Consider the following 56989-nt stretch of genomic DNA (forward strand, 5'->3'; position numbering starts at 1 on the left):
CGGACGGCCGCCCGGCGCCAAGAACAAACACCGGGCACCCCGCTACGACATCGGCAAAACCGTCAAACGCCCCGACACCCTCAAAGCCATCGGCAAGCCCGGAAGATCTTGGTAGATAAAGGACAAGCTAACGGGAGGTCCGTGGGCATCGCTGACGGGCGGGCCGAGAGCCGGAAGTACGGCGACGGTCCCGGCGGTGCGGTGCGGACCGGACGGGGCGGTCCCGTGTCGTCACCAGGTGACGGGCAACTCGTAGATCCCGTAAGCCTGCGAGTCCTCCTTGAACTTCAACTCCGATACGTCACATGCCAGTTGGAGCGTCGGCATCCGGCGGAGCAGGGTGCTGAAGACGACATGCAGCTCGATGCGGGCCAACTGCTGGCCGATGCACTGGTGCGGGCCCCAACTGAACGCGAGATGGTGCGCCGCGGCTCGGGCGAGGTCGAGCTTGGCGGGCTCGGGGAACGCCGCCGGGTCCCAGTTGGCGGCGGGGAGCGAGGCGATGACGCCTTCGCCCGCGCGGATGGTCTCGCCGTCGATCTCGATGTCCTCCACGACCGCGCGTCGGGCGAGCAGGTGGGGAATGGTGAGGTAGCGCAGCAGTTCTTCGACGGCGTTCGCCACATACGCGGGGTCGTCGCAGTTCGCCCGCAGAGCGGCGAGCTGGTCCGGGTTCTCCAGGAGCAGGGCGGTGCCCAGGGTGATCATGTTGGCGCTGGTGTCGTGGCCCGCGACGAGCAGGATGTGCCCCAAGGGGGCGGCCTCTTCGAGGGTGAGGGCGCCCTCCTTGACGCGGGCGCCGAGGTCGGAGAGCACGTCCTCGGCGGGATCGTCCATTTTGGCCTCGATGAGCCGGGCGATGTACTGGCGCAGCGCCTGCGTGGTCGCCGCCGACTCCCGCGCCGACGTGAAGCGGGCGTTGGTGACGCCCGCGTGCTCCTGGAAGAACTCGTGGTCCCCGTAGGGCACTCCGAGGAGTTCGCAGATCATCAGCGACGGAAGGGGCAGCGACAGGGCCGCGTTGAGATCGGTCGGCCTGGGGCCTGCCAGTACTCCGTCGATGAGGTCGTCGGTGATCCGCTGGATCGCGGGACGCAGTTTCTCCATCCGGTGCCGGGTGAAGGAACTCGTCAGCATGCGGCGCCAGCGGGTGTGTTCGGCGCCGTCGGTGTTGTTGATCGACGGCTGCATCTGGTCGGCGTGGGCCTTCATGGCCTCGGTCGTGTGCGGGTATCCCGGCGCTCCGATGTCGGCGCTCAGTCGCGGGTCGGCGAGGAGCTTGCGCAGGGCGTCGTGCGTCACCGCGACCCAGGGAGTGCTGCCGTCCCAGGTCCTGGCGCGGACGACGTCCTTGCCGGTGTCGTGCAGTGCCAGCAGACCCGGCGGCGGTGCGAACGGGCACGCGCCCGATCGCGGCGACGGGAACTCCGCCATGTCCTCGGCCGCGTCCGTACCGGCCAGGCTCTCGGTCATGGTTGCCCTACCTCTCCTCGGCTTCCGGGTAGCCCCCGCCGCGCACGGCGGGGGCGGGTCCATCGCGTCCGTACCGCGCGCGGAACCGTCCGCGCGGCGGCGTCGCCGTACCGCCGTATCGCGCTCCGAATAATACGCCGACCGGTCGGTACAATCAATGACGAGAGAGGGCGTGGCCGGTCAACCGAGTTTCACCACTGGCCCGTCGGGAAATCTGACGACGCCTGACGGACGCTCCCTGGCGGGAGCGTCCGTCACCGCGCGGTCCACCCGCCGTCCACGGTGAGCGTGGACCCCGTGACGAAGCGCGACGCGTCGGACGCGAGGAAGACCGCCGCGCCGCCGATCTCCGCGGTGTCGCCCACCCGGCCCAGGGGAGTGGCGGCGACGATCTGCTCTCCCCACCGGCTGGACAGCAGCCCTGAGCTGAGGTCCGTGTGGAAATAGCCGGGCGCCAGCGAGTTGACGCGCACGCCGCGGTCGGCCCATTCGACGGCGAGTGACTTGGTCAGCGCCTCGACACCGCCCTTGCTCGCCGCGTAGGCGGCGATGCGCTCGAAGCCGGTCTTGGCGTGCACCGAGGAGACGTTGACGATCGAGCCCGAGCCCTGGTCCAGCATCGCCTTTCCGGCTTCCCGGCAGCAGTAGAAGGTCCCCTGGAGATTGACGTCGAGGACCTGCCGCACGTCCTCGTCGGTGACCCACTCGGTTCGGGTGAAGTGGGGGCTGGTGCCGGCGCAGTTGACGGCCACGTCCAGCCGGCCCGCCCACGTGGTGATCCGGCCGACCATGGTCCGGACGGTGGCGGAGTCGGCGACGGATCCTGGCAGTACCAGCACTTTGCCGCCGTGGCCTGCCAGTTCGGCCTCCAGCCGCTCCAGGTCCGAGGCCGTCCGGGCGGTCACCGCCACCGTCGCCCCGGCCTGTGACAGGGCGACCGCGATGGCGCGGCCGAGGCCCTTCCCCGCGCCCGTCACCCAGGCGGTCTTGTCGTCCAGGCGGAGTTCGCTGTTCACGTCGGTCATGGCTCAGCACTCCACGGTGAAGTCGCGCAGGGTCCGCTTCAGGACCTTTCCCGACGGTGTGCGGGGGAGTTCGGCGAGGAAGTCGAAGCGCGCGGGGACCTTGAACCTGGCCAGCCGGGTACGGCAGAACTCCCGCAGTTCGTCCGGCGTCGCCGCGGCGCCCGGCCGCAGCACGATGAAGGCACGGGGGACCTCGCCCCACCGGGGGTGGGTGAGGGCGACGACGGCGGCTTCGAGCACGGCGGGATGCTCGTACAGCACGCGTTCGACCTCGGGGGTGGCGATGTTCTCGCCGCCCGAGACGATCATGTCCTTCTTGCGGTCGTCGATGAACAGGTAGCCGTCCGCGTCCAGGTGGCCGATGTCGCCGGTGTGGAACCAGCCGCCGCGCAGCGCAGCCGCGGTGGCCTTCTCGTCGCGCCAGTAGCCCGGGAAGACCTTCGGGCCGCGCAGCGTGATCTCGCCGAGTTCGCCCGCCGGGACCTCGCCGCCGTTGTCGTCCACGATCCGCACCCGCGTGTGGGGGACGGGGCGGCCCACGGAGCCGAGTTTGGCCAGAGCGTGGTCGCGGTCGAGGAAGGTGTCGCCGGAGACGGTCTCGGTCAGCCCGTAGGCGTCGGCGTACCAGGCGTTGGGGAACGCGGTCATGATGCGCCGCAGCACCGGCTCCGGCGTCTTCTCGCCGCCGCCGAGCACGAAGCGTACGGAAGCGGTGTCGTACTTCTCGCGGTCCGGGACCTGGAGCACGGCGTTGACCATGGCCGGTGCCAGCCACAGGTTGGTGACGTGGTCCCGCTGGATCGCTTCGAGGACGGCGGTGGCGTCGAATCTGCGCTGGACGACGATACGGCCGCCCGCGTACAGGGTGCCGAGGGCGGGCATGTCGAGGCCGCCGACGTGGTACAGCGGGCCGCAGACCAGGGTCGTGTCGGCCGAGGTCAGGCCGAAGTGCACGATGTGGGCCAGGTTCTTGGCCTGCACGTTTCCATAGGTGATGCACACGCCCTTGGGGCGCGAGGTGGTCCCTGAGGTGTACATCAGGCGCTGGAGGTCGTCGGGACCGACGTCCACCGGATCGACCCGTGCGCCTTTGTGCCGGGCCAGCAGATCCTCGTAACCGGTCCACGGGTCCGCCGGGGTCCGCGTGCCGACCTGGAGCCGGTGCTCAAGACCGGTCAGGCGGCCGGAGATCCGGTCCAGGGACGGGGCGAACTCCGGCTCGGTGACGATCGCTGTGGCCTCGGCGTGTCCGAGGATGTACTGCCACTCCTCCTCGGACAGCCGGTAGTTCAGCGGCATGAAGAGCGCGCCGAGCCGGTTGACGGCGTACACCAGCTCCAGGAACTCCGGCCGGTTGGAGAGCAGCAGCCCGACGACGTCGCCGCGCCCGATCCCCAGTCCGGCCAGGCCCGCAGCCGCCTGATTCACCCGTTCATGCAGCTCACGCACGGTCAGACGGTGTTCGTCCTGGACGATCGCCACCGCCTCGGGCCGCTGGGCCGCGTGGTAGTCGAGGATGCTCGCGAAATTGTGCACAGGGACTCTCCAGGTCAGTGGTGCTCGACGGCGGACACGGCTGCCGCACCGCACGCGGCCGAGGTGTGCGGTCGCTTTCGGTACCAGTGGCCCGCGGCCGGTCTCGCGCGGTGGGCGGAGCGGATCCCGACCAGTCGGTTGCTCACCCTCAAGATTTCGTGTACCCATTGGTCTATAAAACGCGTGTGCCGCACTTTACGACGGCGCGTGACCATCGACAACCATCCGCGCACGCGCAATGCCGCTTCCGCGGACGAGGAGAGCCCCAGTGCCACGCATCCGCCTCGACGCCGACGGGCCCGTCGTCACCGTCCGCCTCGACAACCCGCCGATGAACGCCTTCGACTCCGTACAGCGGGAGGAACTGGCCTCCTGCGTCAGGGAGTTGGCGGACGCCCGGGACGTACGGGCCGTGGTGCTCTACGGCGGTGAGCGGCTCTTCGCCGCGGGGGCGGACATCAAGGCGCTGGCGGCGATGGGCCCCGAGGACGTACGCGGCTGGAACCGCGCGCTCCAGCGGACGTTCGACGAGGTGGCGCGGCTGCCGATGCCGGTCGTCGCAGCGCTGACGGGGTACGCGCTCGGCGGCGGAATGGAACTGGCGCTGTGCGCCGACTACCGGGTCGCCGCCGCCGACGCCCTGCTCGGCCAGCCGGAGGTGACGCTCGGCATCATGCCGGGCTCGGGCGGCACGCAACGGCTGACCCGGCTGATCGGCCCGGCACGGGCCAAGAACCTGCTGATGACCGGCAGGACCGTCGGCGCGGAAGAGGCCCTGCGGCTGGGGCTCGTGGACGAGGTCGTCCCCGCCGGGACGGTCCACGACGCCGCGCTGCGCTACGCACGGCGGCTCGCCGAGGGCCCCGCGGCGGCCCTGGAGGCGATCAAGGAAGCCGTCGACCACGGCGCCGACCTGTCGGTCTCCGCCGGACTCGCCCTGGAACGCGCGCTGTTCAGCGGAGTCTTCGGCACCGCCGACGCCGGTACGGGCATCCGCTCGTTCCTCCGGAACGGCCCCGGCCGGGCGCGCTTCGACGGCCCCTCGACGGACCGCTGAGCGCGGCGCGAGCGACCCGGGGTCCGTTTCAGACGACATGAATGGGGGTGCGGAGCATGAAAGCACTGCGCTGGCACGGCGCACACGATCTGCGCTGGGACGAGGTGCCGACCCCGTCGGCGCCGAGGCCGCACGAGGCGGTCGTCGAGGTGACCTGGTGCGGCGTCTGCGGCACCGACCTGCATGAATTCCTCGAAGGCCCGCACATGATCAGAACCGGCCCGCACCCGCTGACCGGCGCCCGCCCGCCACTGGCCCTCGGCCACGAACTGAGCGGCACCGTCGCCGCGTTGGGCGCGCCGGTCGCGGGAATCGCGGTCGGCGACCGGGTGACCGCCGACCCCTGCTGGCGCTGCGGCGTCTGCTATTGGTGCACCCGCGGCGAGTACCACCTGTGCCCCAAGGGCGGCTCGGTCGGCCTCGCCTCGCCCGGCGCCTTCGCCGAGTACGTCACCGTGCCGCTCGCCGGTCTGACGCCCGTGCCCGACAACGTCAGCGACGAGATGGCCGCGGTCGCCGAACCGCTGGCCGTCGGCCTGCACGCGGTCTCCCGCGCCGGTATACGGCCGGGCGACAACGTTCTCGTGGTCGGCGGCGGACCGATCGGCGTCGCCGTCATCCTCGCCGCGCGCATCGCGGGAGCCGCCGGGCTCTACGTGAGCGAACCGCTGGCCGGACGCCGCGACATGCTGCGCGCGCTCGGCGTCACCGAAGCCTTCGACCCGCACGAGGTCGACGTGCGCCGCGAGGTGTTCCTGCGGACCGGCCGGATCGGGCCCGACGCGGTCATCGACGCGACCGGTGTCCCGGCGCTCGCCGCACAGGCGGTCAGCACGGTCCGCCGCGGCGGACGCGTCGTCCTCGCGGGCGTCGGCCACGGCGCCGTCGCGTTCGACATGGGACAACTCGTCTTCTACGAGCGGGCCGTACTCGGCACGCTCGGCTACACCTTCGACATCCCCCGGGTGATCGACCTGATGAGCGCCGGTCGGCTGGACGCCTCGGCCCTGGTCACCGGGCGCTTTCCGCTCGCGGGAGGGGCCGGGGTCTTCGCGGACCTGGCCGCCGACCGGGCCCGTCATCTCAAAGTGCTGCTGACCCCGAAGGACATGTGACATGGATTTCGACCTGCCTGAGGAGACCCGGGCCCTGCAGGACATGGTCCGCGACTTCGCGGCGAAGGAGATCACCCCGCACGCCGCGCGGTGGTCGCAGGACGAGCACTTCCCCACACCGGTCTTCACCAAGCTGGGCGAACTCGGCCTGATGGGCATGCTGGTGCCCGAGGAGTACGGCGGCGCGGGATCCGACACCGTCTCGTACGTCGCGGTCATGGAGGAACTGGGCGCCGCCGACCAGTCGGTCGCCTCCTCCTGGAACGCGCACTCCACCATCGCCTCCCTGCCGTTGCTCGCCTACGGCAGCGAGGAACAGAAGAAGCGCTGGCTGGCACCGCTGGCCAGGGGCTCGGCCATCGGCGCCTTCGGCCTCACCGAACCCGAGGCCGGGTCCGACGCCGCAGGCATCGCCACCGTCGCCCGCCGCGCGGATGGCGGCTGGATGCTCAACGGCACCAAGATGTTCATCACCAACGCCGGGACCGAGATGAGTCAGGGCGTCACGCTGCTGGCCGTGACCGGCCGCGACGACGGCGACAACAAGCGGTACGCGACCTTCTACGTACCGACCGGCACGCCCGGATACACCTGCGGACCACAGCTCAAGAAGCTCGGCTGGCACGCCATGGACACCCGCGAACTGGTCTTCGCCGACTGCTGGATCCCCGACGACCATCTGATCGGTGAGGAAGGCAGCGGTCTGCGCCAGTTCCTGTCCGTCCTGGACAAGGGCCGGATCAGCGTCGCCGCGCTGGGCCTGTCGCTGGCGAAGGCGGCACTGGCGCTGTCCGTCAAACACGCCACGGAACGGCACCAGTTCGGCCGCCCCCTGTCGGCCTTCCAGGCGGTCGCGCACAAGATCGCCGACATCGGCACCGAATTCGAGGCCGCCCGCTGGATGGTCTACCGCGCCGCGTGGCTCGCCGACCAGGGCCGCCCGTACGGCACCGCCGCCGCCATGGCCAAGCTGTACGCCTCGGAAGTCGCCAACCGGGCTGCCTCGCAGGCGCTCCAGATCCACGGCGGATACGGCTACATGCGGGAGTCGGACATCTCCCGCTTCTACGCCGACGCCAAGATCCTGGAGATCGGCGAGGGCACCAACGAGATCCAGCGCGATGTCATCGCCAGGGCCCTGGTGAAGCAGGCATGAAAGCGGCCGGGACGTCGGTGACGAAGACGGTGGCGCGGACATGAGGCGGTCCGCGGTGCGCCGCCGCGCACCGCGGCACCGGTCAGCCGGCCACGGACGTGGGCTCCCACCACACTTCCGGGTCGAGCGCCAGCTCCGGCCGGTCCCGCTTGAACGCGGCGGCCTGCTCCTCGACATCGGGCAGGTCGCCGATGGACGCGGCGAATCCGCGAAAGAGCGTGGAGCAGTACTCGCGGGACAGGAACGCCGCGTCCCACCGGCCGCCCGGCTGCACCCACTGATACGTGTGATTGTGCAGGTTGAGGAACTGCAAGGTGGCCAGGCGCGGTTCGAGGGCGCGGAAGGTGCCCTGCTCGACGGCCTCCGTGAGCAGACCGGTGATCAGTTGCTCGAACTCCGAGCGCTGGCCGAGCAGCGTCCGCAGTTCGTTCCCGCTGAGGCTCCGGTAGTCGTGCTCGTAGACCCAGATGTGGTCGAGCCTGCGGTAGATGATCGTCAGCAGCGACTCCGAGAGCAGGCGGAGCCGCAGCAGCGGACCGCCCTCCAGCTCCGCGATCTGCCGCGCGCGGGAGAGCAGCGGCCGCATCACCCGCGACTGGATCTCGATGAGCAGGTTCTCCTTGGAGCCGATGTAGTAGTACAGGGCCCCCTTCGCGAGGCCGACAGCGCGCCCGAGGTCGTTGACGGATGTCGCCGCGTACCCCTGGCGGGCGAACAGCTCCGCCGCCATGTCGATGATCTTCTGGCGCCTGACCTCGAAGTCAGGCCCGTGGCCCGGTGGTCGTGGCATGGGTCCTCTCCCCGCTTTGTGTGACGACGCCGCCGGTCGGGACCGACGCCCGGGTCCGCTCCGGACAGCCTTGTGCGGGTCCGGGGGGAAGCGGACTCCGGGATGTCGCTTCAGTTTGCTAGACCAAACGGTACAATAAAAGACGCACTCAGGCGGCGCGCGGGCGCGGCGACTGGGCGAGCATAGCGAGGACGCGTATGACGCACGCACCGCACGACACGGACACCGGACCCGCGGGGGCCGAGGACCTGGTGGAGATGTACCGCCGGATGCGCCGTATCCGCGGCTTCGAAGAACGGGCGTCCGCGCTGTACAAAGCGACCGAGATTCCCGGATTCCTGCATCTGTCGATCGGTCAGGAGGCAAGCGCGGTCGGCGCCTGCTGGCCGCTCGGCGAGCGCGACGGCATCACCTCCACCCACCGCGGGCACGGCCACGTCCTGGCCAAGGGGCTCGACTCCGCCTCGATGATGGCGGAGTTGATGGGCAAGGAGGGCGGGACCTGCCACGGCCGCGGCGGCTCGATGCACATCGCCGACCCGGGACTCGGCATCTACGGCGCCAACGGGATCGTGGGCGCCGGACTGCCGATCGCCGCCGGCGTGGCGACCGCGGCCAAGCTGCGCGGCGCGGGCGACGTCGTCGTGGCCTTCTTCGGCGACGGCGCGGTCGCCCAGGGCATGTTCCACGAGGCCGTCAACCTGGCCGCGGTCTGGGACCTCCCGGTGGTCTTCCTCTGCGAGAACAACCACTACTCCGAGTTCTCGCCCGCCGCCGAACAGCACCGCGCCCCGCTCTCGGCCCGCGCCGCCGGATACGGCATCGGCTACGCACACGTCGACGGCAACGACGTCGTGGCGGTGGCGCGGACCATGACCGAGGTGGTGGGCAGGCTCCGCGCGGGCGGCGGACCTGTTCTGGTGGAGGCCGAGACCTACCGCTGGCACGGCCACTACGAGGGCGACCCCGAGCGCTACCGCGCGCCGCAGGAGGTCGCCGCTGCCAAGGAGCGCGACCCGCTGCTGGTGGCGCGGCGGCATATGGCGGCGGCCGGGGTGAGCCAGGCGCGGGCCGACGCCGTGGACGAGGAGATCGCGAAGGAGATCGAGGCGTCCGTCGAGTGGGCCAGAAGTCAGCCGGAGCCCGCCCCCGAGACCCTGCTCGACCATGTCTCGGCTCCGCGCCCGGTGATCCCCGAGCCCGCCCCGGCCCTGGCCGACGCCGAGGTGTTCCGGTCGATGGACGCCGTACGGCTCGCGCTGGAGCACGAACTCACCGCCGACCCCGATGTCTTCATCGCCGGAGTCGACGTCGGCGAGGGCGGCAACGTCTTCGGCCTCACCCGCGGCCTCGCGCGAGCCTTCCCCGGCCGGGTGCGCGACACGCCGATCAGCGAGAGCGCCGTCCTGGGCACCGCGGTCGGCGCGGCCATGGCAGGGATGAAGCCCGTCGTGGAGATCATGTACATGGACTTCATCGGGGTCTGCCTCGACATGCTCCTCAACCAGGCCGCCAAACTGCGCTTCATGACCGGCGGCCGGGCCTCCATGCCGCTGGTGGTGCGCACCCAGTTCGGCGCCGGACGCTCCTCCGGCAGCCAGCACTCGCAGAGCCTGGAGGCGCTGCTCGCCCATGTGCCCGGCCTGACCGTGGTGATGCCCTCCAACCCGGCCGACACGTACGGACTGCTGCGCGCCGCCATCCAGGACCCCAACCCCGTGGTCTTCGTGGAGAACCGGCTCCAGTACGGCTTCAAGGGACCGCGCCCGCCCGCCGACCATCTGGTCCCGCTGGGCAGGGCCCATGTCGTACGGGAGGGGACCGACGTCACCCTCGTCTCCTGGTCGCGCATGGTCCAGGACGGTCTCGCCGCCGCGCAGACGCTCGCCGCCGAGGGCGTCAGCGTCGAAGTGATCGACCTGCGGACGATCTCCCCGCTCGACCGGGAGACGGTTCTGGCCTCACTGGCCAAGACCAACCGGCTGGTCATCGCCCACGAGGCCGTACGGGACTTCGGTGTGGGGGCCGAGCTCGCCGCCATGGCGGTGGACGAGGGCTTCTGGCACCTCGACGCGCCGGTCACACGCGTCGCGCCGCCCCCGATGCCCGCGCCGTACGCCCCCTCGCTGGAACGGGTGTGGCTGCCCTCGCGGGACACCATCGCCGACACGCTGCGGCGGATCGCGGCCTTCTGAACTCCGGCACCGCGACGCGGCACGGCGAAGGCCCCGGAATCCGCCCTCTTGGATTCCGGGGCCTTCGCCGTGCCGCGCCCGGCCGATCAGACGGTCGCGACCGGGGTGAGCGGACTGCCCTGCGTACCGGGGAGGTTCAGCGGGGGAGCCGTGAGGAGGAATCTGCTGCGGTTGTGCTCCCGCAGCCAGCCCGCCAACTCGTGCAGATACCACAGCTCACCGAGCGGGACGCCGAGCTTGAACAGGCACAGGTGGTGGATGGGGAGCAGGGTGTGCCGCTCCTGGGTCATCTCCTTGACGCCCACGCCTTCGACGGCGTAGTTGTCCGCGACCAGGGCGGAGATCTGCGACTCGGCGATCCACTCCAGCAGCGCCGGGTCGTGCGCGTCGAGGTAGGAGGCGGTGGAATTGATGGCCACCGGATCCGGGTTCTTCTCCCAGGCCAGGACCTGGGTGGCGAAGCCGGTGTGCAGCAGGAGCATGTCACCGGGCTCGACCACGACGTTGTCCGCGGCCATGATCTCCCGGAGCGTCTTGAGATCGACCGGCTGCCAGCTCGTACCGAGGTGGTGGGCCAGGTCGATCAGGACGCCCCGGCCCTGCACTCCGTGCTCCGCCATGTGCTCGAGACCGAGGTGGCGGGCGAAGCTGATGCTCCCGCTGCCGTCGCCCTTGGCGTCCTCCTGCGGTCCGACGATGTCGGTGCCCGGCCGGAATCCGTTGTAGTAGACCGGCTCGTCGACGCCGTCGCCGTCCGCGTCGAACTCGGCGCCCTGGTGGGCGAGGGCGTCCCATTGCGTCGAGTACTGGAGCCAGAGCGTCACCATGTCGTCCGACCACACGTCGATCAGCGCGGGCGCGATCTTCTCGCGCGCGACGACGTTGTAGAAGACGTCCTGCTTGTACTCCAGGTCCTCGGTCGGCCGCAGGACCGGCGGGTACCGCCGCTGGTTCAGGGCCGAGCCGCCGGGATAGTCGAGCGGCAGGCTCAGACCGAAACTGATTCCGTGCTCGACCTCGCGCACCCCTTGGAGGACCTTCTCGGGAGTGAGCAGATTGATACGGCCCAGCTCGTCGTCCTCACCCCAGTCGCCCCAGGTCGAGCCCGGTGGACGCTGCTTCCAACGATTCGTCACGATGACGCCTCCTTCGCTGCCGGTCCCCGTCGACCGCCCTCCGCATGCTATTGAGATTGGACCGATCGGTCAATGAATCCGTCGCGGTCGGTTCATGTGGTCTCATGCGACCTCCCTTTGCGTCTCTCCGAGTAATAGACTCAGTGGTCGAAACATGTGGTAGAGCTGCACCCTGACCACATCCTCAATCCTCAATCCTCATCTGGCCTTGGAGAGAAAAATGAGCGAATCCACACTGGCGTGGGTCGCGGCGGGCGTACGCGACCTGATCGGCGCGCACACCCAGGCGCAGGACGCCGGCCGGACCGACGCCGTCGTCGCGCTGTACGCCCCCGACGCCGTACTCGAACTGCCGGGCGCCGATCCCGTCTTCGGCCGGGACGCGCTCCGTGCGGCGTTCACGCGGTGGGCGCCGACGAAGCCGCAGCAGCACCTCGTGGCCAACACCGTGATCACCGCCGCCGCCGAGGACGAGGCGACGGCCGTGAGCGACGTGGTCTTCCTCCAGCGCGGCGAGTCCGGCTGGGCCGTGCAGGTCGTCGGACGCTACGAGGACACGCTGCGCCGCTACGGCGACGGGTGGCGTTTCCAACGGCGGGTGACGACCTACCAGGCGTGAGCCCACCATCGGTCCGCCCGCGGGCGGACGCCGACCCCAACCCTGGAGAGAGATGAGCAAGTCCATCGACAGCGCACCCGCCGAGGTCACCGCCGACGTGCTCGCGGAGTCCGGCGTACGGGCCGCCATCGCCGCTTACGCACACGCGCTGGACGCGGGGAGGACCGACGACCTCGCCGAGCTGTTCCTTCCCGACGGCGTCGCCGAGATCGCCGATGTCGCGATCTTCGAGGGCCGCGAGGCGATACGCGAGGGCTTCGCCGCCTTCGCGCCCGCCCAGCCCCAACTGCACATGGTGGCCAACACCGTCATCACCTCGGCCGCGGGGGAGGAGGCGACGGCGACCAGCGCGCTGGCGTTCTTCCAGCGCGACGAGTCCGGCTGGGCGGTCCGGCTGGTCGGGCGGTACGACGACACCCTGCGCAGGCAGGGCGGCACGTGGCGGTTCCAGCGCCGGGTCACGACCTTTCTGCCATAGCCGCCACGAGGCCCGCGCCGCGGTTCGATCCCGGCGCGGCGCGGGCCTCACGGCGTCCCTGCGGTCAGTCCGCCGTCTCCGTCCGCTCCTGCGCCGCCTTGGCGAAGACGAGCGCCGGATAGCCGGTCTCGACCGCTTCGGCGATCAACTCCTGGAGCTTCCACCGGCCCGTCGGGTTCAGAAGCTGACGGATCGGCTTGCCGGGGATGTTGGCCCCGTAGAAGTAGCTGCTCTGGAGGAACGAGGACCGCGAGGCGTTGTCGTTGACCAGGTCCGTCCACTCCTGCTCCGCGGCGGCGGTCACCTCGACGACGTCGTGGCCGTGCGCCCGCGCGTGGACGAGCACGTCCATGACGAAGTCGACCTGGTCGCCCGCGTAGCGCGGATTGTTGCCGAGCGCGCCGTGCGGCCCGCCGGGGAAGAAGAAGTTCGGGAAACCGGCGACCGCGACACCCAGGTAGCTGGACGGACCCTGCGCCCAGTACTCCTTGAGCGCCAGCCCGTCCCGGCCGCGTACCCCGAGCCGGTTGAGCGCGCCGGTCCCGAAGTCGTAGCCGGTCGCCCAGATGACGATGTCGAACTCCCGCGGGCCGTCGCTCGTCTCGACCCCGGTCGCGGTGAGCCGCTCGATCGGCGTCTCGTTGAGGTCGACCAGTGTGACATTCGGCTTGTTGTACGTCTCGTAGTAGTGCGTTCCGAACGGGGGCCGCCGTCCTCCGTAGCCGTGGTCCTTGGGGATCAGCTTCTCGGCCGTCGCGGGGTCCCGCACGATCGCACGGATCTTGTCGGCCATGAACGCGCACCACTCGGCGTTCACCGTCGGGTTCGTCATCATGTCCATGTAGTGCTCGGACAGTTTGGTGAAGCCGGGGCCGTTCCAGCGCTGCTCGTAGAACTCCTGCCGCTGCTCCGGCGTGTCGTCCAGGCCGGAACGCATGACGATCTGGTGCAGGAATCCGCTCGGCGAGGTGTTCAGCGTGTCGCGGATGCTCTCGAAGTTCGCCTTGAGGTCCGCCTGCTCCCGCGGCGTGATCGGCGCGTTGTTCAGCGGCGTGAGCCAGTCGGCCACCTTCTGGTAGACCGTCAGCGAGGCCACCTCGTCCGCGACGGCCGGGACGATCTGCACACCGCTGGACCCGGTGCCGATGAGGGCGACCCGCTTGCCCGCGAAGTCGACGGGTGTCTTCGGCCACAGTCCCGTGTGGTGCTGCTCGCCGCCGAAGTCCTCCCGGCCCGCGATGGCCGGGATGAACGGCACCGAGAGGATGCCGGTCGCCGCGACGAGGAAGCGGGCCCGGTACGCGGCGCCGTCCTGTGCCCGCACGTCCCAGGTCCCGGACGGTTCGTGCCAGACGGCCGAGGTCACCACGGTGTCGAAGCGAATGTCACGCCGCAGGTCGAAGCGGTCGACCACATAGTTGAAGTAGCGCTCGATCTCCGGCTGGCCCGCGAATGTCTCCGACCACTCCCACTCCTCCCACAGCTCCTTCGAGAAGAGGTAGCCGTAGGTGTAGCTCTCGGAGTCGAAGCGTGCCTCGGGGTAGCGGTTCCAGTACCAGGTGCCGCCCACCCCGCTGCCCGCTTCCAGCAGTCTCACGGAGAAGCCCGCCTCGCGGGCCTGACGCAGTTGGTAGATGCCGGTGACGCCCGCTCCCACGACCAGGACGTCCACCTGTTCGGCCGAGGTCGCGTCCGCCGGCCGCGTCCGGGCGGTCCGCAGGTCCGTCTCTCCCGGCGTCTTCGTTGATTCGCTCATCTGTCCTCCGACGTGACAGGTGCCGGGGCTCCCGCATGAGCCTCGTTTTATATGCCGACCAGTCGGTCGAATATTCAGCCCGAGCGTAGATCAGGCGATGAGCCCGATCAATGGCGGTGACACAAAGCGCCGCCGGTCTCGGTGTGCGGCGGCCACGACGGCCCCGCGGCGCCCCGGCGTGGAGCGCCACGGGGCCGGTTTTGTCGTCACCCATTGATTGTACCGACCGATTGGTCTAACTTTCGCTGAGAGCCGAGGGCAGACGACGGGAGCCACGTATGAGCTCGAAGGACGACAACGGGACCGGCGTCGGCGCGGCGCCCGACCCGGGTCCCGCCGGGCCGGACACCGGCACCGGTCTGCGGGCCGCCGGGCTCCGGGCGATGCGCGACGCACTGCCCGGGGTGTTCCCGCCGGGCGACCTCGACCTGCGCGACGGCCGCTTCGGCGAGGACCTGGTCGAGATCGGACTGACCAGTGTCTGGGGCGCGTTGTGGGCCCGCGAAGGGCTCAGCCGCCGTGACCGCAGCCTGGTCACCATCAGTCTCCTGATCGCGCTGAAGGCGGAGGCAGAGCTGAAGACCCACGTCCGTGTCGGGCTGACCAACGGACTGACACGGGACGAGATCGCCGAGGTGATCTACCACTCGGCCGGTTACGCGGGCTTCCCGGCAGCGGTGGCGGCCAGAAGCGCCGCCCGTGAGGCCCTGGAGGACCAGGGCTGACCTGCCGGACACGCGGCAGGGGAGCCACCGCCGTGGGGCGAGCCGCGGCCCCTCAGCCTCGCGAGGGCGTCGGTGTCCGGCCGGGCGCCGCGCACGACGCGACGACGCGACAACGCAGACAAGGAGTACGCATGTCACTGCAAGGAAAGGTCGCGGTCGTCACGGGCGGCGCCCGCGGGATCGGACGGGCGACGGCGACCGTACTCGCGGCCAGGGGCGCCTCGGTGTCGGTCTGGGACCTCGACCTCGAAGGCGCGGAGAAGACCGTGGCCACGATCGTCGAGGCGGGCGGCACGGCCGTCGCGATCGGCGGCGACGCGGCCGACGCCGCCGCGGTGGCCGCCGCGGCGGCCAGGACCCGCGACGAGTTGGGACCGGTCACGGTCCTCGTCAACAACGCCGGGGTCACCGGCTACGAGCCCTTCACGACCCTCACCGAGGCATCGTGGGACCGCATGATCGGGATCAATCTCAAGGGACCGTTCCTGGTCACCAGGGAGTTGGTGCCGGACATGCTGGAGGCCCGATGGGGGCGGATCGTCAACATCTCCTCGTCCTCCGCGCAGACCGGAGCGCCCGCGATGGCCCACTACGCGGCGTCCAAGGGCGGAGTCATCGGCTTCACCCGGGCGCTGGCGATCGAGTACGCGGCCACCGGGATCACCGTCAACCACGTCCCGCCCGGCTTCATCGACACGCCCCTGGTGCGCGAGGGCCCCGTCGACGTGGAGGCCGCCGCGGCCACGATGCCCATGAAACGCGCGGGGCGACCGGACGACGTCGCGTACGCGGTGGCGTACCTCGCCTCCGAGGAGGCCGGATACGTGACCGGCCAGACGCTCAGCACCAACGGCGGGCGCTACCTGGTGTGAGCCGCGGTCGGAACCGACGTTCCAGCCCGACGGACACGACCCCAGAACCGCAACGGAGCCGCAGATGAGAATCGATTACCACGCCAGGCGCGACGCCGCCCGGGGCGGGTCCGCGTGACCGCCCCGCACCGCGTGCTGGTGGTGGGCGCGTCCGCGTCGGGGCTGACCACGGTGGAGGCGCTCCGGCGCAAGGGATACACCGGCTCCGTCACCGTCCTCGGCGACGAACCGCACCCGCCGTACGACCGGCCGCCGCTGTCCAAACAGGTGCTCTCCGGCGCCTGGGAACCGGGCCGCGCCGCCCTGCGTACCGAAGACGTCCTGGCCGCGCTGGACGCCGAATTCGTCCTGGGCGACCCGGCGACCTCGCTCGACCCGGCCGCGCGGACGGTGCGGACCTCGGCCGGACGCGAACTGTCGGCGGACGCGGTCGTCATCGCCACCGGAGCGCGGCCCCGTACGCTGCCCGGCCAGGAACACCTGACGGGGGCGCACGTCCTGCGCACCCTGGACGACGCGACCGCCCTGCGAACGGACCTGCTCGCGCGCGGGCGGCTGGTCGTCGTCGGCGAAGGCGTACTCGGCGCCGAGATCGCGGCCACCGCCACGACCATGGGCGCGGACGTCACGATGACCGGCCCGCAGCCGACTCCGCTCGCGCTCCAGGTCGGCCCCTTCGTCTCGGGCCTGCTCGCTGATCTGCACACCGAGCGCGGGGTACGGCTGCGCCTGGGCAACGGCGTCACGGGACTGACCGGCCGCGACGGACGGGTCAGCGGCGTCCGGCTGGCCTCGGGTGAGGAGCTGCCCGCCGACGTGGTCGTCGTCGCGATCGGCGCGTCCCCCGCCACGCGCTGGCTGGCCGACAGCGGCCTGCGCCTCGACAACGGCGTGGTGTGCGACTCCCGGTGCCGCGCGGCCGACGGGATCTACGCGGTCGGAGACGTGGCCCGCTGGCACCACGAACACCTCGGCCGCCTGATCCGTCTGGAGAACCGTACGAACGCCACAGAGCAGGCCATGGCCGTCGCCGCCGCGATCGTGGGGGAGGACCGCCCGTACGTACCGGTCCCGTACTTCTGGACCGATCAGTTCGACACGAAGATCCAGGCCCACGGCGTGCTGTCCGCAGACGCGGAGGTGGACATCGTCGAGGGCGACGTGGCGGCCCGGCGCTTCGTGGCCCGCTACCGCAGCGACGGCGTGACCACCGGTGTCCTCGGCTGGAACATGCCCAAGCAGGCCCGCCTGCGCCGTCAGGACATCCTCGACGCCCTCCCGGCGCCCGCCCCCATCCGCTGAACGAGACCACCACCCCCAGCGAACGAGATCAGGAGTGACCCCATGAGGATTGTCGTCGACGCGGACAAATGCGTCGCGGCCGGCCAGTGCGTGGCCGCGGCCATGGACGTCTTCGACCAGAACGACCAGGACGGCACGGTCGTCCTGCTCGACCAGAACCCTCCGCCGGAGCTCGCTGAGGACGTCCGCAACGCGGCGGCGGTCTGCCCCGCGCTCGCGATCAGCATCGAGGAATGACGGAACGACGGAACGACGGACCCCCGCGGACCCCCGCGGGCCCCTGGGGGACGGCGCGGCACGGGACGCAGGACGAACAGGAGTCAGGTATGGACGAGTTCAGTTTCGAAGGACGCGTCGCGGTCGTCACCGGCGCGGGCCGCGGCATCGGCAGGGCGCACGCGCGCCTGCTCGCCGAGCGCGGGGCACGGGTCGTCGTCAACGACCTCGGCGGGTCGATGGAGGGCGAGGGCGCGGACACCGGGCCCGCGCAGAAGGTCGTGGACGAGATCGTCGCGGCGGGCGGGAAAGCCGTCGCCGACACCAACGACGTGTCCACGCAAGCCGGCGGTGAGGCGATCGTCGCCTCCGCGATCGAGCACTTCGGCCGGATCGACGTGCTCGTCAACAACGCCGGGATCATCCGCTGGGCGGGCCTGCCCGAGGTCGACCAGGACAATCTGGAGCGGCATCTGGCCGTCCACCTCGTCGGATCGTTCAACACGATGCGCGCCGCCTGGCCGCACTTCGTGGCGCAGCGGTACGGCAGGGTCGTCCTCACCACGTCCAGCGGGATGTTCGGCCTGGACAACAACCTGTCGTACGCGGCGGCCAAGGCGGGCACCGTCGGTCTCGCCCGCAGCGCGAAGCTCGCGGGCGCGCCGTACGACATCAAGGTCAACCTGATCGCGCCCGCCGCGATGACCCGCATGGGCGGCGGCCCGCAGGATGAGCCTGATGAGCCCGCACAGGCCGCGCCCGGCCGGCCTTACATGCCCTCGGACGCGGTGGCGCCGATGGTGGCCTACCTCGCTCACGAGACCTGCCCGGTCAGCGGTGAGATCTACACGGCAGGCGCGGGCCGCTTCGCCCGCGTCTTCATCGCCTCGACCGAGGGGTACGCGCACGAGGAGGGCCCCGCGACGATCGAGGACGTCGCCGAGAACTGGGACGCGATCAACGACGAGACGGGCTACTACGTGCCCGCCGACCTGATGGCCTGGTCGGCCTCCTTCCTCAAGCACCAGTTCGCGTAGGACCGTTGGCCGCCGTCCGTGACTGACGGATCGTCAACGCACCGCGCCCGGCGGCAGTGTGCCGTCGGGCGCGGTGCGTGATCCGGTCGTGGTCGCCCAGGGTCAGGCCCGGTGGGTGAGGGCGGGTGCGGTGTGGGGTGTGGGCTGGACGCGGCTGCGTATGAAGATGGTGGCGAGGCGTGTCACGACTTCGGTGAGGGCCATGAGGACGAAGGCCGCGACCCATGCCTGATCGCTGGTGATGTGGTGGGCGATGCTGAAGCGGGCGACCTGGTGGGCGCCGCCGGCGTGTTCGGTCCACAACTGGAAGCCCATCCGTGCGCCCATGCCGGCCACCCACAAGATCGCGGAGACGGCGCCGGCCTTGATGAGGATGTGCTCGCCGGCGGTCCGGATGCGGGTGTAGACGCCGCCGGCGATGCCGAGTGCGGCGCCGACGCCCATCAGTGTTCCGATGAGCACCAGGTCGTTGCCCGCGGTGGGAATGGTGTCCAGATACGAGTGGGCGACGAACGCCACGATGCCCAGCGGGATCAGGAAGGTCTTGAGGTCGAGCCGGCCTTCCCGCAGTTGCCGGAAGACGACGAGGAGGAGAGCGATGTCGGTGATCCACTCGGTCGATGTCATGCCCCAAGACTGCTGCGACCAGCCACGAAACACCTGGACCCACGGGTGGAACCAAGGGTGGAGACGACTCCCGCCCCGCCCTCCACCCGGTGGGTCAGCGGTGGACCCAGCCGTAGTCGCACCAGAAGGTCTTGAGTTTGCTGACGGGCACGCCCCACGTCTCGATGTAGGTGACGCCCTCGGGTCCGGCCGTCATCGTGTAAGGCGTGCCCGCCCGGCTGGTGAAAAAGCTGCCGGCGCCGACGCGCACGCTCTCCGGCTTCTCCGGGTCTCCGAATTCTATGAGGTACTCGCCTTTGAGTATGAGCACGGTCTCGTCGATGTTGTGGCTGTGTCGCGGAACCATGAATCCCGGCACGACCCGCAGAGGATTCCGGTTGAATACGGGAAGACCGATCGGTTGAGTGGTGACCCACATCGAATCGCCGAATGTCGCCGCGAAATCCACCGGTGCGTCGGAAAGCGGCCGGCCGTCCTCCCAGAGGTAGGACGGGTTGTTCTGCTGGTCCAACGGCATCGGGATCCACCCGTCGGCGTCTACCAGGTTATCCAGGGAAATCGACATGCACGGAGGATATGGTGAGCCCTCCGGGATCTGTCGCGGCGCCGTCCCGGTGAATGGAACGCTTTCGTGAGATCCGGCGCCGTTCCGCCCAGCGGGATCGTGTGTTGCCCTTGGTGGAACGGACGGCGAATCCTGTTCTCGTGCCTATATTCTTCACCAATCTCGCCGATGACGACGGGTGGGAAACACTCCACTTCGACCAGGCTGATCCGAGCTTCTACTGGAACGACGGCGGCACGTTCGAGGCCGCGCCGGTCGACATCGCCAGGACCTTCGACGGGGCGATGTGGGCTTCGACGCGGATCGAACCCGCCTTCAAATGGCGGGGACGGCGTATTCGCCCCGGGTTCACCCTGCCCAAACGACACCACAATCTGCCGCAGCTCATCATCGTCGTCGACGGAGACCTCACGGTCGGAACCGAGGACGGACAACGGACCGATCACGTGGGCGCCGGCGGATTCTTCACCGCCGAGGCAGACACGCCGTACGTCCTCACCGCGGGTCACCGGGGCGCGACGTACACGGAGTGCTGGGACGAGCCCATGGCGCTGGTCGAAACCACGTGGCACGACGACTCGCACTGGGTGCGCCGGTGAGACCACGGCCGGATCGCGTTGACCAGTTCTGTTGATCAGTTCTTTGGCACTGAAAGGAGTACCTGAATGCCGATTCATTCGCTCGGATATTTGAGGCTGGAATCGACCGACCTCGAAGCCTGGAAGACCTTCGCGGGTGACTTCCTCGGGCTGATGCCGGTGGCCGGTGAGGAAAACGATTCGCTGCGGTACCGGATGGACGACTATCCGCCCAGGCTCGTCGTCTCCCCGGGCTCCGAGAGCAGGATGACCGCACTGGGGCTTGAGGTCCTGAACGAGCGCGACATGCGCCGGATCGCGAGCGAGGTGGCGAGCACCGGCATCAAGGTGGTCGAGGGGACGGACGCGGAGAGCGACCAGCGCCGCGTCACCGGTTTCGTCCGCTTCGACGATCCGGGCGGCAACCCGATCGAACTCTTCTACGGTCCGGTCCTGGACCACGTGCCGGTCCGGCTGCCCGCCGTGAGCGCGTTCGTGACCGGCGACATGGGCATGGGCCACGTCATCGTCACGGGCGAGTCCGGCCGGGCGCTGAAGGAGTTCTACACCGATGTGCTCGGCTTCTACGAGCGCAACACCATGGGCGGCCGTGACCGCACGGTGTGGTTCCTCAGCTCCAACGACCGACACCACACCATTGGTGTGACGTCGGCGCCCGGACCGGGCAGGCTGATCCACCTCATGCTCGAGGCGGCGAGCCTGGACGACGTCGGGCGAGCACTGGACCGGGCCGACACGCTCGGGGTCCCGCTGATGAACACCCTCGGCAAGCACACGAACGACCGCATGGTCTCGTTCTATGTGTACTCGCCGGAGCGGTACGCGATCGAGTTCGGCTTCGACGGCCTTCGTGTCGAGGGCGAGCAGCCGACCTACGAGATCACCGAAGGTGCTTTCTGGGGGCACAAGTTCACCCCTCCGCCGGCCTGATCCGTGCGCCAGACCTGATCCGGACGCGAGAAGGGAAGGGTTTTCCTCACCGGTCGGCCGTGAGCGGAGACCCTTCCCTTGCATGTCCGTCCTCGTGTGTCCGTCCTTGTGCGCCCGTCCTCGTGCGTCCTCGTGCGTCCGGGCAGCCTAGGAGCGCAGCCCCGCCCACTCCGCGACTTGCCGGGCGTACTCGCGGTACCCGGACATCGCGTCGGACACGATGGCCTCGATCGCCTCCGGCTCGCTGTCCAGGTGGAGTTGCACCAGGACGTTGTGCGGGCCCTCTTCCGGCGCAAGCGCGGTCGCGAGCCGTTCGTCGACCAGGCCCGCTTCCCTGGCCGCGCCGAACGAAGCGGCGGAGGTCGACGGCGCCTGCCCCAGGACCACCCACGCGACGTGCCGGTTGATCGCGAACGCCAGGTTGTCGAGGATCGCCAGCATCCGCTCGACCGCCGCCCCGGTCGCCGGGTCCCGGTCCAGACAAGCGACGCTGAGCCGCCCGGCCGATTCCAGTCGCTCGATCGACTTGCGCATGGTGATGAGCCGGTGCTCTATCGCGTTTTTGTCCAAGGCGACACCGTTCGATGTGGTCACCTCGGCATCCTGGCACAGCTTTCCCGCAATTCATCCCCATATTCCGCCTGATGGAACGCCCGGTGGAATCCGCTGACGCCCGACGGCAGAGTTTTCCCGATCCGGCGTGGTGACGAACAGCAATGACGCGCGGCGCCGCCGCCGGGAAAGGAACAGCAGATGCGAGCGTTCAGTGACCTCTTCCGGGATTTCATCCAACTCGGTTACGTGACCGACGACATCGACGCCGCTGCGTCGTACCTGGAGTCGAGCCTGGGGACGGTGGAGTGCGTCAGGCACTACAAGTCGTCGCTGGGCGGCGGGCGCCCCCCGTCCGCCGACGAACCGGGGACCTCCGACTTCGTGGTCGTGGACGGCGTTCCGGCCGACGAATGGGTTATCGACGTGGCCCTGGTCAACGCGGGGCCGACCAACATCGAGATCATCCGCCCCGTCGGGGGAGCGGTCGCCCTCTACCGTCGTGCCGTCCGGCCCGGTGTGCCGGCGACGCTGCACCATGTGGCCTTCCGTGTAGCGGACTTCGACGAGGCGTCGGCGCTCGTCACGAGGTCCGGCAAGTCCTGGGCGCAGTACGGGCGCAGCGGTCCCATCCGCTTCGGCTACCTCGATCTCACCGCGGAACTGGGCCACTTCGTCGAAATCATGGAGTACGCGGGGGAGGGCACGTCGCCGTTCGCGCATCTCGAGGCGGCGTCGAACGCGAGCCGGAGCTGAACCGCCCGCGCCCCGGCGGGAGAACCACCTCGCTGCGGAGACCACGGCCGGAGACGGCTGATTCCGTTTAGTGGAATAGCCGGTGGACGGTCCGCGCCGCCCGAGGAAAAGTCGTTACTGACACTGACCGCCGTGCAATGTCGAATGGCGAGAGGCAAGGCCGATGAGCGACGAGGAAGAGGTACGGGTGTGGATCGATCAGAAGCTCTGCACCGGTGACGGCCTGTGTGTGCAGGTCGCACCCGACGTCTTCGAATTCGGCGGCGACGGGTTGGCCTACGTGAAGGACGAGAACGACGGGGACCTGCTGATGGCGGAGGGGGCCCAGGCCGATGTCTCCCACCGGCTGCGCCTCGACGTGATCGACGCCGCCGACGAATGCCCCGGCAACTGTATCCACGTGGTCCGGCGCCTGGACGGAGCCGAGATAGCCGGCCCGGAAGCGGGCTGAAGCACGTTCGCAGAAGAACGAAATGGTGGAGGAGTGATTTTCGGTGTCTGTGGTGCTTGAACCCAGGCTGCGTGGCAAGACGCCCTGGTTCCAGGGGGATGTCCCCGCTGATCTGGTGCCCGAGAAGTATCGGCTCGATCGCGCGTTCGTACCGAAGGCGCGCTATCTCGACCCCGAGTTCTTGCAACTCGAACTCGACAAGATGTTCAGGCGGACCTGGCTGATGGCGTGCCGCCTGGAGGAGCTGCCGGGCGTGGGCAACTTCGTCGAGTACGAGATCGGCTCGCACTCGATCCTGATCGTGCGGGAGTCCAGGACGGCGGTCCGTGCCTACCACAACGCCTGCCGGCACCGTGGCACCCGCCTGGCCCGCGGCCGGGGCCGGGTGGGCTCGCTCATCTGCCCGTTCCACGGCTGGCGGTGGAACCTCGACGGTTCGATCCGGCTGGTGCTCGACCGCGAGGAGTTCGTGCCGAGGTCGGACGAGGACCTGGGCCTGGTCGGTGTGCGGGCGGAGACATGGGGCGGATTCGTCTTCGTCACCATGGATCCCGAAGCCGCGCCGCTGCTTGAGTACCTCGACCCGATACCGCGGATCTTCGAGCCGTTCCAGATGGAGAACATGCGGTACCGGTGGCTGAAGGGCGTGATCCTGCCATGCAACTGGAAGACCGCGCTCGACGGCTTCCTGGAGGCGTACCACGTCCTCGGGACACACCCGCAACTCCACCGGTTCGACAAGTCGAACACGAACATCGCCTCGATGCAGGAGCTGGAGAGCCGGGTGTGGGCGCCGACGACGGCCTACGAGCGGCACGCGTACTACGCGTCCGTGGGACGCAAGAAGCAGACCATCACCGACGGCGCGGGCAAGGACCCGGCGCAGCGGGGCACCGACAACGTCACCGACGAGCGCCTCGCGGTGGCCTTGAGCGTGCAGTACATCGCCGACGACATGCGCGGCCTGGAGAACGAACGGAGTTGGCGCGCGGCCGAGGCGCTCAAGACCGCGGACGTTCCCGAGGGCGTGAGCGCCGGTCAGCACTTCCTCGAGCTGTACAAGAACCTGTCGCTCGCCGAGGGCTACGACTGGCGGGAGATCACCGCCCAGCAGTGGGCCGAGGCCGGTACCGCCTGGAACGTCTTCCCCAACACGATCCTGCTGCCGAATCAGGGCTCGATGTTCATGTACCGGGCCCGTCCCAACGGCTCCGACCCGGACAGTTGCCTCTTTGAGATCGGCAGCCTCGACCTGATCCCGACGGCCGACTACGACAAGAAGCGGGAGTTCCAGCCGGAGTACTTCGAGAACTGGCGCGACGCCGACCTCGGTGAGGTCTTCAACCAGGATCTGTCCAACGCCAAAGAGGTCACGGTCGGCATGCACTCTCCGAGCTTCGACGGCCACCGGCTCAGCGAGGACCAGGAGATGACGATCTACAACCATCACCGGGTCGCCGACCGGTTCATCTGGAACGACTGATCCGGCTCTCCTTTCGACCCGCGCTTCCCGGGATCTCCGGACGATGTGCGCGACCACGGTCATGCCGTGCCTCGTCCGGGGACCTCCCCGCCATGACCCGCCTATCACCGACTGTGCCGACCGCATTGGGGAGTTCGCTGTGCCTGGAAGTCAAGATCAGCAATGGGACGAGATCTTCGACGTCGTCGTGGTGGGGAGCGGAGGCGGAGCGCTCACTTCTGCGTTGCTCGCCCGGGACGGCGGCGCGAGCGTCGTGGTCGTGGAGAAAGACCAGTACATCGGCGGTACCACCGCGGTCTCGGGCGGGGACATGTGGATCCCGAACAACCGCCACATCGCGGACAAGGACTCGCGCGAGGACGCCATCGCGTACGTCCGTCGCCTCTCCGACGGACGGGAGGCCGACCCGTCGCTGGTCGAGGTCTACGTCGACACCGCCCCGGTGGCGCTGGACTACCTGGAGACGCACACCGGGTACGCCTGCGAGCCGCACCTGACGCTGGACGACTACTACTCCGTGATCGGGGACCGGATCCCCGGCGTGCGGCACTTTCCGCGGTCGGTGTCGGTCAAGCCCTATCCGGCCGCCGCCGAGCTGGGCGAGCTGGCGGAGCTGATCAACCGCGGTCCCTGGGTGCCGCCCGCCGAGGTCAGCTTCCCGGAGATGCGCCGCGGCGAGGTCGGACCGGAGGAACTGGACCGGCGGCGGCGCGAGGGATGGCGGGCCAAGGGCGGCGGTCTGATCGCCCCGTTGCTGAAGGCACTGGTGGACCGGGGTGTGGAGGTGCGGACACGCACCCCGGCGCTCCAACTGGTCACCAATGACGACTCGGCGGTGGTGGGCGTCGTCGTCGCGGACGGCGACGGCGGCAGGCGCCGGATCGGCGCGCGCAGGGGGGTCGTCCTGGCATGCGGCGGCTTCGAGTGGAATCCCGAAATGGTCAGAACCTTCATCGGGTACGAGGTCAAGCCCATGACCCCGTGGTCGAACACCGGTGACGGCCACCTGATGGCGATGGAGGTCGGAGCCAGACTCGGCTCGATGACCACCTTCTTCTCCTACGGCGTCGTGTACGACCCGTGGGAGAAGGGCCGGGACGGGCATCCGCTGCCGCAGATGATCATGGGGCTGGGCGCCGGCTCGATCATCGTCAACCAGTCCGGCCGCCGCTTCATGCACGGCGGCTATACGTACAACGACTTCTCGCACCCCTTCGGCTTCTACGACCAGCGGCTGCCCGGATTCGCGAACAAGCCCCCGGCCTGGGTCGTCTTCGGCGCCCAGCACCTCGCCGAGGGAGTCATGGGTGCCAAACCCGGAATCGAGATGAGCCTGACCGGTCCCGAAGGCCAGCCGGCGCCGGACTGGTTGGCGGTGGCCGACTCCATCGGCGAGCTGGCCGGGAAGCTCGGCATCGAACCGTCCGCGCTGCGGGAGACGGTGGACCGCTACAACGAGTACGCGGAGAAGGGCGAGGACCCGGACTGGGCCGACCCGCTCCAGACCCACGTCCTCACCGGGCCCGACACCGTCAACGTCAAGCCCGTCATCGGGCCGCCGTACGGGGCGATCCAGCAGTGGCCGGGAACGCTCGGCACGAACGGCGGCTGCCGGATCGACGCCGACGCGCGCGTGCTGGGCAACCGTGTCCCGGTGATCGACGGACTCTACGCGGTGGGCAACACGTCCGCGGCGGTCCTGGGCGCGACGTATCCCGGCGGAGGCGCGTGCATCGGCTCCAGTGTGACGATGGGATACCGCGCGGGCCGCCACCTCGCAGGTCGCGAGCCTCACGACCTCGGCTGACCGTGGTTCACCGGCCCGGCCCCGTCGCTGCGGGTCCGGGCCGGTGTCACGTTCAGCGGGACCCGCTCAGTGCCACCGAGTGGTGAAAGTCCTCAGGTGGCGACGCATGCGGTGCTGCGCGAGACCCTCGTCTCCGGCCAGGACGGCCTCGAGGATCGCCCTGTGGGCATCGCCGCCGTCGGCCGCTCCCGGCGACTCCTCGCCGAAGCCCTGACTGACCCAGAGCCTGGTGACGATTCTCAGGAACAGGGTCAGTACGGTGTTGCCCGCGATCTCCGCGAGCCGCGCGTGGAATTCCTCGTCGGCGTCCTCGCGCGCGAGCAGGTCGCGGAGCCGGCCGGCGGCGACGGGCCCGCGTGCCGCCGCGGTGGCCGCCTGGACGCATCCCCGTTCGAGGGCTTCACGGACCACGAGCAGGTGCTCGGGGCGCACGCCCTGGTAGTTCAGGTAGAGGCCGATCGTGTGGATGCTCGCCGTGGGGTCGGGCGCCAGGACGACCAGCCCGCCGCCGTGACCCCGGCGCATCTGCGCGACGCTGTGGTGCTCCAGGATCCGCACGGCCTCCCGGAGCATGGCGCGGCCGACCTGGTAGCGGGCCAGGAGGACGGACTCCGATCCGAAGACTTCGCCGACCCGGTGACCCTCGCCGACGATGTCGTCGTGGATTCGGCCCGCGAGCACCTCCGCTCCCTTGCGCGCCGGGTCGCGGCCGGGCTGCGGATCGACCGGGCGCGTCAGCATGCGCTCCGTCGACCAGCTACGGCTCTGCGTGAGCAGCCAGTCCTCGATCTCGGTGAGATGCGCGATCATGCGGAGCTGCGCGGAGGCGTCGTCGCCGGCGAGTATCGCGTCGACCACGCCGAGGTGTCTGGCCGGGGCGTGCACCCACGGTGCCGCGGCCCCGGTCGACGGCACGTCCTTGTACGTCAGCACGTACTGGCCGCTCAGCCGGGCGCCGACCTCGGTGAACAGTCGCAGCACCGTGTTGCCGGACAATTGCCCTACCAGCACATGGAAATCGGCGTCGACGGGCTCCGCCGGATCGGCGGTCGCGCGCAGCCGGGCGATCTCCTCCTCGGTCACCGACTCCGTGGCCAGCCGGGCCGCGAGCGGTTCGAGCAGGAGGCGGGCGTGGTGGAGGTCTCCGACGCTCGTTCCGACGTACTCCAGGTAGATGACCAGCGCACGGATCGCCGGAGACGAGTCCGGCGCGCACACCACGAGCCCGCCGCCTGGACCGTGCCGCATCCGTGCGACCAGTTGGTGTTCCAGCAGCCGGACCGCCTCGCGCAGCACGGAGCGCGAGACACCGAACCGCTCCCGCAGTTCGGTCTCCGAACCGAGGAGCTGTCCGACCGGCCAGCCCCGCCGCATGATCTCGTTCTCGAGCTTCCTCGCGACCTGTGGCGCGAGGGTCTCCGGCGCCGCCGACACCTGGCCCACGTCCTCGGCGATGATCATCAGATCGGTCGATCCCTTCTCCCAGGACGGGCCTTGAGGAGAAATCATTCTACTGTGACTTCTGGGGCGTCCGGGAGGCCGATCGGGGAGGAATCAAAGACGGACTGCGGGCTTGCTGTCGCGCAGGAGATAGGAGAGGGCGACGTTCTCGAACTCGTCCTTGCGCTCGATCATCGCCCAGTGCCCGCAGTCGTGGAAGACATGGAGCTCACACCGCTTGATATAGCGCATCGCGACGAGCGAACTGTCCAGCGGCGTCACGCGGTCGTCGCGCCCGAAGGTGACCAGAGTCGGCGCCTGGATCCGGGTCAGCATTCCGATGGCCTCGGCGGCTCTGGCGGCCGGCTTTCCCATGGCCGCCAGCGACTGGAGGTTGAACAGTTTCCGAACGTCGGCGAGCGCTTCCGGTTTGGTCGCCGTCCGCCATCGCATGTCGACGAATTCGTCCGTGAGAATACCTGTGTCGTAGACCATGGATTCCATCCAGGCGACGAGCCGCTCATGGGTGGGGTCCTCGACGAACTGCACGAGCAGTTTGATTCCCTCCGGCGGTGAGGGGCTGAAGAGCGGCAGCCCGATGCCGCCGATCGTGATGAGCCTGCTCACCCGGTCGGGATGAGTGGCCGCCAGCCTGGCCGCGATGGCCCCGCCCATCGAATTCCCCAGCACCGGTAGCCGGTCGATCCCCAGGCCGTCGAGGAAGTCGACTACCGCGGGCAGCGCGGCGGACATCGGGTCGCTGTCACACGAATAGCTGGTGCCGAAGCCCGGAAAGTCGAGGACCAGCGTCCTGAAGTGCTCGGCGAACACGGGCAGATTGTTTCCGAAGTTCGCCCAGCCGCTCACCCCCGGACCCGAACCGTGGAGCAGGAGCAGCGGCGGTCCGTCGCCTGCCTCGTGGAAATGCAGCGTTCCCCGCGGTGTCTCCAGCGTCCTGCCGGTGCCGTCATACGTCAGTTCTGTCATCAGCGACCCGTTTCCTGTCCTCACCGAGCGTGCCGTTCCTACGGAGTCGACACTCCCGGATCGCGGCGGCCGTGTCGTGGTGAGATTCCGCTCGGTGGAATGCGTCTAGGAACGGGTGGCGCCCAAGGCCCCGAATTTGAGGGCGAGATTGGCATTCCAGATCGCCGTCGCGGTGTTGCGCACGGCTTCGCTTGCCATGCCCCACCGCATCTGGCCGGCCGGACCGGTGACCGAGACGGCTCCGATCGTGCGTCCCGACCGGCGGATCGGAGTGGCGACGCAGACGAACTCCTTGTACGCCTCACCCCGGTCGAACGCGATGCCGTCCCGGCGGATCCTGCTGAGCTCTCTGCGCAGAACGGTGGGATCGGTGATGGTGTTCGGCGTCTTCTTCGGCATTCCCGCGGCGAGCACGGACCTGACCGCCTCTTCGTCGAACGCGATCATCGCCTTGCCCAGGGCCGTGCAGTACGCGGGCTTACGGCCGCCGCGCCGGGTCGGCAGCCGGATCGTGCCCCCGCCGATGCGCTCGAGGTACACGATCTCGGCCTGGTCGAGGATGGCGAGCTGCGCGGCCATCCCGGTCTTCGCCGCGAGCGCTTGCAGGTGCGCGAACGCCGCCTCCTGTAGCGCCTTCCCCTCCACCGCGAGGTTGCCCAGCTCGAACAGCCGCATCCCTACGCGGTAGCCGTCCAGATGCCGCTCGATCCAGCCGACCTGGCACAGCTGCTCCGCCAGCCGGTGCAGGGTCGACTTCGGCAGGCCGGTGCGTTGGTGCAGCTCGCTGAGCTTCAGTACCTCGTGGCTCTCGTCGAACGCTTCCAGGACGGCCGCGATCCGGCCGAGAACGGTGCGCTCAGGGCCGCCGCGGTCATCCCCCGCGGCCTTGACCGACGCAACGTTTACCGAGTCAATCAACACGGCTGCCGCCCTCCAGTTCAGGACACTCTTACAATCCCTCGTTCGCTGTTTTGCCAGGAAACCGGCTCCCATTGGCGTGCTGGGGGCTGAAATCTCCTGGAAATCAGTACGTTGTAAGCAGGCTCACATCCGCTCTGTGGGGTGTCAAGAGTCGTGCTTGACACAACTGCCCACGGGCCTTCCCGCTGGGCCCTGGGGGAGGGCCAGGGCGTTCAGGACGACTCGCTCGAGTGGCCGGGGAACAGGGAGAGCGTGGGGTCCAGAGCGACCGCCGCGTTGTTGACGGCGGTGGCGACCTCGCCGAAGCCGACCGACATCAGGCGGACCTTGCCCGGGTACGCGGTGACGTCACCCGCGGCGTACACCCGGTCGACCGTGGTGCGCATCCGGGTGTCGACGACGATCGTCCGCCGCTCCAGCCGCATCCCCCACTCGGCGAGCGGCCCGAGATTGCTGAGGAAGCCGAGCGCGGCCACGACCGCGTCGACCTTCAGCACCCGAACCTCCTCCTCGCCGTCGATCCGCAGATGCGCCTCGCGTACCCGGTCGTCGCCGTACAGCGCTTCCACCTGAGCGCCCGTCACGATCTCGGCGCCACACGCGCGTACCTCCCGAACGCTCGCCGCGTGCGCCCGGAACGTGCCGCGGCGGTGCACGAGCGTGACCGAGCGGGCGATCGGGCACAGGGCGAGCGACCAGTCCACCGCGCTGTCCCCGCCACCGACGACGAGGACGTCCCGGTCCGCGTACACCGCCGGGTCGGGGACGAAGTAGCTCAGTCCGCGGCCGAGGAACTCCTCTCCGGCCGGCAGCGTCCGCGGGGTGAACGTGCCCATCCCGGCGGTCAGCACCACCGCGCCCGCGTCCACGACGACGCCGTCGGAGAGGGTCACCTGCGGGCGCCCGTCGGGGGAGTGGGCGAGGCCGGTCGCCTGACGGCCGAGCACGTAGGCCGGGCCGAACGCGTCGGCCTGTTCCTTGAGGTCGGCGACGACGTCGCGACCGCGGGCTCCGGGCACGGCCGCGATGTCACGGATCTCCTTCTCGGGATAGAGCGCGGTGATCTGGCCGCCGCACTGCGGCAGCGCGTCGACCACGACGGTCCGCAGGCCCCGGAACCCGGCGCAGTAGGCGCCGTAGAGCCCGACGGGTCCGGCGCCGACGACGAGGATGTCTGTGAGCACGGTCTCGGCCACGGGCCGACCTCCAAGGAACGGTGAAGTGTGTGGGTTCGCGCCCTCCCCCGCGGGGGCGAGGGAGGGCATGCCGATGGCGGGCACTCCCGCGTCCGGAGTCTCCGGGGACCGCGGGGGCACTTCGGCGAGGGCGGCCTACCCGGCCCTCCCGGCCAGCGGAGACGCCAGGTCAACGGTGAACTCCTGCACGTCCTGGTCGGGACGCTCACGCAGCAGCGTCGCCCCGACCGCGGCGATGACGACCGCCAGCACGGCCGTCACCAGCAGCCAGGTGCGGAAACCCGACTCTCCGTACACCACGCCACCCCCCGGAAAGACCTTGGCGTGCGGAGCGAGCACCGCGAACATCACGACGGGCGTGACGGCCGAGAAGCCGGTCTGGCAGAGCTGGACGGTGCCGGCGGTCGATCCCTGGTCATCGGCCGGCGTCGCCCGCATCACCAGATTCGGAACCGACGCGGTCACCAGCCCACCGGCGACGCCGACCACCAGGGCGGCGACGGCGAGTTCGAGGAAGCTGTCGTTGCGGTAGGCGAGCAGCATCGTGGCGACCGGCCACGCGAGCAGGCCGATGGTCAGAAACATCCGCGGGTGCCTGCCGCGGGCGACGAGAAGTCCGACCACCATGCCGGCCGCCACGGTGGCGACGGCCTGCGGAGTTCCGAGGGTGGCGTACCGGTATGTGCTGTAGCCGAGCCCGTACGTTCCCCCGGCCGCCCGCGGCGTCATGGCGAGCATCGGGATGACCTGGCTGATCGTGATCGAGATCCCGTAACCGGTCGCGCCGCCGATCGCGACGAACAACAGCGGTCTCCTGCGGAACAGCGCGAGGTTGACGATCGGCTCCGGCGTGCGGTGCGCGCGCCGGTAGAAGAGCGCCAGCATTACGGCGCCACCAAGTACCAGGAGCAGTCCGGTCGTCGACGTCCAGCCCCATGCGTGGCCCATGCTCACATAGAGCAGCACCGCGAGAACACCGGCGCTGAGCAGGCTGCCGCCGAGGATGTCCAAGCGGGTGCTACGGCGCAGCGGCGACTCGGGGGCGACCAGCCAGATCGCCACGCACAGCGCGAATGTCCAGACGGTGTCGAACCAGAACATCCCCCGGAAGCCCGTGGCCTCGATGAGCTTGCCGACGAGCAGCGGCGTGAACACCGAGAAGAAGCCCAGCCCGGTGATCGCGACCGCCGAGGCGACGACTGCCTGCTTCGGCGGGTAGGTGTCCCGGATGAGGGAGGGGACCAGCGAGAGCGTTGCCAGGATGGGTCCTTGCAGCGCCCGCCCCACCAACAGGACCCCGAAGTTCGGCGCCAGCGCGCAGAGCGCTGCCCCCACCCCCGAGATCAGCATGGTGAGCAGCAGGATCCGTCTCTTGCCGAACAGGTCGGCGGCTTTCCCCAGCAAGGGGGCAGAGACGGCCCCCGCCAGGAAGTAGGCCGTGGTCAGCCAGCCGCCCTGGGTCGTCGGGAATTCCTTGAGGATGCTCGGGAGTCCGATGGAGACCATGGTCGCGCCCAGACCCAGCGCCTCGAGGACCAGGGCCATGAAGATCGTCGACCAGACGAGCCGGGGGGTCCAGCCCCCGTCCTCGGCCGACGTCGCCCTGGGCGCTGTGTGGGGTGATTCCGTCATGGGAGCCCTCCGACTGGGATGGGCGGGTCGCGTCGGCTGGGCGCCGCGCGCAGCCGCCGCGAGGATGAGGAGTGTCGGCCCACGTGCGCCCGGAGCGGTGCGGGTGCGCCGCCGCTCCGGGCCTGCCGGAACACGACCTGAGCGTCCGGTCGCCCACGCCGAGGGCGTCACGGTCGCGCAAGATGAGTGCTGGCCCCGAGACCGACGACCGGGACCTGGCTACCTGCCTCGTGCGGCACCGGCAGCGTGGGGGCACCGCCGTGCGAGGACTCTAGAACGCGAGGAAACCGAGTCGGCAGCGAGAATTCCGTTTGGTGGTACGGACGGCCAAGTCATCGATGGCCGGTGGCCGGAGATGCCCGGATCGACGGTGCCGAAGGGCCGATCCGGGGATCAGGGCCTCAGGGCCGCCGGCTCCGCAGGGTCAGGGCGATGTCGGTGAGCATGTCTTCCTGCCCGCCCACGAGCTTGCGGCGGCCCGCCTCGACGAGGATGTCCCGCGTGTCGAGTCCGTAGTGGCGTGCCGCGTTCTCGGCGTGCCTCAGAAAGCTGCCGTAGACACCGGCGTAACCGATGGTGAGGGTCTCGCGGTCGACGCGGACCGGGCGGTCCTGAAGAGGGCGTACGAGGTCGTCGGCCGCGTCCTCCAGCGGGAACAGATCGCAGCCGGTCTTCCAGCCCTTGAGGTTGGCCACGGCCACGAACGGTTCGATGGGGGTGTTCCCGGCGGCTGCTCCCTGTCCGGCGAGCGAGGCGTCGACCCGGTACACGCCCTCCTCCACGGCGGCGACGGAGTTGGCGACGCCGAGGGAGAGGTTCTCGTGGGCGTGGATGCCGATCTGGGTCCCGGCGTCGAGCACGTCGCGGTAGGCGCGGACCCGTGCCCGGACGTCGTCCGACGTGAGCCGGCCCGCCGAGTCGGTGATGTAGACGCAGTGCACGCCGTACGACTCCATCAACCGTGCCTGGACGGCGAGTTCGGCCGGGGGAAGCATGTGGCTCATCATCAGGAAGCCCGACACGTCCATGCCGAGTTCGCGCGCCTCGGCGATGTGCTGGGCGGCCACGTCCGCCTCGGTGCAGTGGGTGGCGATCCGCACCGAGCGCACGCCGAGCTCGTAGGCCCGGCGCAGTTCCGCCACGGTCCCCACGCCGGGCAGCAGCAGTGTGGTGATCACCGCCCGTGACGCGTTGGCGACGGCGGCTTCGATCCACTGCCAGTCGGTGTGGCTGCCGGGACCGTAGTTGAGGCTCGAACCCGCCAGTCCGTCGCCATGGGCGATCTCGATCGCGGCGACACCGGCCCGGTCGAGCGCGGCGACGATCCTGCCGACCAGTTCGGGGTCGATCCGGTGCCGGATGGCGTGCATACCGTCCCGGAGCGTCACGTCCTGCACGTAGATCTCGGTCATCGGGCCACCGCCTCGGAGCGTTCGGCGATCCGTTCGGCGACGCGCACGGCGGCCGAGGTCATGATGTCGAGGTTGCCCGCGTAGGCGGGCAGGTAGTGCGCGGCGCCCTCGACCTCGAGGAACACCGACACCTTGGTGTCGACCGGTCCTGATCCCGGGGGCAGCAGCGTCCTCACCTCGTCCGGATCGACCTCGGTGAACTGCACCTTCTGCACCAGGCGGTAGCCGGGTACGTAGGCGGCCACCTCCGTCACCATCCGCTCGACGGATTGCCGGATCTCGTCGTGATCCGCGTTTCCCACGAGGCAGAAGACGGTGTCGCGCATGATGAGCGGCGGTTCGGCCGGGTTGAGGATGATGATCGCCTTTCCCGCGCGGGCTCCGCCCACCGTCTGGACGGCGTGCGCCGTGGTCTCGGTGAACTCGTCGATGTTCGCCCGGGTGCCGGGTCCCGCGGACCGGGAGGCCACGGACGCGACGATCTCCGCGTACGGCACCTCGGTCACCCGGGAAACGGCGGCGACGACCGGGATGGTGGCCTGCCCCCCGCAGGTCACCATGTTGATGTTGGGGGCGTCGAGATGCTGGTCCAGGTTGACCGGCGGGATCACGAAGGGGCCGAGCGCCGCCGGTGTGAGATCGATCAGGCGTCGCCCGTGTCCTTCCAGCAGCCGGGCGTTGGCCGTGTGGGCGGCGGCGCTGGTGGCGTCCAGCACGATCTTCACGTTCTCGAACTCCGGCATGCTCAGCAGGCCAGGGACTCCCTCGGAGGTGGTGGCCACGCCCATGCGGGCGGCGCGGGCGAGTCCGTCGGAGTCCGGGACGATACCCACCATGGCGAGTACCTCCAGTCGCGCCGAAGCGCGTTTGATCTTGATCAGCAGGTCGGTTCCGATGTTCCCTGACCCGACGATCGCGACGCCCGTGGGCTGCGTCATCACTCTCCCTTTCCCGAGAAGCACGCGGTGATGGTTCCGAGTGGTTCGATCCGCACCTCGAATACGTCGCCGGGCCGCACGGGGACCATCGGCCCCAGCGCCCCCGACAGGATGAGGTCGCCCGCGCGCAACGGCGCGCCGAACTCGATCGCGGTGGCCGCCAGCCAGCGCAGGGCGTTGAGCGGGTCGCCGAGGCACGCCCGGCCGGTCCCGCTGGAGACGGTCCCGCCGTCGCGGCGCATCGTCATGACGGTGTCGGCGGGCTCGAACGCGTCCAGCGGCAGGCCCTGTTCACCGATGACGAAGACTCCGGAGGAGGCGTTGTCGGCGACGGTGTCCGTGATGCAGATCCTCCAGTCGGTGATCCGGCTGTCCACGACCTCTACGGCCGGGTAGGCGAGTTCCACCGCAGCACGCAGGCCGGCGAGGTCGTCCTCGGACGACAGGTCGCGGCCCAGCAGGAAGGCCACCTCGGCCTCCGCCTGCGGCTGGAGCAGTCGCGCCATCGGGACCTCCTCGCGGTCCGCGTAGCGCATGTCCGCGAACAGGACGCCGAAGTCCGGCCGGTCGACGCCCACTTGGGACTGCACCGCCTCGGAGGTCAGACCGATCTTCCGGCCGATGAGCCGGGCGCCGGCGGCCAGTCGGCGTTCGGTCACGGCCTGCTGGACCCGATAGGCGAGGGCGATGTCGGTGCGGCCGATGAGGTCCGTCAGCGGTTCGCACGACATTCCGGTCGTACGGGCCGACTCCAGGCGCGCGACGGCCGCCCGCACGTTCGCTGTGGTCGACGTCATGGGCATCCTCCGGCAGGGGTCGGGCCAGGTCCGCCCGTGGTGCCGCGCCCCCGGCGGCCCGCCCCGGAAAAGAGCAGGTGACACATGGGTGAGCGGGCGGGTGGTCGTGGGATCACGGCCACCTTTCCCGGCCGGTCACGCGTTCATCGTGCCGAGCCCGTCGCCCCCGCGGACGTCGACTTCCCACTGAGCGGGACAGCGTTGACCAGCCGCCGGCGTCAGGCCGCCTGGCCGACGTTGGCCTCGTCGAGCCGCTTGCCTCTGGGGATGAGGACGATGAACAACCCGCCGAACGCGCAACAACCGACGACCAGCCAGAGCCCGTTGGTGAAGCCCTTGTCGAGATAGAACTGCGTGCCCTTCAGAATCCGTCCGTTCTGGGCCATGACGACGAAGGCCAGTTGGGACACGACGGCCTGGGCGACACCCTGGGCGAGGCTCTGCGCGCCGTTGGCCAGGGCCTGTTCCTCCGGGGCGACCACTCCGATGATCATGATGGGCACGACGGCGAGAACCATCCCGGTGCCGAGCCCCGCGATGATGCCCATCTCCACGATCTGGGCGGCGCTGTGGTGGAGTTGGGTGCCGATCCCGTACCCCAGCACCGCGAACGCGGTGCCGGTGCTGAGCAGGATCCGGGTGTCCACACGTCGGGCCGCCAGGCCCGTTCCGACGGCCGACAGGACGATCATGGCGCTGATCGGGATGGTGACGATGGCATTGTGCGTCGCGGACCAGCCGAGACCGGCGGACACCTCCGGTATCCGGGGCATCAGCACCAGCAGTTGGATCACGATGCCGACCGCGCTCAGCGAACCGGCCGCTATGGACGTGGCCAGCACAACGGTCCACACCGGGCGGCGCCGCGTCATGGACAGCGGGAACAGCGGCTCGGCGACCCGGCGTTCGACGAGGACGAAGGCGACGAGCGCGACCAGTGCCCCGGACATGTAGGCGATGAACTTTCCGCTGCTCCAACCCCAGTGGGATCCCTCGCCGACGGCGTAGATGACCGCGGTGACCCCCGTGCCGAGAAGTAGCGCTCCGGTCCAGTCCATTCGGCCGCCTCTCATCCGGACGGGACTCTCGGGGACGAAGACCGCCACGAGCACGGCGCTCACAGCGGTGCTGATCGCCAGGAACCACAGAACGCCGTGGAAACCGAAGCGGCTGTCCAGGAGCCAGCCGGAGAGGAAGGGCCCGCCGAAGGCGACGAGCCCGGCGCCACCGCCGAGGAATCCGCTGGCCAGACCCACCCAGCGCGGCGGGAAGACGTCACGGGTGATCGCGTAGGTCAGCGGCGTCGCGGCCGCGTACACCCCGGCGATGCCGCGCCCGATGAGCAGGGTGCGGTAGTCGGTGGCGAGGGCGGCGACCAGGTCGCCGACCAGGCCGAGGCAGGTAATGGCCAACAGGGCACGCTTCTTGCCGAAGATCGCCGCGCCCTTGACCACGAAGGGCAGGAAGAACGTACCGGTCAGCAGGCTGATAAGGGTGAACCAGGCGATTTGGGTGGTGTGGAAGTGGATCGCTATGGCCGCCTGTGACGTACCCGCGAGCACGGCGACGATCGACACCAACTGGACCGTCCACAGCAGCGCTATGACGATGATCGCGTTTCGCGGAGTGGTACGGGATCTCTCCTGGACGTGCGGCGGAGCGCTCTGCGTCTGGGACATGGGGACCTTCCGTCGTGGGTCGGAGTTCACGGGGGGGCGGCTCTGGTCCCCATCGGCCTCGTGGTCGTCCGACGGCTGACCGGTTGATCGGGAGCGCGGCGAGGTGGGTCATTGGCCGACTCCGGAATGCGGCTGTCCCGTAAAATAGACCTAACGGTCGGTACAATCAATGAGGAGTGCAGGACCGAGGTGCGTGGGTCGAATGGTGCGGGGGAGCGGTCCCGTGGCGATGCCGGTCATGGCTCAGCCGACGTGCGACAGGACGTCTTCCGGTGCGGCCCCGTGGCACCGGAAGACGTCCATCACCTCATCGGGTGAAGTGGATCAGGGGCGCGGTCAGTTGCCCGCCCATGTCCATTTCTGGTTGCTGCCGCCGGAGCAGGAGTACATCTGGATCTGGGTGCCGTTGGCGGTTCCGGTGCCGACCGCGTCCAGGCAGAGTCCCGACTGGGTACTGGCGATGGAGCCGTCGGAGTTCAGGCGCCACTTCTGGTTGGCACCGCCCCAGCAGGAGTAGATCTGCGCCTTCACGCCGTTGCTGGTGCCGGCCGCGTCCAGGCACTTGCCGAGGGATGTGAGTTCGCCGTTCGACGTCAAGGTCCATTTCTGGTTGCTGCCGCCGTTGCAGTCCCACAACTGGACCTGCGTGCCGTCGGTCGTCGTGGAGTTGGGCACATCCAGGCACCGGCCCGAACCCGTCCCCTTGATCTGACCGTTGCTCCCGCCGCCCGGCGGCGTCGTGGGGGGCGTGGTCGGAGGCGTGGTGGGCGGTGTGGTGGGAGGCGTGGTCGTGCCACCGCCGGCCGCGTTGAGAGCGTTCAGGACGGCGGTGTACGCGGACTTCTTGTTGCCGTTGTTGTCGAACAGCAAGGGCGTGTCCTGGCTGCGCCACGAGTCGCTGTCCCGGACGCCCCATACCGTCATGCCGATGCATCGCGACACGGCCAGGCAGTCGTTGGTGATGTTGGCGTACGTGGTGGGCGACGCGCCCTGGACGTCCAGCTCGGTGATGGCCACGTCGACGCCGAGGGCGGCGAAGCTCTGGAGAGTGGTACGGAAGTTGCTGTTGTACGGGCTGCCGCTGTTGAAGTGGGACTGGAAGCCGACGCAGTCGATCGGAACGCCGCGGGCCTTGAAGTCCTTGACCATGTTGTAGACGCCCTGTGTCTTGGCGTCGTTCCAGTTCTCGATGTTGTAGTCGTTGTAACAGAGCTTCACGTTCGGATCGGCCGCCCGCGCCGTCCGGAAGGCGACCTCGATCCAGTCGTTGCCCGTGCGCTGGAGGTTGGAGTCGCGTCGTCCACCGGAACCGCCGTCGGCGAACGCCTCGTTCACCACGTCCCACTGGGCGAGTTTGCCCTTGTAGTGACCCACCACGCCGTTGATGTGGTTGATCATCGCCTGGCGCAGCGCGCTGCCGCTGAGGGACTGCATCCAACCCGGCTGCTGGCCGTGCCAGGCCAACGTGTGGCCGCGCACCTGCTTGCCGTGTTGTACGGCCCAGTTGTAGACCTGATCGCCCGCGTTGAAGTTGAACTGGCCCTGCTGGGGCTCGGTGGCGTCGATCTTCATCTCGTTCTCGGCCGTCACCATGTTGAACTCACGGTCGGCGATCGTCGTGTAGGCCGAGTCGCCGAGCCTGCCCGAGGCGATGGCGGTGCCGAAGTACCGCCCGCTCTGCGCGGCTGCCGCACCGAGGGACGTCGCGGCGGCACCCGAAGGCGCCGCTGTCACCAGGACCGCTGTGGCAGCCACGACGGAGCCGGTCGCGACGGCGACGACGGCCCGGTGGACACGGCTGAGCCGTCGTCGGGTTCCGGGCGGGGGTGGGGGTATGGCCTTTGTGCTCATTGCAGAGCCTCCGTAACCGATTCACAGAATGTGGGGGGACACGCGGGACGCGCCCGCGGATGTCGACGTCGCGCCCTATTGCCGGGAGCGCGCACCACCGCGACGTCGTAGGCATTGACCGTTGCCACGCACTACCGACCCGGCAAGGCGGTCGCCTCGGGGACTCAGTGTGGAAACACCCGCGAAACGTGTCAACACTTTCGGTGAAGTTTCGGAAACTATGGCTGACCCGGTTGGCAGATGAAAGGCTTCAGAGCACGTCCGAGGCACCGAAACATTTCGTTACCGTCGGGGGTCAAGGTGACCGCCCTGCCCTGCGGGTCTCTGGCGGCTGCCTCCGTACGCGCCCTGTCGGATCCTTATCACAGGCCGAGGTAGATCTGCCGAACCCGGCTGTCGCTGCTGAGTTCCTGCGATGTGCCGGTGATGGCGACGTTGCCGTTCTCCATGACCAGGCAGTGGCTGGTCACGCCGAAGGTGAGTTTGGCGTTCTGCTCGACCAGGAGCAGGGACATGCCCGCGGCGCGGAGGCGTATCAGCACGTCGAGGACGGTCTCGATGAGTTTGGGCGACAGTCCCATGGAGGGTTCGTCGAGGAGCAGGAGACGCGGGCGGGACATCAGCGCGCGGCCGATGGCGAGCATCTGCTGCTGCCCGCCAGACAAGTCGCCCGCCGGTCGTGCCCGCATGTCCCCGAGTACGGGGAAGAGGTCGTACATCTCCTGGAGCGTCTGCCGGGTCCCCGCGTTCCAACGGCGGGCGTAGGCGCCCAGGAGAAGGTTCTTCTCCACGGACAGGCCGGGGAAGACGTGCCGCCCCTCGGGGACGTAGCCGATGCCGTGGCGCACCATGTCACGTGCCCTGACGTTCGTCAGATCGTCGTCACCGAAGGTGATGCCCGCGCAGTGACGGGAAACCAGGCCCATGAGGGCTTTGAGCGTGGAGGTCTTTCCGGCCCCGTTCGAACCGATGATGCCCACCGATTCGCCGGGGCCGACGGTGAAGCTGACCGAGCGCACCGCGCAGACGCCTCCGTAGTGGACGGTCAAGTCGTCCACGGTGAGGGTGCCGGCCGTCGCGGGAGCGGCCGGTGCGGGTTGGACGGGTGCGGTCACGTCGATACCTCCGACGAAGTGGTGGCGGCGGTGGTCGTGGTCGTTGCTTCCAGCGCCTTCGCCGCCGTCCGTTCGACTTCCTCGGCGGCGGGGGAGTCGCCCAGATACGCCTCGATGACCTCGGGGGTGGCGGCGACCTCGGCCGGTGAGCCGTCGGCGATGACAGCGCCGGCGGCGAGGACCGTGACGCGCTCGCACAGCGACATCACCAGGCCCATGTTGTGCTCGATGAGGATGACGGTGACGCCGAGGCCGCGGACGGAGCGGATGATCTCGGCCAGTTGGCCGACCTCCTCGCCGTTGAGTCCGGCGGCGGGCTCGTCGAGCAGGAGCAGGCGCGGACGTGTCGCCATCGCCCGCGCGATCTCGATGCGGCGCTGGATGCCGTAGGGAAGCGACTGGGGGGCGGCGTCGGCGAACTCGGTGAGGCCGTAGCGCGCGAGAACACGGTCCGCGTCCTCCCGTAGGCGCCGCTCGTCGGACAGCACCGCGACCGGCCAGACGGCGTACGCGCCGATCGCGTGTCTCCGGGACCGGTCGAGGGCGACCTGGATGTTCTCGCGCACGCTCATCTGGCTGAACAGACGCAGGTTCTGGAAGGTGCGGGCCATCCCGGACAGGGACAGCCGGTAGGGGCGGGTCCCGCCGATCTCCTTGCCGAAGGCCGCCAGGCGGCCCGAGGTGGGGCGGTACAGACCGCTGACGGTGTTGAACAGCGTGGTCTTGCCCGAGCCGTTGGGGCCGACGATGCCGCGGATCTCGCCGACGGCGACGGTCAACGTCACGTCGTTGAGCGCGGTGAGGGCGCCGAAGCGCTTGGTGAGGGCGACGATCTCCAGCGCGGGCGCGTCGGCCGAGGCCGGGTCCCCGGTCACGGCCGGGCCCGCGGTCCCGGTGTCCCGCGCGGTGTGCGGCACGAACGGCCGCATGGCGCCCGCCGTGTTCGTGATGCGGCGCCGGCGCCTGATGTGCGCCATGACCCGCTGGGGTACGCCGACCAGTCCGGTCGGGGCGAACACGACGGTCGCGACCACGACCAGTCCGTAACCGAGCTGGGCGTAGGTGGAGACGTCGACGAGGGCCTCGCGTACCAGCACCAGGCCGACCGCTCCGAGCACGCAGCCGACCAGGCTGCGCCTGCCGCCGATGACGACCATCGCGAGCAGAAGGAACATGGCGCTGGTGGAGAAGGTCTCCGGGGCCACGTAGCGGATCAGACCGGCGTAGAGGACGCCCGCCAGCCCGCCGTAGAGGCTGGCCAGTACGAACGCCGTCATCCGCAGCAGCGGGATCTCCGCGCCGACGGCGGCCGCCGCGAGCGGATCGTCGCGCATGGCGCGCAGTCGGCGGCCCAGGCGGGTGCGGACGACGAACACCCCGAAGGCGAGGGAGAGGAGGAAGACGACGACTTCGAGGTAGTAGTAGAGGTATTCGTCCGTCAGGTCGATGCCGAAGAGCGGGGGGACGGGAATGCCCGAGATGCCGTCCGCACCGCCGGTGATATGGGCGTTGGTCACCCAGTTGACGAAGCCCACGGCCAGGCCGAGTGTGACGATGCCCAGGTAGTGGGACTGAACGCGCAGCGCCGGCACGCCGATGAGCAGGCCGACGACCGCGGTGGTGCCGATCGCGAGGACCGCGGATATCCAGAAGCCGTGGCCGTAGTGCGTGGTGAGGATGGCGGTGGTGTAGGCGCCGACGCCGAAGAAGGCGACCTGCGCCAGGTTGATCTGGCCGGAGACTCCCATCACCAGGCCCATCCCGATGGCGAGGACGGCGAAGATGATGGCGATGTCGACGACGTGGATGCTGTAGCTGTTCAGGCCGTACGGCAGGGCGTACAGCGCGACGACGAGCAGTGCGAGCAGGGGGATACGGGCTCTGCGGGCGGTCATGCGCGGCTCACCGTCCGTTCCCCGAAGATGCCGGTGGGCCGGATCATGATGGCCACGGTGAAGACGAGGAAGGTGACCAGCACCGAGTAGCCCTGGAAGTGGCCCGCCGCGTAGGAGTCGAGCACACCGATGGCGAGGCCGCCGACGACGGCTCCGGGGATGCTCCCGAAGCCGCCGAGCATCGCGGCTGCGAATCCCTTGATGCCCAGCGCGCCTCCCAGACTGGAGTCGACGTAGAGCATCGGTCCGACCAGGCCGCCGGCCAGCGCGGCCAGACCCGCGCCGATGGCGAACGCCAGGGCGTTGCTGCGGCCGACATGGATGCCGACAGCGGTGGCGGCGTCGTGGTCCATCGCGACGGCCTGCATGGCGGCGCCCTGCTTGGTGCGCTGGAGGAAGAGCACCAGCACAGCGACGGAAACCATGGTGACGCCGATGACCATCAGGTCGTAGGTGCGGACGCGCAGCCCGAAGAACTCCAGCGGCGCCGAGTGCATCGGTGAGGGTACGGCGCGGCCGGTGGTGCCCCAGATCAAGGTGGCAGCCGCTTGCAGCACGGTCCCGAAACCGATCGTGCCGATCAGCATGAGGTCGAAGTCCTTGTTCTCCAACGGGCGCAGGACCCGCTCGATGACCAGGCCGATGGCGCCGGTCACCACGATCGACAGGGCGACGGCGAAGAGGAACGGCGCGTGGGAGGTGAGGTAGAAGGTCGACGCGGCGTAGGCGCCGATCATGGCGACATCGGCGTGGGCGAAGTTGACCAGGCCCATCGTGCGGTAGACCACGGAGAATCCCATGGCGATCAGGGCGTAGACGGCCCCCAGGCTCAGGCCGCCGATCAGGGTTTGCAGGGTGACTTGCATGCGGGTGCTCCAGCTCTCCGGCGCGCCGGGGCCGCCGCCCCGGCGCGGTGTGTACGGCGGCGGATTACTGGGCGGCGACGAGCTTGCCGTCCTTGATGACGCCGATGGAGGTCTTGAAGATGCCCACGCCGGTCTCGTCGAAGGCGAAGTCGCCGACCAGACCGTGGTATTTGGTCGCGCGGATCGCCTCGGCGAGCTTCTCGCCGCTGACCACACCGCTGGTCTTCAGCGCCGTCAGGACGATGTTCGTGCCGTCGAAGCTCTTCGCCCCGTGCAGCTCGGCCTCCTTGCCGTACGCCTTCTTGTAGGCGGCGGCGAAGGACCGGGAGGCGGCGTCGGTGTCGTTGCTGAGGTAGGGGGAGCTGACGATCGTGCCGTCCGCGTTGCCCGCGCCCGAGGTGTCGACGAACACCGGAGTCCCCTGGGGCGCCGCACCCGCGAAGGGGGCGGTGATGCCCAGGTCACGGGCCTGCTTCACGATGAGACCCGCCTCGACCTCCTCGGAGCCGATGAAGATCAGGTCGGGCTTCTTCTGCCGGATGGAGCTCAGAGCGGCGCTGAAGTCCTTCTGGTCGGTGGTGACGACCTGGTCGGCCACCGGGGTCGCTCCGCGTTCCTTGGCCGCGGCCAGGAACGCGTCGTGCTCGCCCTTGCCGTAGGAGCCGTTGTTGCTGATCATCGCGATGTTCTTGTAGCCCTTGGTCTTGATCACGTAGTCGGCGAGCGTGGAGTCGTAGGTGGTGCTGGTCGGGCCGTTGAGGAAGAGGAAGGGACTCTTGACGTCCACGAGCGCCGTCGACTGGCCCGAGGTGATGTTCGGGATCTTCTCCTGGCGCAGAATGGGTGCCATCGCCACGGTCACCGCGCTCTCCGAGGTGCCGATCATGGCGATGTAGTGCTCGCTGGCGAGCTTGCGCGCGATGTTCGTGCCGGTGGTGGGGTCGCCCTGGTCGTCGAAGACGGTGAGCTCGATCTTGCGGCCGTTGATGCCGCCCTTGTCGTTCCACTGCTGGACGGCGAGCTTCGCGCCCTTGGCCTCCCAGTCGCCCAGGGAGGACAACTGGCCGCTCTGCGCGTCGACGACCGCTATCTTGACGGGGCCCGAGGTGTCGGACGTACCGGACTTCGAGGAACCGGGGCTGCCGCAGGCGGTGGCGGCCAGGGCGAGCACGACGGGGACGGTGAGGAGAACGGGTCTGGTGGTGCGGGTGGAGGTACGCATCGGAGTCATCCTTCGTCCGGGAACTTGCCCTGGTAGATGTCTTTGATGTTCCAGTGACCGGGCGTGGGGACCGGCTCGTTGACCATGGGGATGTCGATCACGGCGGGCCTGCGGCGTTCGACGGCCGCCGTGAGGACCTTGGCCAGGTCGTCGGCTGTGGGCACGTCGTATCCGTCGGCGCCGCAGGCCCGTCCGTACTGCGCGAAGTCCGGGCTGTAGGGACGGCCCTGCGGGTCGGTGAAGTCGCAGCCGTAGCCGCGTCCGAAGCTGGCGGTCTGGAGGTCGGAGATGGTGCCGTGCGCGCGGTTGTTCATCACCGCGAAGATCACCGGCAGTCCCTGTTCCACGGCCATCGGCACGGCCGGTAGCTGGGCACTCATACCGCCGTCGCCGATGAGGGCGACGACCACCCTGTCGGGCTGTGCGATCTGCACACCGACCGCCGCCGCGGGCCCGAAGCCCATGGTGGAGGCGCCGCCGGGGGTGATGAACCGCCCCTCGGGCGGGAGGTCGTAGCTCTGCGCGACACCGTTCTTGTTCCAGCCGACGTCTGTCACGAGCACCGCGTCGGCAGGCAGCGCCGCCCTCAGGTCCGCCAGGATTCGCTGCGGACGCAAGGGATGGTTGTCACTGGCGCCGTTGGCGTCCGCCTCCGCGAACAGCGCCGCGCGATTGGCCGCGATGGACTCGCGCAGGCCGGGACGGGCCAGGGGTTCGGGGCGGGCGGCGCGTACCGCGTCGGTGACGGCCGACACGGCGTCGCCCACATCGGCGACGGCTCCGAACTCCACGGGGTAGTTGCGGCCGATCTCGGCCGGGTCGATGTCTATCTGGAACAGGCGGCTGGGCGGGAAGTTCCAGGTGTAGGCGGCGTCCCAGGAACTGGCATCGGTCTCGGCGAAGCGCGTGGCGAGCGCGAGCACCACGTCGGCGTCCTTGGTGTGGGAGTGGGTCGACTCCAGTCCCCAGAAGCCCGGCATGCCCAGCAGCAGCGGATGACGGTCGGGGACGGTGCCCTTGCCCATCAGGGAGTGCGCGAGCGGGATGTCCAGGTGCTCGGCCAGCGAGAGCAGCGCCTCGCGTGCCCGCGGTGTGCGCAGCCCGCCGCCGAAGTAGATGAGCGGCCGTTCCGCCGCCAGCAGTGCCTCCGCGATCCGCGCGGCGGCGGCCCGCGTCAGCCCCGGCAGCGCCGTGTCGGGCAGCGGGTGAGCGGCCACGTCGTACGCGGGGACCCGGCGGGAGAACAGGTCCATGGGTACGTTGACCAGCACCGTGCCCGGCCGTCCCGAGCCCGCCGTCCAGAACGCCCGCTCCACCGTCCTGTGCAGGTCGCCGGTGCGCTGAAGCGCCCAGACGCGCTTGCAGAACGGGCGGTAGATCGCGGTCTGGTCGGCGTCGGCGTGGAGGTTGACCTCCTGGTGGGGGTGCCTGCCGTAGTAGTAGGAGGGGATGTCGCCTGAGATGACGATCATCGGTACCGAGTCGAGCGCGGCCGTGGCCACTCCGGTGACGGCGTTCATCATTCCCGGGCCGACGTGGGTGAGCAGCACGCCGGGCTTGCCGGAGGCCCGCGCGTAGCCGTCCGCCGCGTGCGCGGCTGCCTGTTCGTGGCGGGCGATGACGAAGGTGACGGAGCTGGGCCCGAGGGCGTCGAGCAGGGCGATGTTGGTGTGTCCGCAGGTGCCGAAGACGTACTCGACCCCGTAGGACTCCAACTGGGTTACCAGGGCTTCCGCGGCGGTCACTGTGGTCACTGGTTCTCATCTCCTAGCTCGGTGCGGTCGCCCCAGACGGACAGGCCGCGCAGGGTGAGGGTCTTGACCGTGGTGAAGTCGTCGATGAGCCAGCGGGGGGACTCCCGGCCGAAGCCCGAGTCCTTGACTCCGCCGAACGGCACATGGTCGAGACGGAAGTTGGAGCTGCCGTTGACGATGAGGCCGCCGACCTCCAGCCGGCGCCAGGCGGTGAAGACGCGCTTCAGGTCGTGGGTGAACAGCCCGGCCTGGAGCCCGTAACGACTCGTGTTGCAGGTGGCGACGACGGTGTCGAAGTCGTCGTAGGGCATCACCGCCACCAGGGCGCCGAACACCTCGTGCATGACGACCGAGGCGTTGTCGGGCGGTCCCGCGACGATCGTGGGCCGGACGGTCGCGCCGTCCCGCTCGCCGCCGCGCAGGATGCCGGCGCCCAACTCCCGCGCCTCGGCGGCCCAGGTGACCACCCGGTCCGCGGCGGCCTCGTCGACCATGGAGCCGATGTCGGTTCCCGGGTCGAGGGGATCACCGACGACCAGGGTGTCCACGGCCGCGGTGAACGCGTCGAGGAAGTCCGCGTAACGGCTGCGGTGGACATAGACGCGCTGCACCGAGATGCAGCTCTGGCCGGAGTTGCTGTAGCCGGTGCGCGCGCAGACCTTCGCCGCGGCGGCGATGTCGGCGTCCTCGCACACGATGGTGGCCGCGTTCCCGCCCAGTTCCAGGATCAGCCGTTTGGCGCCCGCCGCCCGCGCCACGGCCGCGCCGGTCGGCGCGCTGCCGGTGAAGCTGATCACGTCGACTTCCGGAGCCGCGCACAGGGCGGATCCGGTCTCGCCCCCACCGTGCAGGAGCTGTACCGCCTGCGGGGGCATGCCGCTGTCCAGCAGCAGGGCGACGATCGCCGCGGTGGTGCCGGGCGCCTGCGGCGGGGACTTGACCAGGGTCGTGTTGCCCGCGGCGAAGGACGCGCCGAGCTTGTGGGCCAGCAGGTTCGCCGGAGCGTTGAACGGCGTGATCGCCAGAGCGACTCCGGCCGGCGCCCGGTAGGTGAAGGCGCTGTTGCCGACGCCGGTTCCCCAGCCCGCCACGGGCAGCGTCTCGCCGCCGATCCGGCGGGCCTCGGAGGCGCACACGGCCAGCGTGGACGCCACCCGGTCGATCTCGGTGAGGCCGTCCTTGAGGGGTTTGCCGAGTTCCAGGGCCAGCAGGCGGGCGAGCGCGTCGCGGTGGGCCGTGGCGGCGGCGGAGGCGCACTCCAGGGTGTCGGCGCGGGCCGCGGGCGCCAGGTCGGCCACCTGCGGTGCGTAACGGTCAGCCTTCTCGATGGCCTCGCTGATGTCAGTGGGCCCGACGGTGGACGCGGTGCTGACGGTGCGTCGTACGTAAGGGCCGGTGCGTTGACCCGAGTCCCGGGTGTCGGTCCAGGTCCCGCCCACGTAGGACGGCGCGTGTACGGGTTCGGAGTCGGCGAGAGATTTGAGGATGACTTCCAGCATCACATCTCCAGTTGAGCCATCTAGCGGTTTTTGTAGACCGCACTGTGGGCTGGCGTGTAACGTACGGGCGCCGGTGGGCCTTGGCAAGAGGAAGTGCGGGGGAAGTTGGCCCCGGTCGCCGTCAAGACGCCCAGGGATTGGCCGAGTCGGGACGGGTCCGGCGCGGCGATCCGCGAGGATCGGTGCCCACGGCCGGACCCGCCGGCCGGTACCGCGTCAGCCAGTGACCCGCCCGCTACGAAGGACCCTGAAGGGGCAAGCCATGGAAGCCGAGTCGACCGATCAGAACCAGGGGGGCGTACGCAGTGTGCGCCGGGCTCTGGACATCCTGTCGCTGCTCACCGAAGATCAGCCCGTTGTCTCGCTGCGCACCATCGTGGAGGCCACGGGTCTGGCCAAGACCACCGTGGTACGCCTCGTCCAGACCCTTGAGCAGAACGGTCTGCTCTGGGCCACGGAAGCCGGATACACCGCGGGTCCCGGCCTGTGGCGCTGGGCGCACTTGGCCCACGGAAGCTGGGAGCTTCCTCCCGAGACGCGAAAGCGCCTGCGGGATCTGACGCTCCGGCACGGTGAGACGGCCAACGTCATGATGCGCCGTGACATCCACCGCGTCTGTGTGGCCCAGCAGGAGAGCCCGCAGCCGCTGCGTCACGTCGTGCGGGTCGGCGACGAACTGCCGCTGTGGGTCGGTGCCTCGTCGAAGGTGCTCCTGGTGGGGGCGAGCGACGCGCTCCTGCGGCGCGTCGCCAACGCCTCCCCGCACGGGGAGACGCACGTCGAGCAACTGCGCGCCTGGGGTGACGAGGCCGCCGACCGCGGTTACGCCGTCAGCCACGGCGAGCGTGAACTCGGTCTGACCGCCGTCGCGGTGCCGATCACCACGCCCTCGGGCGCCGTTGTGGCGGCGCTGTCGCTGAGCGGGCCCACGGCGCGGATTCCGCAGGATCTGATCGAGCCCTTCGCACGGGACCTGCTCGAAGTAGCCGCGCAGATCACTGGCGGCCAGGGGTTCGAACACTCCCTCGGCACCGGTTTCTGAGACGCGCGGCCGTATGCGGCGCCCGACCGGCGCCGCGGAAGGAGTCGTCATACATGCGTGTGAGACCACTGGAAGGCATACGGGTCCTGGACCTGACCAACGTGCTGGCGGGCCCCTACTGCAGTTACCAGCTCATGCTCCTCGGAGCGGAGGTGGTCAAGATCGAACGGCCGGGGCAGGGCGACCTGGCCCGCAATCTGGGCCCTGACCCGGAGCTGAACAGGAAGCGGATCGGCGCTTCCTTCCTGGCCCAGAACGCGGGCAAGAAGTCCGTGGAACTGGATCTGAAGGACACCGCCGACCGCGCCGTCTTCGAGGACCTGCTGCGGGGGGCCGATGTCCTGCTGGAGAACTTCCGCGCCGGGGTCCTGACGCGGATGGGCTACGGCCAGGAGCGGCTGGACCAGCTCAATCCACGGCTGGTGTGCTGCTCCATCTCGGGGTTCGGGCAGACCGGCCCGATGAGTGCGGCGCCCGCGTACGACCAGGTCATTCAGGGCCTTTCCGGCATGATGAGCGTCACGGGGACGCAGGACACCGCTCCGCTCCGGGTCGGCTTCCCGGTCTGCGACACGACAGGGGGTCTGGCCGCGGGAATGGCCGTGAGCGCCGCGCTGGTGCACCGGGAACGCACCGGCCGCGGCAGCCGTCTGGACGTGTCGATGCTGGAGACGTCCCTGTCCGCCATGGGCTGGGCCGTCTCCAACTTCCTGGTCAGCGGCATCCCCCCGGAGCCCATGGGCGACCAGAACGCCACGGCCGCGCCCTCGGGCACGTTCAGCACCGGGGACGGACCCTTGAACATCGCCGCCAATCAGCAGCGGCAGTTCGAGGACCTGTGCCGGCTGATCGACGCCCCTGAGCTGATCACCGATCCGCGTTTCGCCGAGCGAGAGGGACGCAAGACCCACCGTGCCGCACTCAACCAGGCCATCAACACGGCCCTGGCCGCCCGCCCGGCACAGGAGTGGGAGGCGATGCTCACGGCGGCGGGGGTGCCGGCCGCCCGCGTGCTCACCGTGCCCGAGTCCCTGGAGCAGCCGCAGTTGCGCCACCGGCACTTCCTGTCCGACCTGGAGCACCCGGACGGATCGGGGAACCGCCTGCGGGTGCTGGGCAGCGGTGTGCTCTTCGACGGGGAGGCCCTCGTCCCCGGTTCTCCTCCGCCTCTCCTGGGCGAACACAACCGCGAACGCGAGCAGATCGCGGCCCGCTGGACCGCCGACGCCGAAGAAGAGGCGGTGACGCCATGACCGAAGCCGTTCCCCGGAGGGCGGGCCTGTCAGAACAGGACGAGGCGGCAGCACAGTGGTGGGCCACCGCGGTCAGCCATATCGAGCCGGGAATGGTCGAGTTGCGCGGCCGGCCCGTCGAGCAGCTCATCGGCTCGGTGGGGATCGTGGACATGATGTGGCTGCTCCTGCGCGGCGACCTGCCCGCACCACGTCAGTCGGCGCTCCTGGAGGCCGCCCTGGTCGCGGGCGTCGACCACGGCCCGCAGGCGCCCTCCATCGCGGCGGCGCGCATGGCCGCCACCTGCGGGATCGGACTCAACAACGCGATCGCCACCGGCGTGAACATGCTCGGCGACGTCCACGGCGGAGCGGGTGAGCAGTGCGTCGAGATGCTCACCGACATACGACGGCTACGGCTGGACGGACAGTCCTGGGACGATGCCGCCCGGGAGACCATGGCTGCCTGGCAGCGCCGTTCGCGGTACCTGCCGGGATTCGGGCACCGCTTCCATCCCGTGGACCCCCGCCGCGACCCCCTGCTACGCCTGGTGGAGGACGCCGTGGCCGCCGGCGACGTCACCGGCGATTATCTGCAAGCGGCCTACGCGATCGAGCGTGTCCTGCGCTCGCGCCGGGCAGGGGCCCGGCCCGTCCCGATGAACATCGACGGCGCGACCGCCGTCATCTACGCGGAACTCGGGTTCCCCGCGCCGCTGGCCCGGGGCCTGTTCGTGCTCAGCCGCTCCGTCGGCATCCTCGCCCACGCGTGGGAGGAGTCGGGACAGGGGCGCCGCAACAAGGGTCCGATCCCGCGGCACATCCTGCCCGCCCGGCTGCCCGCGCCTCGCGAACTCTGACCCTCCGAAGAATTCGCGTCACACCTCTTGTCAGCCCCACACGCCCTGCCTAGGGTATGGAACCGCCTCCAGGTGACCGTTCTACGGATCGAGTAAACCACCAGGCGGACCAAGATCAACCTTCTCCCTCCTCCTAGCGCCTGCTCGCCCCGCCGCCACTGGGGCCGCCCGACGACAGGCACAGTCACGAATGAGGGTTCATGGACAGACGGAGTTTCCTCGCGAGCGCGGCCGGTACCGCCGGTACCGTCGCGCTTCTCAACACCCCCGCGCACGCGGCAGAACCGAGCGGTCTCCCGGCGCACGTGCCGACGCAGTCCCAGAAGCCGGCCCTCGGGGACTTTCCCAAGGCCGGTGGCAATCTGGCCAACCACAACTACTCCGGGCTCAAGCGGATCACACCGGGCAACGTCAAGAAGCTCGGCGGCGCCTGGCACATCAACCTCGAGGACGGCTCGACGAAATCGGCCCAACAGTGCGCCGTCGTCGCCCAGAACGGCGTCCTGTACGTGGCGACCACCCAGCAGAACATCTTCGCCGTCGACGGCCGGACCGGACATGTGCGGTGGAAGACCAACGTCGGTACCGCCACCACCAACATGCGCGGTGTGGCCCTGGGCCAGGGCCTGGCGTTCACCATCTCCGGCTCCAACATCATCTACGCCCTCGACCAGAAGACCGGCGCCGTCAAGTGGACCCGGCAGGTACTCATCGAGGACCAGGGTGATCCGGGCTGCGACCCGGCCAGCGGACAGTGCGGCGGCAGCAAGGGCGGCCTGGCCGGAGCGGTGGTCTACTGGGACGGCCTGATCTACGTCGGCACCCAGGGCAGTACCGCGGGCGCTCGGGGCCGCGGCTACGCCCTCAAGGCGGCCACCGGCGAGGTGGTCTGGACGTTCTTCGGTACGCCGGGGCCCGGTGAGTACGGCCACGACACCTGGGAGGGCGACACCTGGAAGACCGGGGGAGCGGTGTGCTGGATCCACCCCGCCGTCGACCCCGAACTCGGCCTGGTCTACTGGACGTTCGGCAACCCCTATCCCCGCACCGACGGATCGACCCGCGCCGGGGACAATCTCTTCGCCAACTGCCTGGTGGCCATCGACGCCAAAACCGGCAAGCGGCGCTGGCACTTCCAGTCGGTCCACCACGACATCTGGGACTACGACGGTGTGATGTCGCCGGTACTGGCGGACATCGAGGTCAAGGGCCGGACCCGCAAGGTCGTCGTCTACGGCAGCAAGACCGGGATGTACTACATCCTCGACCGGCGAACCGGCGACCCCGTCCACGGAATGGAGGAACGCCCGGTCCCGCAGCACGCGTTGCAGAAGACCTCGCCGACACAGCCCTTCCCCGGCGGAGAGCCCTTCGTGGAGACCGAGCCGCGGCTGGACAAGGCCACCCGCCCGGTGCCGTTCTACCCCACCGGAGGTCTCTTCGAGGCGCACTGGGACCGGGCCACGATCATCTTCCCCGGCGCCGGCGGAGGGGCCGACTGGTCCTCACCCTCCTTCAGCCACCGCACCGGTCTGGTCTACGTCGGCTACGGCCTGATCAACTCCGCCTACTCCAACACCCACGGGGGCCGCGTCAACACCGCGCGCCCGCTGGGCGAGTACTTCGCCGGCGGATACGTCGCCGTCGACCCGCGGACCAACACGGTCGCCTGGCGCCGCGAAGGCGACTGGTCGCTGGCCCACGGCAACGGCATCCTCTCCACCGCGGGCGGCCTGCTCTTCCAGGGCGGCCCGGACGGTGTGCTGACCGCCATGAAGGACACCGACGGCGCCCCCTTGTGGACCTGGCAGTGCGGCGCGGGCGTCAACACCAGCCCGATGACGTACGAGGTCGACGGAGAGCAGTACGTCGCCGTCCTCGCCGGGGGCAACGGACTGCCGTACCCCGACATCCCCAAGGGCGATCACCTGTGGGCCTTCAAGATCGGCGGGAAGGTCGGTCCCGCCGCCGCGCCCGTGCCGCCTTCCCGGCGCAACCAGATCCGTACCGCGCCCGTGACGGGGCAGACCGCCGGTGACACCGTCACGCTCGGGCGCGTCTGGGACAGCTCGAAGAACGCGCCGGGCAGCGCGGAGAGCATGGTCGCGCAGAACGCGATGGCCCCGCAGCACCTGACCGTGCCGAAGGGCACCACCGTCACGTTCACCAACCCCGCCTCGAACGCCGCGGCTCACGGCGCCGTGTCCTTCTTCGAGGGCGAGTTCGACACCGGCCTGCTCATGCCGGGCCAGTCCGCGACACACACCTTCGACACGGTCGGCGAGTTCTTCTACAACGACCCCGTCGCACCGCAGAGCACGGGGAAGATCGTCGTTTCCTAGCGGCCTCGCCACGAACCCCGCTCAGACACAGAGGAGACCTCACGACGATGTCAGGAAAACTCTCGCGCGTCAGACCCCTGCGGCCGCTGTCGGCCGTGCTCACCACACTCGGCATGGCACTCGCCATGGTCGTGGCCCTGATCTCCACCGGCACGCTCAGCGTGGCCCACGACCGGATCGGCGACGGCGCCAAGAACCTGGGCGATCCCGACTACGGGGTGTGCCGGGGCACGAATCCGGACTGCTACCACGACTGGGGCAACTTCAGCCCGGCCAAGGGCTACAAGATCCTTCTCTACACCCGCAGCGCGGGCCCCCGCCACGCCGACCTCGGCCCGGCGCTTGCCGCGGGGATGAACCCGCCGCTCACCGCCGCCAACGTGGTGCAGAACTCCCTCATCACGATGGGCCGGCAGCACGGCTTCGGCGTCGACTACACCGAGGACGTCACCCAACTCGCCTCACCCGCGACCCTGTTCAAGTACAACGCTGTCGTCTTCTTCTCCACCAGCCGGGACGCCCTCGACGACTCGGCCCAGACCTCGCTGCGCCAGTACATCCGCGGCGGTGGCGGATTCGTCGGCATCCACAACGCGTTCGGCACCGAGTACAACTGGCCCTGGTACGAGGGCCTGCTCGGAAACGCGAACTTCTACGACCACGGACCCGAGCAGAGCGGCACGGTCGTCACCACCGACCACAAGGACGTCTCCACCAAGTCCCTTCCCAAGAGGTGGACCTTCTCCGACGAGTGGTACAACCTCATCCCGGCCCCGACCAAGGTGCGCGTCCTGGCCACCGTGGACGAGAGCACCCTGGCCAAGGGCGTGACCGGCAACTACAAGGACCCCGGGATGGGCCGCAACCACCCCGTCGCATGGTGCCAGTACTACGACGGCGGTCGCGCCTGGCTCACCACGCTCGGCCACGACGCCAAGGACTTCTCCACCGACGGATCGTTCCCCGGGGCGGCCGAGTTCCAGAAGCTGATCCTGGGCGGCATCCAGTCGGCCATGGGCCAGGCACCCTTCTGCCGCTGACCAGACAGCGGCCCCACTCCGAAAGGCAGGAATCCCCATGTTCACCTCTACCTCCACCTCGAACCCGACCGAACAGCGGCCCCAGCAGCGGACCGCTCCCGCCCCCGCCACCGACGCCGCCTGGCGGACGCCGAGTTACACCGTCGTCGAGACGGCGCTCGAAGTCACGGGCTACTCGCTGATCACGCGCTGACCACCACGCCATGCTGCTGCACGTTCTCGGTACGGCGGCGGGGGGAGCGGTCCCTCAGTGGAACTGTGCGTGCACCGGATGCTCCGGTGCACGCACCCACCCGCACTGGCGCCGCCGCCACGCCGCCCTCGCCGTCACAGGTCCGGGCGAGGACGGCTGGCTCATGGTCAACGCCACCCCCGACATCACCGATCAGATGGAGGCACACCCGGGCCTTCGCCCCGGACCGGCCGGACCCCGTACGCCGGTCGTCACCATCGTCCTCACCGACGCGGAACTCGACCACACTCTGGGAATCGCCAGGCTCCGCGAAGCGTCCCGCATCGAAATCCATGCGACGGAACCCGTGCGCTGGGCCCTGCGGGAACGGCTGCGGCTGGACTCCGTACTGGCGCCCTACACCGATCTCGTATGGCGCGACCTGCCGTTGACCGGGTCCGGCGCGACCCTGACCCTGTGCGGGACGGACGTCACCGCCGTACCGCTGTCCGACAAACGACCCCGCTACGCGGCGGACGGCGAGGCCGGCGCTCCATGGGTGACCGCGCTGCGCCTGTCCGATCCCGGCGGCGGGGCCACGGCCCTCTACGCTCCTGCCCTGGCCCGCTGGAGCCCGGAATTCGCCACGCAACTCGCCACCTGTGACTGCGTGTTGCTCGACGGCACCTTCTGGGACGACGACGAGCCGGTGCGCGCCGGCTTCTCCGCCCGCACGGCTCGGGGCATGGGGCACCTTCCGATCACCGGGGACGGCGGGACCGCCGAGCGGCTGTCCGGAACGGCCGCCCGGTGCCTCTACACCCACCTCAACAACACGAACCCGCTGGTCGACCCGGACGCGCCACAGCACGAGCAGCTCCGACGGCACGGCCTGGAGGCGGCACAGGACGGAATGGTGATCTCCCTATGACCACGGCATCAACCCAGTCGGCGCCGGTGCCCGTCGCGGACGACCTCGAGGCACGCCTGCGCGACGTCGCCCGGCGCCGGTACCACGACCGCCACCCCTTCAACGTCCGCATGCACGCGGGGTCGCTCACCCGGTCGGAACTGCGCACCTGGGTCGCCAACCGCTTCTACTACCAACGCCACATCCCGATCAAGGACGCCCTGATCGTCTCCCAACTCGACGACCCCGCCATGCGCCGCGCATGGCTGCGCCGCATACAGGACCACGACGGCACGCGGGAGGGAGAAGGCGGCATCGAGCGGTGGCTCCGGCTCGGCGAAGCCGTCGGACTGGACCGCCGCTCGATGGCCGACGGCGACTCGGTCCTGCCGGGAGTGCGGTTCGCCGTCGACGGCTACGTCAACTTCTGCCGCCTGCGACCGGTGCTTGAGGCGGTCGCCTCCTCGCTCACCGAACTGTCCGCGCCCGACCTCATGGTGACCAGAATCGAAGCCTTCACGCGCCACTACCGATGGATCGAGCCCGCCGGGCTCGCCTACTTCCACAGCCGCGTACCCCAAGGACGCCGGGACGGATCCGAGGCCCTGGAGTGGGTCCGGCAGTGGGCACGTACACCCGAAGAACAGGACAGAGCGGTACGCGCGCTGTCCTTCAAGTGCGATGTGCTCTGGTCCCTGCTCACCAGCATCGACCAGGCGGGTTCGCACGAGGCGAGCTTCCACGAGACAGGTTCGTACGAGGTGGCGCGATGACATTGCCCGATCCCGATCCCGATCCCGACCCCGGTGCCGAACCGGACACCTGGCGGCCCCGGCTCGCGCCCGGCGTCGTACTCCACCACGAGGCCAAGCGGGCCAAGGACCTGCTTCTGCTCCCGGAACGCGTCGTCGTCCTCGAAGGCGCCTCGGCGCGGATCATCGCCTTGTGCGACGGAAGCCGCAGCGTACGGACGATCGTGGCGGAACTGCTCGCGCACTACCCCGAAGCGCCCGTCGAGGCCGAGGCCACCGCTTTCCTTCACGACCTGAGGCGAAAGAGGTGGATGCGATGACGACCGGGCCACCCGCCCCCTGGGCGCTCCTCGCCGAACTCACCCATTCCTGCCCGCTCCAGTGCGGCTACTGCTCCAACCCCGTCGAGCTCACTCGGCGTTCCCAGGAGTTGTCCACGGACACCTGGGTGCGGGTCCTGCGCGAAGCCGCCGACCTCGGTGTCGTCCAAACGCACCTGTCCGGAGGAGAACCGCTGCTCCGCCGGGACCTGGACGTCCTGGTCGCCGCGGCCTCGGAAGCCGGCGTCTACACCCAACTCGTCACCAGCGGCCTCGGACTGGACGGCAGCCGTCTGGCGGCGTTGACCGACGCGGGTCTGCGCAGCGTCCAACTGTCCGTCCAGCACTCCGACCAGCGGGCATCCGATCTGATCGCGGGAACCCGGTCCTTCCACGCGAAGGAGCGAGCCGCCGCGGCCGTACGAGAGTCCGGCCTCCCGCTGGGTGTCAACGTCGTCCTGCACCGCCGCAATCTCGACGCGCTGGACGGCCTCATCGAACTCGCCGTCAACTGGGGCGCCGAGCGCGTGGAACTGGCGAACACACAGTTCTACGGATGGGGACTGCTCAACCGCACCGCCCTGATGCCCACCCGCGCGCAACTCGCGACGGCCGCAGCCAGCGTCGAGCGGTGGCGAGAGCGGCTGGCGGGCACGACCGAGATCGTCTGGGTACTGCCGGACTACTTCGAGGGCGTGGCCAAGCGGTGCATGGGCGGATGGGGCTCGGTCTCCCTCACCGTCGCCCCTGACGGCACCGTCCTGCCGTGCCCGGCGGCGGCATCCCTGCCGAACCTGGACCCGCCCAACGTCCGTGATCACCCGCTCGACTGGATCTGGTCCCGGTCTGAAACGTTC

52 protein-coding genes (1 of these 52 cut by a window edge) are annotated in these 56989 nt (G+C 69.5%); 27 read left to right on the forward strand and 25 right to left on the reverse strand.

All coding sequences use genetic code 11. The features are described from left to right. Nucleotides 1–231: 231 nt before the first annotated feature. The 3 genes from BGM09_RS06300 to BGM09_RS06310 all read right to left on the reverse strand — a co-directional run bounded on the left by BGM09_RS06300 (nucleotide 232) and on the right by BGM09_RS06310 (nucleotide 4034). Nucleotides 232–1473 carry a cytochrome P450 gene (locus BGM09_RS06300; protein WP_188280424.1) on the reverse strand — a complete coding sequence of 414 codons (1242 nt, stop codon included), beginning with the start codon at nucleotides 1471–1473 and terminating at the stop codon, nucleotides 232–234. 254 nt (nucleotides 1474–1727) lie between these two features. Continuing rightward, complete coding sequence (locus BGM09_RS06305) at nucleotides 1728–2498, reverse strand: SDR family NAD(P)-dependent oxidoreductase (protein WP_188280425.1); 771 nt, start codon at nucleotides 2496–2498, stop codon at nucleotides 1728–1730. Nucleotides 2499–2501: 3 nt separating this feature from the next. Further along, nucleotides 2502–4034 carry an acyl-CoA synthetase gene (locus BGM09_RS06310; protein ID WP_188280426.1) on the reverse strand — a complete coding sequence of 511 codons (1533 nt, stop codon included), beginning with the start codon at nucleotides 4032–4034 and terminating at the stop codon, nucleotides 2502–2504. Between the two features lie 238 nt (nucleotides 4035–4272). On the opposite strand from BGM09_RS06310, the gene BGM09_RS06315 reads away from it, so the two are divergent. The 3 genes from BGM09_RS06315 to BGM09_RS06325 are packed head-to-tail and all read left to right on the forward strand — an operon-like array spanning nucleotide 4273 to nucleotide 7362. Beyond that, on the forward strand, nucleotides 4273–5091 hold the full coding sequence (locus BGM09_RS06315) for an enoyl-CoA hydratase-related protein (RefSeq protein ID WP_188280427.1): 819 nt from the start codon (nucleotides 4273–4275) through the stop codon (nucleotides 5089–5091). A gap of 56 nt (nucleotides 5092–5147) precedes the next feature. Beyond that, a complete protein-coding gene (locus tag BGM09_RS06320; RefSeq protein WP_188280428.1) occupies nucleotides 5148–6206 on the forward strand; it encodes a 2,3-butanediol dehydrogenase in 1059 nt (352 codons plus the stop codon). Nucleotide 6207: 1 nt separating this feature from the next. Next, nucleotides 6208–7362: an acyl-CoA dehydrogenase family protein gene (locus BGM09_RS06325; protein ID WP_188280429.1), complete on the forward strand. Its 1155-nt coding sequence runs from the start codon at nucleotides 6208–6210 to the stop codon at nucleotides 7360–7362. 82 nt (nucleotides 7363–7444) lie between these two features. Here BGM09_RS06325 and BGM09_RS06330 read toward each other — a convergent pair whose 3' ends face one another. Next, nucleotides 7445–8152: a TetR/AcrR family transcriptional regulator gene (locus BGM09_RS06330; protein ID WP_188280430.1), complete on the reverse strand. Its 708-nt coding sequence runs from the start codon at nucleotides 8150–8152 to the stop codon at nucleotides 7445–7447. Nucleotides 8153–8349: 197 nt separating this feature from the next. On the opposite strand from BGM09_RS06330, the gene BGM09_RS06335 reads away from it, so the two are divergent. Further along, entirely contained in the window at nucleotides 8350–10347 is a 1998-nt protein-coding gene (locus tag BGM09_RS06335) for a pyruvate dehydrogenase complex E1 component subunit beta (protein WP_188280431.1), read from the forward strand. A gap of 86 nt (nucleotides 10348–10433) precedes the next feature. On the opposite strand, the gene BGM09_RS06340 is transcribed toward BGM09_RS06335, so the two are convergent. After that, a complete protein-coding gene (locus tag BGM09_RS06340) occupies nucleotides 10434–11483 on the reverse strand; it encodes a cyclase family protein (RefSeq protein WP_188280432.1) in 1050 nt (349 codons plus the stop codon). Between the two features lie 220 nt (nucleotides 11484–11703). On the opposite strand from BGM09_RS06340, the gene BGM09_RS06345 reads away from it, so the two are divergent. After that, on the forward strand, nucleotides 11704–12102 hold the full coding sequence (locus tag BGM09_RS06345; RefSeq protein ID WP_188280433.1) for a nuclear transport factor 2 family protein: 399 nt from the start codon (nucleotides 11704–11706) through the stop codon (nucleotides 12100–12102). A gap of 52 nt (nucleotides 12103–12154) precedes the next feature. After that, the gene (locus BGM09_RS06350; RefSeq protein WP_188280434.1) at nucleotides 12155–12580 is read left to right on the forward strand and encodes a nuclear transport factor 2 family protein; all 426 of its coding nucleotides are present in this window, start codon (nucleotides 12155–12157) and stop codon (nucleotides 12578–12580) included. A gap of 64 nt (nucleotides 12581–12644) precedes the next feature. On the opposite strand, the gene BGM09_RS06355 is transcribed toward BGM09_RS06350, so the two are convergent. Next, complete coding sequence (locus BGM09_RS06355; protein WP_188280435.1) at nucleotides 12645–14336, reverse strand: flavin-containing monooxygenase; 1692 nt, start codon at nucleotides 14334–14336, stop codon at nucleotides 12645–12647. A gap of 278 nt (nucleotides 14337–14614) precedes the next feature. Here BGM09_RS06355 and BGM09_RS06360 point away from each other — a divergent pair, with 278 nt between their 5' ends. The 5 genes from BGM09_RS06360 to BGM09_RS06380 all read left to right on the forward strand — a co-directional run bounded on the left by BGM09_RS06360 (nucleotide 14615) and on the right by BGM09_RS06380 (nucleotide 18488). Continuing rightward, the gene (locus BGM09_RS06360; protein ID WP_223186411.1) at nucleotides 14615–15061 is read left to right on the forward strand and encodes a carboxymuconolactone decarboxylase family protein; all 447 of its coding nucleotides are present in this window, start codon (nucleotides 14615–14617) and stop codon (nucleotides 15059–15061) included. Between the two features lie 131 nt (nucleotides 15062–15192). Further along, nucleotides 15193–15933 carry an SDR family NAD(P)-dependent oxidoreductase gene (locus BGM09_RS06365; protein ID WP_188280436.1) on the forward strand — a complete coding sequence of 247 codons (741 nt, stop codon included), beginning with the start codon at nucleotides 15193–15195 and terminating at the stop codon, nucleotides 15931–15933. 114 nt (nucleotides 15934–16047) lie between these two features. Then, nucleotides 16048–17235: an NAD(P)/FAD-dependent oxidoreductase gene (locus BGM09_RS06370; protein ID WP_188280437.1), complete on the forward strand. Its 1188-nt coding sequence runs from the start codon at nucleotides 16048–16050 to the stop codon at nucleotides 17233–17235. Between the two features lie 42 nt (nucleotides 17236–17277). Further along, complete coding sequence (locus BGM09_RS06375) at nucleotides 17278–17472, forward strand: ferredoxin (RefSeq protein WP_188280438.1); 195 nt, start codon at nucleotides 17278–17280, stop codon at nucleotides 17470–17472. A gap of 89 nt (nucleotides 17473–17561) precedes the next feature. After that, nucleotides 17562–18488 (forward strand): SDR family NAD(P)-dependent oxidoreductase, encoded by a 927-nt coding sequence (locus BGM09_RS06380; protein ID WP_188280439.1) that lies wholly within the window; start codon nucleotides 17562–17564, stop codon nucleotides 18486–18488. 102 nt (nucleotides 18489–18590) lie between these two features. On the opposite strand, the gene BGM09_RS06385 is transcribed toward BGM09_RS06380, so the two are convergent. Both BGM09_RS06385 and BGM09_RS06390 read right to left on the reverse strand, forming a co-directional pair. After that, nucleotides 18591–19115 (reverse strand): hypothetical protein, encoded by a 525-nt coding sequence (locus tag BGM09_RS06385; RefSeq protein ID WP_188280440.1) that lies wholly within the window; start codon nucleotides 19113–19115, stop codon nucleotides 18591–18593. Between the two features lie 94 nt (nucleotides 19116–19209). Further along, on the reverse strand, nucleotides 19210–19680 hold the full coding sequence (locus tag BGM09_RS06390) for a hypothetical protein (protein ID WP_188280441.1): 471 nt from the start codon (nucleotides 19678–19680) through the stop codon (nucleotides 19210–19212). Between the two features lie 140 nt (nucleotides 19681–19820). Here BGM09_RS06390 and BGM09_RS06395 point away from each other — a divergent pair, with 140 nt between their 5' ends. Continuing rightward, nucleotides 19821–20279, forward strand: a complete 459-nt coding sequence (locus tag BGM09_RS06395) for a hypothetical protein (RefSeq protein ID WP_188280442.1) — start codon at nucleotides 19821–19823, stop codon at nucleotides 20277–20279. Between the two features lie 66 nt (nucleotides 20280–20345). After that, nucleotides 20346–21209: a VOC family protein gene (locus BGM09_RS06400; RefSeq protein WP_188280443.1), complete on the forward strand. Its 864-nt coding sequence runs from the start codon at nucleotides 20346–20348 to the stop codon at nucleotides 21207–21209. Nucleotides 21210–21356: 147 nt separating this feature from the next. Here the strand turns inward: BGM09_RS06400 and BGM09_RS06405 are convergent, their stop codons facing one another. Then, entirely contained in the window at nucleotides 21357–21803 is a 447-nt protein-coding gene (locus BGM09_RS06405) for a HepT-like ribonuclease domain-containing protein (RefSeq protein ID WP_317452564.1), read from the reverse strand. Nucleotides 21804–21962: 159 nt separating this feature from the next. Here BGM09_RS06405 and BGM09_RS06410 point away from each other — a divergent pair, with 159 nt between their 5' ends. The 4 genes from BGM09_RS06410 to BGM09_RS06425 all read left to right on the forward strand — a co-directional run bounded on the left by BGM09_RS06410 (nucleotide 21963) and on the right by BGM09_RS06425 (nucleotide 26258). After that, nucleotides 21963–22517 (forward strand): VOC family protein, encoded by a 555-nt coding sequence (locus tag BGM09_RS06410; RefSeq protein WP_188280444.1) that lies wholly within the window; start codon nucleotides 21963–21965, stop codon nucleotides 22515–22517. Between the two features lie 163 nt (nucleotides 22518–22680). Continuing rightward, complete coding sequence (locus BGM09_RS06415) at nucleotides 22681–22968, forward strand: ferredoxin (protein ID WP_188280445.1); 288 nt, start codon at nucleotides 22681–22683, stop codon at nucleotides 22966–22968. 115 nt (nucleotides 22969–23083) lie between these two features. Then, the gene (locus BGM09_RS06420; protein ID WP_317452565.1) at nucleotides 23084–24451 is read left to right on the forward strand and encodes an aromatic ring-hydroxylating dioxygenase subunit alpha; all 1368 of its coding nucleotides are present in this window, start codon (nucleotides 23084–23086) and stop codon (nucleotides 24449–24451) included. Nucleotides 24452–24590: 139 nt separating this feature from the next. Next, nucleotides 24591–26258, forward strand: a complete 1668-nt coding sequence (locus BGM09_RS06425; protein WP_317452566.1) for an FAD-dependent oxidoreductase — start codon at nucleotides 24591–24593, stop codon at nucleotides 26256–26258. 66 nt (nucleotides 26259–26324) lie between these two features. Here BGM09_RS06425 and BGM09_RS06430 read toward each other — a convergent pair whose 3' ends face one another. The 16 genes from BGM09_RS06430 to BGM09_RS06505 form a co-directional block, all read right to left on the reverse strand. Then, nucleotides 26325–27767, reverse strand: a complete 1443-nt coding sequence (locus BGM09_RS06430; RefSeq protein ID WP_223186412.1) for a FadR/GntR family transcriptional regulator — start codon at nucleotides 27765–27767, stop codon at nucleotides 26325–26327. Nucleotides 27768–27812: 45 nt separating this feature from the next. Continuing rightward, nucleotides 27813–28685, reverse strand: coding sequence for an alpha/beta fold hydrolase (locus tag BGM09_RS06435; RefSeq protein WP_223186413.1), 873 nt, complete (start codon nucleotides 28683–28685; stop codon nucleotides 27813–27815). Nucleotides 28686–28790: 105 nt separating this feature from the next. Then, nucleotides 28791–29606: an IclR family transcriptional regulator gene (locus BGM09_RS06440; RefSeq protein ID WP_188280446.1), complete on the reverse strand. Its 816-nt coding sequence runs from the start codon at nucleotides 29604–29606 to the stop codon at nucleotides 28791–28793. A gap of 212 nt (nucleotides 29607–29818) precedes the next feature. Further along, complete coding sequence (locus tag BGM09_RS06445) at nucleotides 29819–30802, reverse strand: NAD(P)/FAD-dependent oxidoreductase (RefSeq protein ID WP_317452567.1); 984 nt, start codon at nucleotides 30800–30802, stop codon at nucleotides 29819–29821. Between the two features lie 135 nt (nucleotides 30803–30937). Further along, complete coding sequence (locus BGM09_RS06450) at nucleotides 30938–32434, reverse strand: MFS transporter (RefSeq protein ID WP_188280448.1); 1497 nt, start codon at nucleotides 32432–32434, stop codon at nucleotides 30938–30940. A 401-nt stretch (nucleotides 32435–32835) separates the two neighbouring features. Next, nucleotides 32836–33846 carry a 4-hydroxy-2-oxovalerate aldolase gene (dmpG, locus tag BGM09_RS06455; protein ID WP_188280449.1) on the reverse strand — a complete coding sequence of 337 codons (1011 nt, stop codon included), beginning with the start codon at nucleotides 33844–33846 and terminating at the stop codon, nucleotides 32836–32838. Beyond that, nucleotides 33843–34784, reverse strand: a complete 942-nt coding sequence (locus BGM09_RS06460; protein ID WP_188280450.1) for an acetaldehyde dehydrogenase (acetylating) — start codon at nucleotides 34782–34784, stop codon at nucleotides 33843–33845. The genes dmpG and BGM09_RS06460 overlap by 4 nt, the downstream gene beginning before the upstream one ends. Next, nucleotides 34784–35581, reverse strand: coding sequence for a 2-keto-4-pentenoate hydratase (locus BGM09_RS06465; protein WP_188280451.1), 798 nt, complete (start codon nucleotides 35579–35581; stop codon nucleotides 34784–34786). Before BGM09_RS06465 ends, BGM09_RS06460 begins: the two co-directional genes overlap by 1 nt. Nucleotides 35582–35799: 218 nt before the next feature. Continuing rightward, nucleotides 35800–37260 (reverse strand): MFS transporter, encoded by a 1461-nt coding sequence (locus tag BGM09_RS06470; protein ID WP_188280452.1) that lies wholly within the window; start codon nucleotides 37258–37260, stop codon nucleotides 35800–35802. Between the two features lie 336 nt (nucleotides 37261–37596). Then, nucleotides 37597–39111, reverse strand: a complete 1515-nt coding sequence (locus BGM09_RS06475; protein ID WP_188280453.1) for an endo-1,4-beta-xylanase — start codon at nucleotides 39109–39111, stop codon at nucleotides 37597–37599. A 362-nt stretch (nucleotides 39112–39473) separates the two neighbouring features. Further along, a complete protein-coding gene (locus tag BGM09_RS06480) occupies nucleotides 39474–40226 on the reverse strand; it encodes an ABC transporter ATP-binding protein (protein ID WP_188280454.1) in 753 nt (250 codons plus the stop codon). Further along, complete coding sequence (locus BGM09_RS06485) at nucleotides 40223–42121, reverse strand: ABC transporter permease subunit (RefSeq protein WP_188280455.1); 1899 nt, start codon at nucleotides 42119–42121, stop codon at nucleotides 40223–40225. Before BGM09_RS06485 ends, BGM09_RS06480 begins: the two co-directional genes overlap by 4 nt. After that, entirely contained in the window at nucleotides 42118–42987 is an 870-nt protein-coding gene (locus BGM09_RS06490) for a branched-chain amino acid ABC transporter permease (protein WP_188280456.1), read from the reverse strand. The genes BGM09_RS06485 and BGM09_RS06490 overlap by 4 nt, the downstream gene beginning before the upstream one ends. Nucleotides 42988–43051: 64 nt before the next feature. Further along, nucleotides 43052–44209 carry an ABC transporter substrate-binding protein gene (locus BGM09_RS06495; protein ID WP_188280457.1) on the reverse strand — a complete coding sequence of 386 codons (1158 nt, stop codon included), beginning with the start codon at nucleotides 44207–44209 and terminating at the stop codon, nucleotides 43052–43054. Nucleotides 44210–44214: 5 nt separating this feature from the next. After that, complete coding sequence (locus BGM09_RS06500; RefSeq protein ID WP_317452568.1) at nucleotides 44215–45963, reverse strand: thiamine pyrophosphate-binding protein; 1749 nt, start codon at nucleotides 45961–45963, stop codon at nucleotides 44215–44217. Then, nucleotides 45960–47462 (reverse strand): aldehyde dehydrogenase family protein, encoded by a 1503-nt coding sequence (locus BGM09_RS06505; protein WP_188280458.1) that lies wholly within the window; start codon nucleotides 47460–47462, stop codon nucleotides 45960–45962. Before BGM09_RS06505 ends, BGM09_RS06500 begins: the two co-directional genes overlap by 4 nt. A gap of 262 nt (nucleotides 47463–47724) precedes the next feature. Here BGM09_RS06505 and BGM09_RS06510 point away from each other — a divergent pair, with 262 nt between their 5' ends. The 10 genes from BGM09_RS06510 to pqqE all read left to right on the forward strand — a co-directional run. Beyond that, a complete protein-coding gene (locus BGM09_RS06510) occupies nucleotides 47725–48504 on the forward strand; it encodes an IclR family transcriptional regulator (protein WP_188280459.1) in 780 nt (259 codons plus the stop codon). 53 nt (nucleotides 48505–48557) lie between these two features. Further along, nucleotides 48558–49757, forward strand: a complete 1200-nt coding sequence (locus BGM09_RS06515) for a CaiB/BaiF CoA transferase family protein (RefSeq protein ID WP_188280460.1) — start codon at nucleotides 48558–48560, stop codon at nucleotides 49755–49757. Next, nucleotides 49754–50596 (forward strand): citryl-CoA lyase, encoded by an 843-nt coding sequence (locus BGM09_RS06520; RefSeq protein ID WP_188280461.1) that lies wholly within the window; start codon nucleotides 49754–49756, stop codon nucleotides 50594–50596. The genes BGM09_RS06515 and BGM09_RS06520 overlap by 4 nt, the downstream gene beginning before the upstream one ends. 200 nt (nucleotides 50597–50796) lie before the next feature. After that, nucleotides 50797–52938 (forward strand): PQQ-binding-like beta-propeller repeat protein, encoded by a 2142-nt coding sequence (locus BGM09_RS06525; protein ID WP_188280462.1) that lies wholly within the window; start codon nucleotides 50797–50799, stop codon nucleotides 52936–52938. Nucleotides 52939–52985: 47 nt separating this feature from the next. Continuing rightward, on the forward strand, nucleotides 52986–53978 hold the full coding sequence (locus BGM09_RS06530; RefSeq protein ID WP_223186414.1) for a ThuA domain-containing protein: 993 nt from the start codon (nucleotides 52986–52988) through the stop codon (nucleotides 53976–53978). A gap of 37 nt (nucleotides 53979–54015) precedes the next feature. Then, nucleotides 54016–54171 carry a pyrroloquinoline quinone precursor peptide PqqA gene (locus BGM09_RS06535; RefSeq protein ID WP_188280463.1) on the forward strand — a complete coding sequence of 52 codons (156 nt, stop codon included), beginning with the start codon at nucleotides 54016–54018 and terminating at the stop codon, nucleotides 54169–54171. A gap of 10 nt (nucleotides 54172–54181) precedes the next feature. Next, nucleotides 54182–55081 (forward strand): pyrroloquinoline quinone biosynthesis protein PqqB, encoded by a 900-nt coding sequence (pqqB, locus tag BGM09_RS06540; RefSeq protein WP_188280464.1) that lies wholly within the window; start codon nucleotides 54182–54184, stop codon nucleotides 55079–55081. After that, a complete protein-coding gene (gene pqqC / locus BGM09_RS06545) occupies nucleotides 55078–55833 on the forward strand; it encodes a pyrroloquinoline-quinone synthase PqqC (protein WP_188280465.1) in 756 nt (251 codons plus the stop codon). Before pqqB ends, pqqC begins: the two co-directional genes overlap by 4 nt. Further along, nucleotides 55830–56132, forward strand: a complete 303-nt coding sequence (gene pqqD / locus BGM09_RS06550) for a pyrroloquinoline quinone biosynthesis peptide chaperone PqqD (protein ID WP_188280466.1) — start codon at nucleotides 55830–55832, stop codon at nucleotides 56130–56132. The genes pqqC and pqqD overlap by 4 nt, the downstream gene beginning before the upstream one ends. Continuing rightward, nucleotides 56129–56989 carry the 5' portion of a pyrroloquinoline quinone biosynthesis protein PqqE gene (gene pqqE / locus BGM09_RS06555; RefSeq protein ID WP_188280467.1) on the forward strand. 294 nt of this gene lie beyond the right edge of the window, so 861 of the gene's 1155 nt are visible here — the first part of the coding sequence; the start codon lies at nucleotides 56129–56131; its stop codon lies off the right edge, out of view. The genes pqqD and pqqE overlap by 4 nt, the downstream gene beginning before the upstream one ends.

Source organism: Streptomyces sp. CBMA29 (genome assembly GCF_014596445.1).
GTDB lineage: Bacteria > Actinomycetota > Actinomycetes > Streptomycetales > Streptomycetaceae > Actinacidiphila.

Excerpts from the sequence above, each read along its gene's own strand:
- BGM09_RS06300 (WP_188280424.1), bottom strand. The coding sequence starts at position 1,473 with ATGACCGAGAGCCTGGCCGGTACGGACGCGGCCGAGGACATGGCGGAG.
- BGM09_RS06305 (WP_188280425.1), bottom strand. The coding sequence starts at position 2,498 with ATGACCGACGTGAACAGCGAACTCCGCCTGGACGACAAGACCGCCTGG.
- BGM09_RS06315 (WP_188280427.1), top strand. The coding sequence starts at position 4,273 with ATGCCGCTTCCGCGGACGAGGAGAGCCCCAGTGCCACGCATCCGCCTC.
- BGM09_RS06320 (WP_188280428.1), top strand. The coding sequence starts at position 5,148 with ATGAAAGCACTGCGCTGGCACGGCGCACACGATCTGCGCTGGGACGAG.
- BGM09_RS06325 (WP_188280429.1), top strand. The coding sequence starts at position 6,208 with ATGGATTTCGACCTGCCTGAGGAGACCCGGGCCCTGCAGGACATGGTC.
- BGM09_RS06330 (WP_188280430.1), bottom strand. The coding sequence starts at position 8,152 with ATGCCACGACCACCGGGCCACGGGCCTGACTTCGAGGTCAGGCGCCAG.
- BGM09_RS06335 (WP_188280431.1), top strand. The coding sequence starts at position 8,350 with ATGACGCACGCACCGCACGACACGGACACCGGACCCGCGGGGGCCGAG.
- BGM09_RS06345 (WP_188280433.1), top strand. The coding sequence starts at position 11,704 with ATGAGCGAATCCACACTGGCGTGGGTCGCGGCGGGCGTACGCGACCTG.
- BGM09_RS06350 (WP_188280434.1), top strand. The coding sequence starts at position 12,155 with ATGAGCAAGTCCATCGACAGCGCACCCGCCGAGGTCACCGCCGACGTG.
- BGM09_RS06355 (WP_188280435.1), bottom strand. The coding sequence starts at position 14,336 with ATGAGCGAATCAACGAAGACGCCGGGAGAGACGGACCTGCGGACCGCC.
- BGM09_RS06360 (WP_223186411.1), top strand. The coding sequence starts at position 14,615 with ATGAGCTCGAAGGACGACAACGGGACCGGCGTCGGCGCGGCGCCCGAC.
- BGM09_RS06365 (WP_188280436.1), top strand. The coding sequence starts at position 15,193 with ATGTCACTGCAAGGAAAGGTCGCGGTCGTCACGGGCGGCGCCCGCGGG.
- BGM09_RS06375 (WP_188280438.1), top strand. The coding sequence starts at position 17,278 with ATGAGGATTGTCGTCGACGCGGACAAATGCGTCGCGGCCGGCCAGTGC.
- BGM09_RS06380 (WP_188280439.1), top strand. The coding sequence starts at position 17,562 with ATGGACGAGTTCAGTTTCGAAGGACGCGTCGCGGTCGTCACCGGCGCG.
- BGM09_RS06385 (WP_188280440.1), bottom strand. The coding sequence starts at position 19,115 with ATGACATCGACCGAGTGGATCACCGACATCGCTCTCCTCCTCGTCGTC.
- BGM09_RS06390 (WP_188280441.1), bottom strand. The coding sequence starts at position 19,680 with ATGTCGATTTCCCTGGATAACCTGGTAGACGCCGACGGGTGGATCCCG.
- BGM09_RS06400 (WP_188280443.1), top strand. The coding sequence starts at position 20,346 with ATGCCGATTCATTCGCTCGGATATTTGAGGCTGGAATCGACCGACCTC.
- BGM09_RS06410 (WP_188280444.1), top strand. The coding sequence starts at position 21,963 with ATGCGAGCGTTCAGTGACCTCTTCCGGGATTTCATCCAACTCGGTTAC.
- BGM09_RS06415 (WP_188280445.1), top strand. The coding sequence starts at position 22,681 with ATGAGCGACGAGGAAGAGGTACGGGTGTGGATCGATCAGAAGCTCTGC.
- BGM09_RS06430 (WP_223186412.1), bottom strand. The coding sequence starts at position 27,767 with ATGATTTCTCCTCAAGGCCCGTCCTGGGAGAAGGGATCGACCGATCTG.
- BGM09_RS06435 (WP_223186413.1), bottom strand. The coding sequence starts at position 28,685 with ATGACAGAACTGACGTATGACGGCACCGGCAGGACGCTGGAGACACCG.
- BGM09_RS06450 (WP_188280448.1), bottom strand. The coding sequence starts at position 32,434 with ATGACGGAATCACCCCACACAGCGCCCAGGGCGACGTCGGCCGAGGAC.
- dmpG (WP_188280449.1), bottom strand. The coding sequence starts at position 33,846 with ATGACCGAGATCTACGTGCAGGACGTGACGCTCCGGGACGGTATGCAC.
- BGM09_RS06460 (WP_188280450.1), bottom strand. The coding sequence starts at position 34,784 with ATGACGCAGCCCACGGGCGTCGCGATCGTCGGGTCAGGGAACATCGGA.
- BGM09_RS06465 (WP_188280451.1), bottom strand. The coding sequence starts at position 35,581 with ATGACGTCGACCACAGCGAACGTGCGGGCGGCCGTCGCGCGCCTGGAG.
- BGM09_RS06470 (WP_188280452.1), bottom strand. The coding sequence starts at position 37,260 with ATGTCCCAGACGCAGAGCGCTCCGCCGCACGTCCAGGAGAGATCCCGT.
- BGM09_RS06475 (WP_188280453.1), bottom strand. The coding sequence starts at position 39,111 with ATGAGCACAAAGGCCATACCCCCACCCCCGCCCGGAACCCGACGACGG.
- BGM09_RS06485 (WP_188280455.1), bottom strand. The coding sequence starts at position 42,121 with ATGACCGCCCGCAGAGCCCGTATCCCCCTGCTCGCACTGCTCGTCGTC.
- BGM09_RS06490 (WP_188280456.1), bottom strand. The coding sequence starts at position 42,987 with ATGCAAGTCACCCTGCAAACCCTGATCGGCGGCCTGAGCCTGGGGGCC.
- BGM09_RS06495 (WP_188280457.1), bottom strand. The coding sequence starts at position 44,209 with ATGCGTACCTCCACCCGCACCACCAGACCCGTTCTCCTCACCGTCCCC.
- BGM09_RS06505 (WP_188280458.1), bottom strand. The coding sequence starts at position 47,462 with ATGCTGGAAGTCATCCTCAAATCTCTCGCCGACTCCGAACCCGTACAC.
- BGM09_RS06510 (WP_188280459.1), top strand. The coding sequence starts at position 47,725 with ATGGAAGCCGAGTCGACCGATCAGAACCAGGGGGGCGTACGCAGTGTG.
- BGM09_RS06515 (WP_188280460.1), top strand. The coding sequence starts at position 48,558 with ATGCGTGTGAGACCACTGGAAGGCATACGGGTCCTGGACCTGACCAAC.
- BGM09_RS06520 (WP_188280461.1), top strand. The coding sequence starts at position 49,754 with ATGACCGAAGCCGTTCCCCGGAGGGCGGGCCTGTCAGAACAGGACGAG.
- BGM09_RS06525 (WP_188280462.1), top strand. The coding sequence starts at position 50,797 with ATGGACAGACGGAGTTTCCTCGCGAGCGCGGCCGGTACCGCCGGTACC.
- BGM09_RS06530 (WP_223186414.1), top strand. The coding sequence starts at position 52,986 with ATGTCAGGAAAACTCTCGCGCGTCAGACCCCTGCGGCCGCTGTCGGCC.
- BGM09_RS06535 (WP_188280463.1), top strand. The coding sequence starts at position 54,016 with ATGTTCACCTCTACCTCCACCTCGAACCCGACCGAACAGCGGCCCCAG.
- pqqB (WP_188280464.1), top strand. The coding sequence starts at position 54,182 with ATGCTGCTGCACGTTCTCGGTACGGCGGCGGGGGGAGCGGTCCCTCAG.
- pqqC (WP_188280465.1), top strand. The coding sequence starts at position 55,078 with ATGACCACGGCATCAACCCAGTCGGCGCCGGTGCCCGTCGCGGACGAC.
- pqqD (WP_188280466.1), top strand. The coding sequence starts at position 55,830 with ATGACATTGCCCGATCCCGATCCCGATCCCGACCCCGGTGCCGAACCG.